We start from the raw sequence: 54,891 nt of genomic DNA, 5'->3' as shown, positions 1-54,891 counted from the left end.
TCGCGAGGTCGTCGTCGTCCTCGACCAGGAGCACGTGGGGGGTCGCGGCACCGCGCGGCGAGCCCGCCGCCACAGCCGGTCGGCGCGAGGGACCGCGGTCGGGGCTCGGGAGCGTGAAGTAGACCGAGGTGCCCTCGCCCAGGACGCTCTCGGCCCAGATGCGTCCACCGTGGCGCTCGACGATCCCGCGGCTGATCGCGAGCCCCAGACCGGTGCCGCCCAGCGCGCGGGCGTCGGAGGAGTCGACCTGCTCGAAGCGGTCGAACACCGTCTGCAGCTTGTCCTCGGGGATGCCGCGGCCCTGGTCGCGCACGCAGAAGAGGACCCGGTCGTCCTGCCGCACGCTGCTCAGCTCGACGCCCTGGCCGGGGTCGGAGAACTTGATGGCGTTGTTGATCAGGTTGGTGAGGGTCTGGATGATCCGGTCGGCGTCGGCCAGGACCCGGCCGTCGCTGTGGGGGAGCTCGAGGCTGATGTCCTTGGTGTGGGCCATGCCGGACATCTCGGCGACCGCGCGGGCCAGGAGCTCGAAGGAGTCGACCGGGGCGACGGACATGGCCCGGGTGCCGGACTGGATGCGCTCGAGGTCGAGGATGTCGTTGATCAGCCGGCTCAGCCGCTCACTGCTCTCGAGGGCGAGGGTGGCCATCGAGCGCGCGCGGGGGGTCAGCTCGCCGAGCTTGCCGCTGGTCAGCAGCCCGAGCGAGCCGCGGATCGAGGTCAGCGGGGTGCGCAGCTCGTGACTGACCACGGAGATGAACTCGTTCTTCAGCCGGTCGACCTCGCGGCGCTGGGTGATGTCTCGGAACGCCACCACCGCTCCCCGGACCGAGTCGCCCTCGACGAGTGGGCTGGCGGTGATCTCGACGGGGAACTCCGACCCGTCCGCCCGGACGTAGACGTCCTCCTCGGCGTTGGTGACCAGCCCCGACCTGATCGCCTCGGCGATGTAGCAGCCGTCGTAGGGATGGGGATTGCCCTCGGCGTCCGGGGCGTGGAAGAGCTCGTGGACGCCGCGCCCGTGGAGCTGCTCCGAGGAGTAGGAGAGCGCCCGTGCTCCGGAGGGGTTGATGAAGGTCAGCACGCCCTCGGCATCGACCCCGTAGATGCCGTCGGCGACCGAGGCGAGCAGGGTCTCGTTCTCCCGCGCCATGCGCACCAGGTCGGACGTCTGCTCGCGCACCCGGTCCTCGAGGCGACGACGCAGCTGGGTGTTGTCGTAGGTCAGGACGACCTGACGCGCGACCGCGGCGACCACGACCAGCAGCCACAGCGTGATGCTGAGGACGTCGAGCCGGGCGGAGCCGAACCGCAGCTGGACGGCGAGCGCCACCAGCAGGCCGAGGCCGACCAACGCGGTGTCACGGACGTCGGCCCCGCCGCGCGACGACACCGTGTCGCTGGTGGTGGCGCGGTCGGCGTCGTCGCGCGAGCCGGCAGCCAACCCCGGGTACCACGCGCCCAGGGCGATGAGTGCGTAGCCGACGATCCACCCGAGGTCGATGTAGGAGCCGAACTGGAAATCGCCCTGGGCGACGCGCACCGCGAAGGCCAGGTCCGAGAAGCTGTAGGACGAGAAGCCCAGGGCCAGGAAGATGAGGGCGCCGCGGTCGGCGCCGCGCGATCGCAGCAGCAGCAGCACCGCCGAGACGATGAGCAGGATGTCGAGAGCGGGGATGATCAGCGGCAGCACGCTCGACCGGCGGTCGAGATCGACGTCGCGCAGCAGCTCGTCGTAGACCAGCGTGGAGGCGATGATGACGACGGCGCCGCTGATCACCAGGCCGTCGAGCGCGATGACGACCTTCTCGATGCCGCGCCGCTGGACGGTCGGGAAGCCGAACATCGCCGCGATGCACAGGAACAGCGCGACGAAGATGGTCACGTCGCTCACCGTGCTCGGCGAGTTCACGGGATCGGAGCCGACGGCGGCCGCCCAGCAGTTGCCGGCGGTGGCGACCAGGGACCCCACGAGGATCAGCCGCCACGACCGCGTGCGGCCGGCAGGGGTCCTCGTACGACGCCAGCTGGCGACCACGAGGAAGAGGCCACTGAGGACCAGGCCGAGGGCGCTCACGGTCTGGCGGGTGGGCAGCGAGGCGACTGCGGGGTGGAACGCCACCGCGAACAGCGCGCAGACCAGGGCCGTCACCAGCAGCACGACCCGGTCGCCGAGTCGGTGGCCACCCCTCGCGTCGGCGTCGACGGGAGGGCCTGCGTCAGGGTCGCGCACCGGCACCACGGACCGACCCGAGCGACTGCCGGTCGCGCCGTGTGCTCATGCTGACATCCTGGCTGAGGTGGAGTGAGGGACCGGCCGTGGGGGATCGGGCGGTTCAGACGATCGGACGACTCCACGTACCCGAGTCATCGTAGCGACCCGGCCGACCTGCGGCGTAGCTTCACCGGATGTCACGCCCGACACGTCGGGCACCCAGGACACGGTCAGCGCTCCCCGCTCGGCTCGGGTCGAGCGGCCCTCAGACCAGCCCGACCAGCGCCGCCGAGCGCTCCCAGAGACCGTCGACGATCTCCTGCCGGCGGGCCTGCTTGTTCTCCCGGCCGTTGACGGAGAAGCGGCTGAAGTAGTGGCCGTCGATGGCGGGGTCGGGGCCGCGCTCGACGAGCGCGACCAGGGGCGCGGCGCCGTCGGGGACGCTGATCGTGGCCAGCCGCTTCAGCGGGCTGCGGTAGAGCAGGCCCACGAGCCACGAGTCGCGGCCGAACGAGCTGCCGACCGGGCCGGGGTGCACGGCGACCGACCGGATCTGGTCGTCGGACCACCGCTGGCTGATGCCGCGGGTGAAGACGATGTTCATCAGCTTGCCGGTGCCGTAGGCGGGGAACTCGATCGCGCGACGGTGCTCGTAGTCGAGGTCGTCGAGCACGATCTTGCCCATCAGGTTGCCGATGCTGGACGTGTTGACCACCAGCGCCCCGCCGGTCGCCGCGAGCTGGGGGCGCAGCAGGTTGGTCAGCAGGAACGGCGCCAGGTGGTTGATCTGGAAGTTGGGCTCGTGACCGTCGTGGGTCTTGCGCGACGGCGAGAACGTGCCGCCGGCGTTGTTGAGCAGCACGTCGATCGTGGGCGTGCGCTCGGCCACCTGGGCCGCGAGGCGGCGTACGTCGTCGAGGCGCGAGAAGTCGGCGATCAGCGGGTCGGTGCCGACCGCCTCGGCGACCGGCGCGAGCTTGTCGGCGGAGCGACCGGTCACGAGGACCGTCGCCCCCTTGCCGGCCAGCACCCTGGCCGCCTCGGCCCCGATGCCGTCACTGGCCCCGGTCACCAGCACGGTCCGGCCGGCCATCGTCTGCTCGCTCATGCGTCGCAGCGTAGGAGGCACCGGGGACGGTCACCTCACCCCGTCCGGGTGGCGGTGATGCCTCCGTCGACCGCGATCGTCGCGCCGTGGACGTAGGCCGCCTGCTCCGAGACGACCCAGGCGACCGCGGCGGCGATGTCGTCCGGGGTGCCGGGCCGACCGGCCGGGGTGCCGGAGGTCATCTGGGTGATCACGTCGTCGGCGCCGTCGTTGATCGGCGTGCGGGTCGCGCCGGGGGAGACGGTGTTGACCCGGACGCCGCGCGGGCCGAGCTCGGCCGCCCAGCTGCGGGCCAGCTGCTCCTCGGCGGCCTTGGTGGCGGAGTAGAGCCCGACGAACGCGTGTCCGACGGTCGCCATCCACGACCCGATCACCACGATCGCGCCGCCGCCGGCCTCGATCATCGGCGGGGCGAGGGCGGCGGTGAGCACGTGCGGGGCGCGTACGTTGACGGCCAGGGTGGCCTCCAGGTCGGCGTCGGTGAGCGAGAACGTGTCGACGGGCGGGCAGAGGGCGGCGTTGTGGACCAGCAGGTCGACCGGGCCGCCCAGGGCCTCGGCCCAGGCGCCGGCCGTCGCGCGCAGGCCGTCCGGCGGGCCGGTGAGCTCCGAGGCGACGAACACGGCCGAGCCGCCCTCGCGTCGTACGTCGGCGACGACGGTCTCGCCGCGCCCGGCGTCGCGGCCGGTGACGACGACGTGCGCGCCACGGGCGGCGAGGAGACGGACGGTGGCGGCGCCGATGCCGCTGGTGGAGCCGGTGACGACGGCGCGGCGGCCGGCGAGGGACAGGGAGTCGGTGGTCATGCCCCCAGTCGACTGCCTGGCGGCGGATCGGACCAGGGCGGGCGCTGCCTGGTCACGGCACGACCAGGCAGGGTGCCTGCACCGCTCCTAGGGTGGGTCCATGCCCGCCGACCGTGCCGCCCTCGGTGAGTTCCTCCGCTCGCGGCGCGACGGGTTGACGCCGGCCCAGGCCGGGATCGACGCCTTCCCGGGTCCGCGTCGGGTGCCGGGGCTGCGCAAGGAGGAGCTCGCGGTGCTGGCCGGGCTGAGCGCCGACCACTACAGCCGGATCGAGCAGGGCCGCCAGCAGACGCTCACCGATGACGTCCTCGACGCGCTCGCGCGGGCGCTGCAGCTCGACGACGTCGAGCGGACCCACCTGCGCGACCTGGCCGCCCCCTCCCGACGTGGCTCGGCCCGGACGGCCGTCTGGGAGGCGCCGCAGCGGCCCGACCCCGGCCTGCTGCGCCTGATGTCGACCCTCGACCACGTCCCGGCGCTGCTGCTGGGTCGTCGCGGCGACGTGCTGGCCCGCAACGCGCTGCTGCCGGCGGTGCTGGGGCACGAGATGGCGCCGGGGTCGTCGCTGCTGCGCTGGCTCTTCCTCGACCCGGCGTCTCGCGAGCGGATCGTCAACTGGTCCGACTACGCCGCCGCCGCGGTGGGTGCGATGCGCTACGAGGTCGGGCGCCACCCGCAGGACCGGCGGCTCACAGCGCTCGTCGCCGAGCTGCGCGAGCGCGACGCCGACGTGGCCCGGTGGTGGGACGACCACGGCGTCACCGACCGGACGTCGGTGCCCAAGCAGATCGCGCACCCGGAGCTCGGGGTGCTCCGGTTCGCCATCGAGGCGCTGACCACGCCGCACGACCCCGAGCAGCGCCTGGTGGTCTACACCGTCGAGCCCGACTCGGACACGGCGCGCGCCCTGCCGCTGCTGGCGTCGTGGCACGCGACGGCGTCCGTCACGTCGTAGCGGCGACAGCCGGTCGTAGCGGCGACAGCCGGCGCGAAGGCGCCCACGGACGCCGGTGCGCTGCTTGACTGTCGCGATGAACGACTCGGCACTGATCACCGTCGGCCTGCCCATCGCGCTGGCCATCATCATGTTCGGCCTCGGGCTGTCGCTCACCGTCGACGACTTCCGCCGGGTGGCGCGCACCCCGAAGGCGGTGGCGGTCGCGCTGGTCCTGCAGGTGCTGGTGCTGCCGGTGGTGGCCTTCGGGCTGGTGACGGCCTTCGACCTGGACCCGTTGCTCGCGGTCGGTGTCATGCTCCTCGCGGCCTCGCCGGGCGGCACCACGGCCAACCTGTTCAGCCACCTCTTCCACGGCGATGTCGCGCTCAACATCACGCTGACCGCGATCAACTCCGTGATCGCCGCGATCACCATCCCGCTGATCACCAACCTCGCCATCGACCACTTCGACGCCGACGGTGAGCTCGGCCTGCAGACCGGCAAGGTGCTGCAGGTGATCGCCGTCGTGCTGGTGCCGGTGGCGGTCGGCATGGTCGTGCGGCACCGCTCGGAGGCCTTCGCCGCGCGCGCGGACCGTCCCGTGCGCGTCTTCTCGATCGCCGTCCTGGTCGCCGTCTCGGTCGGCGCGCTCCTCGGCGAGCGCAAGAACCTCGCCGACTACGTCGAGCAGGTCGGCCTGGTCACCGGACTGTTCTGCCTGATCAGCCTGAGCGCCGGCTACCTGGGCGCCAAGCTGCTGCGCCTCCCCGAGCCGCAGGCCGTCGCCAGCTCGATGGAGGTCGGCATCCACAACACCACCGTCGCGCTGACCATCGCGCTCAGCGTGCTCGACAGCACCGAGGTCGCGATCCCCAGCGCGGTCTACTCCGTGCTGATGTACGTCCTGGCCACGGCGTTCGGGCTGCTGGTCACCCGGCGGCACGGGCGGCGTACGGCGGCGGCCTGAGGCTGGACCCGGCGTCGACGACCACCTAGGTTGGACACGTGTCTGAACAGGTGTCCGTTCCGCGCTCGCAGTACGCCGACCTCTCCCGCGACCAGCTCGCCGCGCTGGTGCGCGACCTGCTGCTGATCGGCCAGCTGATCGACCGGTCGGGGATGGCGTGGTGCATCTCGGCGTTCGGCCGCGAGGAGATGGCGCAGGTCGCGATCGAGGAGTGGGGCTGCGCCAGCCCGATCTACACCCGGCGCATGCAGCGGGCCCTCGGCTTCGAGGGCGACGACGTGCCCACGATCTTCAAGGGTCTGCAGCTCGACATCGGGGCGCCGCACCAGTTCCTCGACTTCCGCTTCAAGATCCTCGACGCCTGGTCGGGCGAGTTCTGGCTCGACCACTGCGGCGCGCTCGCCGACGTGCAGCCGATGGGCGAGGACTACGTGCGCTCGATGTGCCACGACATCGAGGACCCCACCTTCGACGCCACGGCCGTGGCCACCAACCGGCGCGCCCAGATCCGCCCGCTGCACCGGCCGCCGTACGACGAGCCGCGGGGCGGCGCCGTCTGCCACTGGACGATCATCATCGACGAGAGCCACCCCGAGGCCCAGGACCTGCCGGGCCTCGCGGCGATCGGCGCGAGCGTGGCCGCGTCCGTCGAGCTCGCCCCGATCGACCCGGCCGACGACGGTCGCCCCGACTACGGCGGACCGGTGCTGTCGGACTTCCCGGCCGAGGCGTTCTCGCACTCCGCGCTGGTCCGCATCGCCGACGAGCTCTGCGTGCAGATGCAGCTGCTCAACCTGTCGTTCGGGCAGGCCGTGCGCGCGCGTGCCGACGACGACGGCCAGCTGACGACGATCCTGCGCCAGCAGCTCATCGGCATCGCCGGCGTCGCCGCGGGCCGACTGCGCGCCACCCTCGGCCTCGGCGCCGACGAGGCCGCCGCGCTCGAGGTGCTCCGACTGCTGCCGATGCTCGGCCCGACGGCCTACGTCGACGCGCGCGTCGAGGGCGACGCCCTCGTCGTACGCCGCTCGCCCGCGCACGACGACGGTGGCTGGCTCGCGCTGCTCGGCCCGGGGTGGACGGCGGCGCTCGACGCCGCCGTCCACGCCGTCGACCCGCGGTTCTCGGTCGAGGTGACCGGCACCGACGGCGAGTGGCGCGTCGTGGTCGTCGTCGGCGAGGAGCGCAAGGTCGCCGACGAGGTCGCCGTCACCCGCTTCTCCACCGGCGTCACCTGGCAGTTCGAGCCTCGGCACGCGTTGCCGCTGACCGTGGTGGGGCGCTGAGGGGGCCTGAGCGGGGAATCCCCGGCTGACCGGGGCATCCGCGCTACGGCCGGACGTGGGTCCTGAGGACTCAGGACTGCGTGGCCGGCGCCGACGGGGGCTCGGGCTGGTCGCCGTCGGCCTGCGGGGCCTGCGGGGCCTCCGGGGCGTCGGGCTGACCGCCGTCCGTCTGACCACCGTCCGTCTGACCACTGGGGGCGCCGGGGCCACTGGGGATGCCGGGGCCACCGGGGGCGTCGCCGCACGGCTGGGGACGCGCGGGCTCGTCGCCGGCCTTCGGTGCTCCGGCGGGCGGCTCGGGCCGGTCGCCGTCGGCCTTGGGGGGCTTCGGTGCCTTGTCGCCGGGCTGGGGGGGCTGGGGCTTGTCGCCGGCCTTCGGTGCTCCGGCGGGCGGCTCGGGCTTGTCGCCGTCGGCCTTGGGGGGCTTCGGCGCCTTGTCGCCGGCCCGGGGCGCCTTGTCGCCCGCCTTCGGCAGCTCGGGGGCGCCGGCCGGGGGAGCCGGGGGAGCCGGCGGTGCCGCGCAGGTGCCGGCGTCGTCGCCGTCCTGCGGGGTTGTCGTGGAGGAGTCGCCGGAGCCGTCCGAGCTGTCGGAGCCGTCGGAGGTCGGCGCGTCGGTCGCCGGCGCGGTGGGGGTGTCGCCCCCTCCGGCCTGCAGCGAGCCGGAGCCGGCCGCGGTCGACGACGAGGCGCGCACGGTGCTGCCGTTGTCGGCCAGGGCCGGGATGGTGACGGCGAGCGCCGCGCCGACCACGGCGAGGCCGGCGAGCCCGGCCACGAGCGGACGGCGACGCCGCGGCGAGCGGGCGGCGTACGCCGGGAACTCCTGGGTGTCGCCGGGGTCGCCGGCCCCTGCGGCGTGAGCGGTGTGGGCGGCTGCCTGCTGGGCCGCCTCGAGCTCACGGCGGCGTCGCATCGCGCGCAGCTGCTCGATCGGGTTCTGGTTCATGTCGTCTCCTCGTACGTCGGGTGGTTCGCCACCGCGTCGCTGCGGCGGGCTGAGCAGAACCTGGCTCGCCCACCTGAAGCGGACCTCAAGGACGACGCCGTACGGGGCTTTCTTGAGGAGGTCTTCAGTCGGGCTCGGCAGACTGGGCACATGAAGCCTCCGTCGTCGGCACCGCGCATCCTCGTGGTGGAGGACGACGAGACCATCCGCACGACGGTCGCGGCGTCGCTGCGTTCGGCCGGGTTCGAGGTCGAGGCCCGGTCCGACGGGGCGATGCTCGAGGACGACCTGGCTCGACTGCGTCCGGCGCTGGTGGTGCTCGACTGGATGCTGCCGGGGCGCGACGGCCCGCAGCTGGTCGACGTCGTCCGGTCCCACTCGCGCGCCGGGATCGTCATGCTCACCGCCCGCGAGGGGGTCGCCGACCGACTGCGCGGCTTCGAGGTCGGCGTCGACGACTACGTGTCGAAGCCGTTCGTCACCGAGGAGCTCGTCGCCCGGATCCGGGCCGTCCTGCGGCGCCTGGGCGCGGTGCCGGCGACGATCCGCGTCGGCGACCTCGCGGTCGACGAGGACGGCGGCACCGCCACCCGGGCCGGTGAGCGGCTGTCGCTGACCGCGACGGAGTTCCGTCTGCTCTGCTACCTCGCGCACCACCGCGACCGGGTCGTGTCGTCGGCCCAGATCCTCACCCAGGTCTGGGGGTACGACGACTACGCAGACAACCTCGTGCAGGTGCACCTCAGCGCCCTGCGCCGCAAGATGGAGTCGCACGGGCCGCGCCTGATCCACACCGAGCGCGGTCTCGGCTACGTCCTGCGCGCGCCCCGGCCGCTCGCGTGACCCGCCGTACGCCGGACGGCCTGCACACCCCGTCGCTGCGGCGCCGGGTGACGTGGGTCGTGCTCGCTGCGGTCACCCTGATGCTGCTGGTCCTCGGGGTCACCACCGACCTGGTCCTCGAGGCCCGGCTCAACGGCCAGCAGCGCGAGCGGCTCGTCGACCGCGCCCGGGTCGCCGACGCGCTCGTCGACCAGGTCGACGGTCGCGACCTCGCCCGCCGCCTCGAGGGCGACGGCGTCTCGGTCGTGCTCATCGGGCCGGACGGCGACGTCTACGCCGAGGGCCCGCTCGCCGGTGGTGCGGCGGCCGACGACCGCCCCGCCGGTACGCCGCCCAGCCAGCAGGCCGAGCAGCCGCAGGCGCCCGGGTCGGCGGCCCGACCGCAGGACGGTCGGGCGCCGACCCCGCCCTCGCGCCCGGCGCCGCGCTCCGAGGACCCCGAGGTGGTCGAGTCCGGCGACCTGCTCACGGTGACCCGCGACCTGGCCGACGGCAGTCGTGTCGAGCTGCTCTCCGACACCTCCGACGTGCAGGACACCCTCGGCCAGGTGCGGCTGGCGCTGCTGCTGGGCGCCCTGCTCGTGCTGCTCGCGGCGGCCGTCGCCGTACCCCTGGTCGTGGGCCGCGCGCTCGCCCCGCTCGGCCGGATCACCGAGGCCGCCCGCTCGATCACCGGCGGCGACCGCGGGCGGCGGCTGCGGCCCAGCCCGGCGACGTCCGAGCTCGGCCGGACCGCCACCGCCTTCGACGACATGCTCGACGAGCTCGTCGGTGCCGAGGCCCGGGCCCGCGCCGCGGAGGACCGGATCCGCACCTTCCTCTCCGACGCCGCCCACGACCTGCGGACGCCGCTCACCGGTGCCCAGGCCGCCGCCGAGCTGGTGCTGCGCGACGACCCGCCCAAGGCCGAGCGCGAGCGCGTGCTGACCACCGCCGTACGCGAGGCGCGGCGGGCCGGGCGGTTGGTCGACGACATGCTGCTGATGGCCCGTATCGACCAGGGCCTGACCCTGCGTCGCGACCCGGTCGACCTGCACGAGGTGGCCGCGGCCGTCGTCGCGGCGCGCGAGCCAACGGCGCCCGACGTCCCCATCGCGCTGACCGGCGCCCCGTGCACGGTCACCGGCGACCGCGATCGGCTGTCGCGGCTGCTCGGCAACCTCGTCGACAACGCCGTCAACGCCGTGCGCACCGTGCCCGCCGCGACCGCCGGTCCACGCGTGCGGATCGAGGTCGGCACGGTCGGGGGCACGGTCGGGCGCTGGGTCGAGGTCGTGGTCCGTGACGACGGTCCGGGCGTGGGTGTCGGGGACCGGGAGCGGATCTTCGACCGGATGGTCCGTCTCGACGGCTCGCGCGCCGACGTCGAGGGCGCCGCGGCGTCCGGCTCGGGCCTCGGCCTGCCGATCGCCCGCGGCATCGCCCGCGCGCACGGCGGCGACCTCGTCTGCGAGCCGACCGGACCCGAGGGGCGCGGCGCGGTGTTCCGGCTGACCCTGCCGGGGAGTCCGACGGCGGGGGCCTGAGCGCCCCATGTCCGGCGCCACGTCGAGAGCCGCCCGGCGCGGACGGCGCAGGTCGCTCAGCCGCGGGCGGCGAGGACCTCGCGGCCGCGCGGGGTGCTCGGGAAGCGCTCGATCAGCTCGCGCAGTGCGGCGGCGTCGACGTTGGCGCCGAAGGCCTCGGTGCCGGGCTCGAGGCGCACCCCGGCGGCCAGCTCGCCGGCCGGCACCGGGTCGAAGCCCATCAGGTCGACGAGGTGGCTCACCGCCGCCACGTCGGCCTCGGCGTCGCCGGCGACCGCGATGGCCTTGCGGTCGGGGTCGCCGGAGGGACGGGCCACGCTCTCGAGGTCGTGGTAGCCCATGTGGTTGAACGCCTTGACCACGCGTGCGTCGGGGAGGAGGTCCTGGACGACCTGTGACGTCGAGGTCCGCGGGTCGGTGAGGTCGTCACGCGGGCCGTCGACCTCCCACCAGTAGTTCATCGCGTCGACCACCAGCGCGCCGGACAGGGCGGTGGCCAGCGGGCCGGTCGCCACCGCCTCGAACTTGCCGAGCGGCAGGGCGAGCACGACGAGGTCGGCTCCCTCGACCGCCTGCGCGGCCGACACTGCTCGCGCGCCCGGCGCGAACACCTCGATCGTCAGGGCGATGCGCCCCGGGTCGCCCGAACCGGCGACCGCGACGTCGAGCCCGGCGGCGGCCCCGAGCCGGGCCAGCACGGTGCCGACCTTGCCGGCGCCCAGGATCCCTATCCGGGTGATCGGTGCGTGGTGCGTGGTGTCCATGCAGGGGGAACGACCTGGCGGGTCGGGTATTCCGGCGGTGGTCGCCTCCGACTCCGCCTGTGAGCCTTGACACGAGCCGCCGATCGGACAGAATGGACACGTGTCCAGTCAGGTGTCCGATCCGGTCGGACGGCAGTCGGGGGAGGAGCTCGTCTTCGACCCCTACGACTACGCCACCCAGGACGACCCCTACCCGATCTACCAGCGGCTGCGCGACGAGGAGCCCCTGCACCACAACCCCGAGCACGACTTCTGGGTGCTCTCCCGCCACGCCGACGTCGCGGCCGCGCTGCGCGACGACGCGACGTACTCCAACCGGATGGGCGTCAGCCTCGACCAGTCCGCCTGGCACCCCGAGGCCCACCGGATCATGTCGTTCCTGGCGCTCGATGGGCCCGAGCAGTCGCGGATCCGCTCGCTCGTCTCGCGCGCGTTCACCCCGCGGCGCGTCAAGGAGCTCATCCCCCAGGTGCAGGGCCTCACCGAGCGCTACCTCGACGCCGCCCTCGAGCAGGCCGGCCCGGGCGGCGAGCTCGACTGGATCACCGACCTGGCCGGCAAGCTCCCCATGGACGTCATCTCCGAGATGATGGGCGTCCCCGAGGTCGACCGCGACGAGGTACGCCGCCTGTCCGACCTGCTGGTGCACCGCGAGGAGGGCGTCCACGACGTCCCGCCGGCCGGCATGGAGGCCGCGATGACCCTCTTCGGCTACTACGGCGACCTGCTCGCCGACCGCCGTGCCCACCCGACCGACGACCTCACGTCCGCGCTGCTGCAGGCCGAGGTCGACGGCGACCGGCTCGACGACGGCGAGATCATCGCGTTCCTGTTCCTCATGGTCGTGGCCGGCAACGAGACGACGACCAAGCTGCTCGGCAACGCCGTGCACCATCTGGCCGCCCACCCCGACCAGCTGGCCGCGGTCTTCGCCGACCCCGACGAGCTGCTCGTGCCGTGGATCGAGGAGACCCTGCGCCACGACACCTCCTCGCAGCTGCTCGCCCGTCACCTGCGCGCCGACGTGACGCTGCACGGGCGCACCGCCCCGGCCGGGTCCAAGCTGCTCGTCTCCCTCGGGTCGGCCAACCGCGACGAGCGCGTGTTCAGCGACCCCACGTCGTACGACGTCCACCGCGACAAGGCCGAGCTCGGGCAGATCGTGAGCTTCGGCGGGGGCCGGCACTTCTGCCTGGGCGCCAACCTGGCCCGCCTCGAGGCGCGCATCGTGCTGGCCGAGCTGGTCCGCCGGGCCGCGTCGGTCGAGGTCGACGCCGAGCGCGCGGTCCGCGTCCACTCCACCAACGTCCGGGGCTTCGCCCAGCTGCCGGTCCGCGTCCACCTCCGGAGCAGCTGACATGACGAGCACCCTGCCCGCCACCGAGATCCCGACCGTCTCGATCGCCGTGCCCGACGAGGACGGCCACGGACACCTCGCTGAGCTGCGGACCGACCCGGTCGCCCTGCTCGAACGCGTCCACGCCGAGTGCGGCCCGATCGGCCGGTTCCGGATCGCCGACAAGGAGGTGATCATGGTGACCGGCGCCGAGGCCAACGAGCAGTTCTTCAAGGCGCCGGAGTCCACGCTCGACCAGGCGGCGGCGTACCCTTTCATGACGCCGATCTTCGGCCACGGTGTCGTCTTCGACGCCTCGCCGGAGGAACGCCAGCAGGCGCTCAAGAACCAGGCCCTGCGCGGCGACCAGATGCGCGGCCACGCCACCACCATCGAGAACGAGATCAACCGGATGGTCGCCGAGTGGGGCGACGAGGGTGAGGTCGACCTGCTCGACTTCTTCGCCGAGCTCACGATCTACAACACCGCCGCCTGCCTGGTCGGCCTACCGTTCCGCGAGGAGATCGACCACCGCTTTGCCGAGGCCTACCACGGCCTCGAGCGCGGCACCGACGCGCTGGCCTACGTCGACCCCTACCTGGAGGGCGTGGAGTCCTTCGAGATCCGCGACCGCTCCCGCGCGACGCTCGTCTCGCTCGTGCAGGACATCATCGACCGCCGGGTCTCGACAGGCTCGACCACCGACAGGCGCCACGTGCCCAAGGACGAGCGCGACCTGCTCGACGTGCTGATCTCGCTCGACATGAGCGCCGACTACATCACCGGCGTCTTCATCTCGATGCTGTTCGCCGGTCACCACACGTCGTCCGGCACGTCGGCCTGGACGCTGATCGAGCTGATGCGCCACCCCGAGATCATGACCGGCGTGGTCGCCGAGCTCGACGACCTGTACGCCGATCGCCATGAGGAAGGGCACCGTGAGATCTCGTTCCGCTCGCTGCGCTCGATCCCCCAGCTGGAGTCGGTGATCAAGGAGACCCTGCGGCTGCACCCCCCGCTGATCATCCTGATGCGCCAGGTCGTCGAGGAGATGGAGCTCGCTGGGCACACCATCCCGGTCGGCACGATCGTGGCGTCCTCGCCGCGTGTCTCCAACCGGCTCGAGGAGGACTTCCCCGACGCGCAGTCCTTCGACCCGACGCGCTACCAGGACCCCCGCCAGGAGGACATGCAGAACCGCTGGACCTGGATCCCGTTCGGCGCCGGCAAGCACCGCTGCGTCGGCAACGCCTTCGCGATGATGCAGATCAAGGCGATCTTCTCGGTGCTGCTGCGCGACTTCGAGTTCGAGCTCGTCCAACCCGCCGAGACCTACCGTGACGACTACTCCAAGATGGTCATCCAGCTCCAGCGGCCCTGCCGCGCGAGGTACCGGCGGCGGCAGAGGTGACCCCCACGCCGGTCGAGGTGCGAGCGGAGCGAGCCTCGAGACTACCGAGCAGCGGGTCGGGTCGAGCGTCGGCTGCGGGGGTCTCGAGGCTCGTCGCCAGCGCTCCTCGCACCTCGACCGACGTGGGGGTGGAGGTGGGGGCGACGTGACCTTCCGCGTGGTCGCCGACCTCGACCTGTGCCAGGGGCACCAGATGTGCACCGGCGAGGCGCCCGACGTCTTCGACTTCGACGACGACGCCGATGTGGTGGTGGTGCTCGACGAGCGCCCCGACGAGTCCCTGCGGTCCGACGTACGGGCCGCGGTGCAGTACTGCCCAGCGATGGCGCTGGCCATGGAGGAGGAGTGACGATGGTCTCGACGAGCCCGACCCCCGACCTGACGAGAGCCGAGCTCGACGAGTTCTGGGAGTCCTGGTTGCAGGTCAACCGCGACGCCGAGCAGCAGGGCGACTGGCGCGTGATGGCCGAGTGGTACGCCGAGGACGCGTCGTACGGCTGGATGTACAGCCACGACGAGCACTTCATGGCGGTCGGGCGCGACCAGATCCGGGACTGGGCGATCGGCATCGAGATGGACGGCTTCGACGGGTGGCACTACGACTACCAGGCGACCGTCGTCGACGACCGCAACGCCATGATCGTGGGCTTCTGGAAGCAGCGGTCCGGCATCACCAACGACGAGACCGGCCGGGAGTACGAGATCCTCGGCATCGGTGGCTCGTGGTTCGGCGTCGAACGACAGACCTCCGGCGCCGACGTGGGCAGGCTCAAGTTCGCCTGGCAGCGCGACTGGTTCGACATGCCGTCGACCGCGCACACGTTCATCGAGATCCTCAAGGCCGGCAAGGCGCCCGCCACGCTGCTCAAGCGGATGGAGGTCGCCGGCCACGGCGTGCCCGGGCACTACCACCTCTCGGACATCCCGTCCCCGGTCTGGCCGCCGCCGGTCGAGGCCGGGATGTACCTGATCACGACCTCGACAGGCTCGACCACCGAGGGGACGTCGTGACCGTCTCGACAGGCTCGACGACCGCGTGGGCGCCTCCCCAGCAGTACGTCGACGGCAAGCTCGGCCCCGCGAGCGGGGGAGCGACGTACCCGATCCTCAACCCCGCCACGGGCCAGGAGATCGGGCAGGCGCCCGACTCGACCGTCGACGACGTCGACGCCGCGATCGGCGCCGCGCGCCGGGCGTTCGACGAGACCGACTGGTCGACGAACACCGAGCTGCGGGTGCGCTGCCTGCGTCAGCTGCACGCGGCGCTGCTGGAGGAGAAGGACGCCTTCGAGGCGCTCACCACCGCCGAGGTCGGCATGCCCGGGTTCATGATGGGCGCCGCCGGCTTCGACGTACCCGTCGAGGGCCTGAAGTGGGTCACCGACCTGCTGGAGTCCTACGCGTTCGAGACCGACCTCGGCGTCGCCGCCCCGATGGGCATCAAGTCCCGCCGGACCGTGCGCCGCGAGCCCGTCGGCGTGGTCGCTGCGATCACGCCGTGGAACGTGCCGACGCAGATCAACCTGGCCAAGGTCGGCCCGGCCCTCGCCGCAGGCTGCACCGTGGTGCTCAAGCCGGCGCCCGACACCCCGTGGGTGGCCTGCGAGCTCGGCCGGCTCGTCGCCGAGTGCACCGACATCCCGGCCGGTGTCTTCAACGTCGTCACGCCGCTCTCCAACGAGGTGGCCGCGGTGCTGTCGACCGACCCGCGGGTCGACATGGTGTCGTTCACCGGCTCCACCGACGTCGGTCGCGCGATCATGGCCGCGGCGGCCCCGACGCTGAAGAGGGTGTTCCTCGAGCTCGGCGGCAAGTCCGCCGCGATCGCGCTCGACGACGCCGACGTCGCCGCGGTCGCCGGCGCGACGGCGTTCACCGCCTGCATCCACGCCGGCCAGGGCTGCGCGATCACCACGCGCCTGGTGGTCCCGCGCGATCGGTACGACGAGGCCGTGCAGGTCGCCGCCGCGACGATGGAGTCGATCGGCGCCAAGGACCCGGCCGACCCGGGTGCCATCTGCGGCCCGGTGATCTCGGCGATCCAGCGCGACCGGGTCGAGGCCTACCTGAAGCTCGCGGTCGAGGAGGGCGGCACCTTCGCCACGGGCGGCACCGTCATCGACCAGGACGGCTTCTGGATCACCCCGACCGTGGTGGCCGGCCTCGACAACTCCTCGCGCCTGGCGCAGGAGGAGATCTTCGGACCCGTCCTCGTCGTCATCCCGCACGACGGCGACGACGACGCGGTCCGCATCGCCAACGACTCGGCGTACGGCCTGTCCGGCTCGGTCGACTCCGCGTCGCTGGAGCGGGCGAAGGCCGTGGCCGCGCGGGTCCGCACCGGCACCCTCGCGGTCAACGGCGGCGTGTGGTTCAGCCCGGACGCTCCGTTCGGCGGCTACAAGCAGTCCGGGATTGGCCGGGAGATGGGTGTCGCCGGGTTCGAGGAGTACCTCGAGACGAAGACGCTGGCGTTCCCGGCGTGAGCCTGCGAACGGTGGTTGAGGTGCGAGCGGAGCGAGCCTCGAAACCACCATCACGACGACGACATGAGCGAGTCGCGCACGCCGGGCCAGTGGGTTCGAGGCTCGTCGCTAGCGCTCCTCGCACCTCAACCGACGTAGGAGAGACAGGACCAGCATGAGCACCAGGTTCGCAGGCAAGGTCGCGGTCGTCACGGGCGCGGCGCAGGGCATCGGCGAGGCCTACGCGCGAGCGCTGGCCGCGGAGGGAGCGTCGGTCGTGGTGGCCGACATCAGCGTCGAGGCGGGCGAGAGGGTCGCGGCCGACATCGGCGGGCTGTACGTCCGCACCGACGTGTCGTCGGCCGAGTCGGCCGAGGCGATGGTGGAGGCGGCCACGGCGGCGTGCGGCGGCATCGACCTGCTGGTCAACAACGCCGCGATCTACGGCGAGATGGCCTTCGACCTGCTGATCAGCGTCGACTGGGACTACTACCGGAGGTTCATGGCGGTCAACATGGACGGCGCGCTGGTGATGACGCGCGCCTGCTACCGGTCGATGGCCTCGCGCGGCGGCGGCGCGATCGTCAACCAGAGCTCCACCGCGGCCTACCTCTACTCCGGCTTCTACGGCCTGGCCAAGGTCGGCGTCAACGGCCTCACCCAGCAGCTCGCGCACGAGCTCGGCGGGCAGGGGATCCGGGTCAACGCCATCGCGCCCGGCCCGACCGACACCGAGGCTACGCGCGTCCAGGCCGGCGACGCGGCGATGGACATCGTGCGCAACAGCCTGGCCATCAAGCGGATGGGCACCGTCGACGACATGGTCGGCGCCTGCCTCTTCCTGCTGTCCGACGAGGCGTCCTGGATCACCGGCCAGATCATCGCGGTCGACGGCGGACAGACGTTCCGGGCATGACGAGGCTGAGCGGGGCGACGCACCAACTCGCGCAATCGAACGGGTTGGTGGACGGATCGGCGCCCTGGGCTTCTCAACTCGTTCGATTGCACGAGTGGGTGGCCCGATGACCGCCGTCGGCTTCATCGGCCTCGGCAACATCGGCAGGCCGATGGCGCTGCGGTTGGCGGCGTCCGACCTCGACCTCGTGGTGTACGACGTCGCGGCGGCTCCCGTCGAGGAGCTCGTCGCCGCGGGGGCCAGGGCCGCGGCGTCCGTCGCCGAGCTGGCCGCGGACGTCGACGTGATCTGCGTGATGGTGCGCGACGACGACCAGGTCCGTGACGTGCTCGGCGAGGTGCTGGGGGTGTCGGGGGACCGGCAGACCGTCGTCATCCACTCGACCGTCGCGACCGACACCCCCGGCCAGCTCGCCGACGTCGCGGCGAGCCACGGCGTCAAGGTCGTGGACGCCCCCGTCTCCGGTGGTCCGATGGGGGCCGCCGAGGGCACCCTGGCGATCATGGTCGGCGGGTCCGACGAGGCGTACGCCGCCGCCCGACCCGCGCTCGAGGTGATGGGCTCCAAGGTCGTGCACGCCGGCCCGATCGGCTCGGGCACCAAGATGAAGCTCGCCCGCAACCTCCTGCACTTCGTGGCCTTCACGGCCGTCACCGAGGCACAGCGGCTGGCCGAGGCGGCCGGGCTCTCGCTGAAGGACCTCGGTGACGTCGTACGCCACACCGACGCGATCACCGGCGGTCCCGGCGCGATCATGTACCGCGAGACCACCGCCCCGATCGCCCAGGACGACTTCTGGCACGGGGTCTTCACCCACGTCGCCGACCTCGGCGAGAAGGACCTGCGCTTCGCCACCGCCCTCGCCGACGAGCTCGGCGTCGACGTACCGCTCGCCGACCTGGCGCTCACCCGCCTCCGACCCGGATTGGGACTCTGACATGGCTGACTCCACGGGCAAGTTCGACGACCTCCCCGAGAAGCGCCGCCTCGGCCTGGAGAAGATGGAGCAGGTCTACGGCTTCGAGATGACCGACGGGCAAGGCGACTTCTTCGGCTACACCGCCGACCACCTCTTCGCCGACATCTGGAACCGTCCCGGCCTCACCGACCGCGACCGCCGGCTGCTGCTCATCGGCCTGCTGATCGGCTCCAACCAGCACGACGTGCTGACGATCCAGGTCCCCGCCGCCCTGTCCTCGGGCGACCTCGACGCCACCGCCCTGCGCGAGATCGTCATCCTGGCCTGCCACTACGCCGGCTGGTCGCACGGCGGTCGCCTCAACTCGCTGGTCGAGGAGACCATCGCCAAGGCCGAGCGGGCCGCCAAGAAGGCCGCCGCCCAGGAGTGAGTCCCGGGCGACGGCCGACGGGCTACTTCCCGATCGCGTAGGTGTGCGTGGCCGAGCCGGCGGCGTACTGCGTGTCCCCGACGTAGCGCGCGGAGACGGACAGCCGGGTGGCCTGGGGGAGCTTGGCGACGGTGAACCTCGCGACGCCCTTGGTCAGCGTGGCGGTGATCTTCCTGCCCGCCACCGTCAGCTGCACCTTGCCGGTCGCGTAGGCGCCGGAGACGCTGCGCACCGAGACCTTGAGGACACCGGCGCGGCCACGCTTGAGCGTGCCCGAGGTGAAGCCGAGGCGGGAGGCCGACCGGGCCACCGCGATCTTGCTGACGGGCGTCGTGCTCGGCGCGAACAGGGTGGCGTCGCCGGAGTAGTCGGCGGCCAGGCTGGTCGCCCCGGCCTTCGTCGGGATCCACGAGACGGTCGCGGTGCCGTCGGCCCGCAGCGTGGCGGTGCCGAGCGTCTTGCCCGTGGTCCGCAGGGTGACGGTGCCGGTGGGCCGCGGCCCGCTGGGTCCTCTCGCCGTGATCGTGGTGGTGACCCGAGAGCCGCGCGTCGCCTTGGGCGTCGAGAGCGACAGCGTGGCCGCGCGGGCGGTGATGGTGACCGTGACCTCCGCCTGCGAGGTGGCGCCCCGGGCGTCGGTGACGGTGACGAGGAACGCGTCGGTGCCCGAGCGGACGGTCGGGGTGTAGGTCACCGTCCGGCCGTCCTGCGACACGACGGCCCGCTCGGAGCTGACGGCGCTGATGGTGACGGCGTCGTCGTCCGGGTCGGTGGCCCCGAGGTCGACGAGCGTCACCGTGACCGGCGTACCGGCGGTGGTGGTGACCACGACCGGCGAGACCGTCGGCGGGTGGTTGACCGGCACGACCGTCACGGTGACGGTGGCCGGGACGGAGGTGCTGAGCCCGTCGGAGGCCGTGTAGGTGAAGGTGTCGGTGCCGCTGAACCCGGGCGCGGGGGTGTAGGTCGCGGTGCCTCCGGCGACCTCGACCGTCCCGTGCTCCGGGGCGGCGACGGCGGCGTAGGTCAGCGGGTCGTCGTCGGAGTCGGTGCCGGCCAGCACGACGGTGACGCCGCTGCTGTCCTCGGTGGTGGTCGCCGACACGGCGGCCGTGGTCGGGCGGCGGTTGGGCGTCACCGTGACCGTCGCGGTGGCCGTCGTCGTCGCGGCGCCGTCCGAGACCGTCCAGGTGAACGAGTCGGTGCCGCTGAAGCCCGCCGCGGGGGTGTACGACGCCTGGGCGCCGGCCAGCGTCACCGTGCCGTGCATCGGCGCGCTGGCCAGGGCGTAGGTCAGGGTGTCGCCGTCGACGTCGCTGCCGCTCAGGGCGAGCACGACGGGGTTGCTCTCGCGCGTGGTGGCGCTCGCCGGGGTCGCGACCGGCGCGTCGTTGACGGGGGTGACCACGATCGAGACGGTCGCCGGTGCCGAGACCGTCGAGGGGTCCGAGGCGGTGAAGGTGAAGGAGTCGGCGCCGTGGAAGTCGCGCTCGGGCGTGTAGGTCGCCCGGTCGCCGGCGAGGCGGACCGTGCCGTGGGCCGGCCGGCGGCCCAGCGAGTAGGACAGCGGGTCGCCGTCGGGGTCGGTGGCCGTCAGGGTGACGGTCACGGGCTGGTCCTCGGGGGTGGTCACCTGGTCGGCCGCCGCGACCGGGTCGTGCGACACGGCGGCGGTCACCGTGATCGACACGGTCGCGGCCTCCGACGTGGCGCCGGAGGGGTCGCGGACGGTGTAGGTGAACGTGTCGGGGCCGGCGTACCCGGCGGTGGGGGTGTAGGTCGCGGTCGCACCGTCGAGGGCGACCGTGCCGTGGGCGGGCTGGGCGAGGACCGCGTAGGTGAGCGCGTCGCCGTCGACGTCGGAGCCGAGGAGCGTGACCGCCGTGCCGGCGCCGGCCGGCGCCGTGAGCGATGCCGCCGCGGCGACGGGCGGGTCGTTGACCGGGGTGACGGTGATCGTGACGGTGGTGTCGGCCGTGCCGCCGCGCCCGTCGGAGACGCGTACGCCGACCGCGTCGGTGCCGTGGAAGTCGGCGGCCGGGGTGTAGCTCAGCTGCGCCGGGGCGCCCTGGGTGATGCTCGCCGTACCGTGAGCGGGGCCGCGGCCGGAGACGACCGACCAGGTGAGCGTGTCCCCGTCGGCGTCGGTCGCCGCGAGGGTCGCCGTGACGGGGCTGTCCTCGGTGGTCGTGGCCGTGCGCGGCGAGGCGGTGGGGGCGGTGTTGGCGGGGCCGCTGCCGCCCGGGGCGTAGTCGGAGCCCGACGTGCTGCCGCAGGCGGGGCCCTGGCCCACGCCGTCGCCGAAGACCGACGTGACCCACTCGGGGTGGTCGATGAACGGGTTGCGGTTGTGCTGGTAGGTGCCGTCGACCAGGTCGTTGCGGGCCCGCTCGCGGTCGTCCGGCGGATCGGCCAGCGACCAGGCGACGAGCGTGGAGAGCTTGCCCATGTTGGGCGTGCCGGACTCGTTGCAGGTGCGGTCGTTCATCTTGAGGTTGAGCTCGCCGCTGTCGCCCTCGTAGCGCACCGCCATGTAGAGCAGGCCTCGGGCCAGGTCGCCCTTGGTGGCGTCGCGTCCCTCGAACGAGTCGGAGTCGCGGGTGCAGACGGCGCAGTCGGGCACCGTGCCGCTCGCGGTGTCGTCGAAGTCGAGGTTGCCGCGCGAGGAGTTGGTGGTGCCGAACTCCGGGCGCATGTGGTGCAGGTCGGTCCCGATCCCCGCGGACGTGCCGAAGTTGCCGTGGCTCTGCGGCCAGGTGTGCTCGCGGTTCCACGCCCCGCCGGCGCAGGACGACCCGCACCGGTTGCTGGCCAGGATGCTCGTGCCGGAGTAGAAGTCGATGAGGTAGCCGGGGCGCGCGGGGTCGGGATCGGTGACCGGGAGCGCGTCGTAGACGCCTGAGTAGCTCAGCTTCGTGTGGCCCTTGATGATCGTGTGGAGCTGGGCCGCCAGGGTCGCGCCCGAGAGGCCGCTGGTGCCGGCGTAGTAGGTGTCGGGGTCGTGCGGCGCGTCGCGTCGGGCGTCGGTGGTGGTGGCCGTGGCGGCGGGGGCGGCTTGGGCGGTGGCGGGGCCGAGCGCGAGCACGGACCAGACGAGCGAGACCGAGACGAGCGCAGCGGTCAGGCGGCGGTGAGCAGAGATGGGGGAACTCCTCGAGAGCGGTGGACGAACGCTCGAACCTAGTGGTCGCGAGCCCACCCGGAGCCCCGATCACTCAGAACTTCATCTGCCCGTCACATTCGGCCATCGGTCGACCGCGGCTACGCGGTCAGCCGACCGCACCCTCGACCAGTGCGAGGGTGCCGAGGTCACGCATGGCGGCACAGGAGCGCTCGACCATGGTCGCGAACATCCGGTCGCCGCGGGGGGTGCGGCCGGTGTAGACGCAGCCGAACACGGCGATCAGCGGGCCCTGCAGCATCGAGATGCGGTAGTCGAGCCAGCACTCGTCGAGGTCGAAGCCGGTGACGCCGTGCCCCACGAGCGCGGAGTGGTACGTCGCCACGACGGCCTCCTCGTGGTCGCGGCGCACGTCGGGCGTGAGGCCGGTGCCGAGCAGGAAGCCGAGGTCGCGCAACGGCGGCGCGATGGACGTGGTCTGCCAGTCGACGGCGACGCAGCCGGCCTCGCCGTCGCGGCGGAACATCAGGTTGTCGAGGCGGTAGTCGCCGTGCACCAGCGCGAAGTGGTCGGCGCGCGCCAGCAGCCAGGGGCCGGCCAGCGGCACCGTCTCGCGCAGCGTGGCCTGGTCGTCGGGGGACAGGCCGGCGCCGGCGTCGGAGAGGTAGAGGTCGATCGCCGAGCCGTAGAACTCGGCCAGCAGGTCGGCGTCCTCCTGCTGGTTGAGCTTGAGGTCGTCGAGCTCGAGCAGCGACTCGTCGTCCCAGCGCGGTCCGTGCAGCCCGGCGAGGTTGGCGGCGGCGTCGTGCGCCTGCGCGGGCGTGCAGCCGGCGAGCTGGTCGCCCTGGGCGTGGTCGGCGAGGTCCTCGAGCAGCAGCACCACCTGCGAGGTGGTCTCGTCGTAGGCCGCGTGGTGGCAGGCCGGCACCCGGATCGCGACCGTCGGCGCGACCTCGTCGTAGAAGCGCACCTCGCCCCGGTAGGCGCCGCCCACGATCGACCGCGCGGCCGGGTCGGCCGCACCGAGCTTGGCGACCACGGACGTCGGGACGCCGTCGCCGCCGAGCTCGAGCCGGTAGGCCTCGCCCATCTGGCCGGTGCCGATGCGGGTCGTCCGGACGGACCGGACGCGGTGGCCCAGGGCCTCGGAGAGCCAGGCCGCGCCGATGGCGTCGATGTCGCCGGGGACCGCGAGCGGCGGCGGCGGGATCACCGCCTTCCCCAGCCCGGGTTGGCCGTGAGGGCGTCGAGACCGTCGGGCCGGATCGCCCGGTAGGCCTCGAGGACCGGCGCCAGCTCGGTCGGGGTCGCGCCGTGCAGGATCACGCTGTCGGCCCCGGCGTCGAGCTGGTCGACGACCCGGCGTGCGCACTGCGCGGCCGAGCCGGAGGCGGCCGCGGCCAGCCACGCGTCGGGCAGCACCTCGGCGAGGTGGCGCAGCTCGTCGGTGGTGCCGACGGCGTCGAAGGCGCCCGGGTAGCCCTGCACGAGCGGGTCGTCGCGGAAGCGCTCGTAGTCGGCGAGGTCCCAGCCGTTGGCCTTGACCAGCACCCTGCCGTAGCCGGTGAGGTAGGTCGCCAGGCGCCCGACGAGCTTGCGCAGCCGCTGCTCCTCGGGGATCGACTCCTCGACCGTCGCGAGCACCGCCCACACCCGCACCGACGCAGGATCGCGACCGGCCTCCTCGGCCGCCCGGCGTACGACGCCGACCGAGCGCGCGAGGGTCTCGTCGGTGAGGAACGTGTGGAGCACGACGGCGTCGGCGACCCGACCGGCGAGCTCGAGCGACCTGTCACCGATCGCCATCAGCATGATGGGGATGTCCTCGTCGAACGACGGGTCCTGGCTGAGGTAGGGGTAGGCGCCGGCGGGGCCGTCGTGGCCGAACGCCTCGCCGTGCCACAGGCGGCGGTAGATGCCCATCGCGTCCTCGATCTGGGCCGAGGTGATCCGCTGGACGCCCATCACGTCGAAGAGCAGGTCGAAGCCCCGACCGAGCCCGAAGGCGTAGCGGCCGCCCGACATCCGGTGGGCGGTCATCGCCAGGGTCGCGGTGACCAACGGGTGTCGGGTGGCGTGGTTGGTGGCGGCGGTGCCGACGCCGAGGGTCGTGGTCGCCGCGACGGCGGCACCGGCCATCACGCCGGCGTCCTTGACGTTGAAGCGCTCGGACAGGAACACGCTGCCGAGCCCGAGCCGCTCGCCGAGGCGGACCTCGTCGAGGAGGTCGCGTGGTGCGGCCGAGTGGCCGGCGAGACCGTAGAACCCCAGCTCGGGAAGGGAGCCGGCAGGGACAGTACTGGACACGTGTCCAACCTAGGTGGACAGGTGTCCAGTTGGCTAGTGCGTCGGGGCGGCGCCCCGCAGGACCAGGTCGACGACCTGCGCGACCTCGCCCTCGGTGATCGCCTCGCTGCGCCAGAGCAGCCGGTAGTAGGCCGAGCCGGTCACCAGGTCGAGCAGGAGGTCGCCGTCGACGTGCTCGGCGACCTGGCCGGCGCCCTTGGCGTGCTCGACCCAGGTCAGGCCCTCGGCGCGGATCTCGGTGAGCGTGGCGCGGAAGGACTCGTCGATCCCGGGGTGGCCGGCCTTGGCGGCGAGCAGCTCGGCGGCGGCGCGGCGTACGGGATCGCGGGCGAAGGCGCGAGCCAGGGCGGTGAGGGTGCCGACCAGGTAGGCGCGCAGCGAGTCCGGCGCCGGCAGGTCGGCGCCGTGGTGCGGACTGCCCGGGACGCGGGTGACCGCGAGCAGGATCTCGTCGACGTCGGCGAAGCGCCGGTTGACCGCGGGCAGGCTCACCCCGGCCCGGGCGGCGATCCGGGCCCGCGAGAGGCCGGATCGCCCGTGCTCCTCCAGCAGGGCCACGCACGCCCGGACGACCTTGAGGTCGATCGTCTCGTCCCGGGGCCGCGCCATGGGCCCATGTTACGTTAGCCAGACTATCGAAACGACGGAAGGACACGCCATGGTCGGCATCACGAGGTACGGCGCCACGAGCGGCGAGCACCGGGTGGAGCTGGAGTTCGACAAGCGACTGGTGGTGATGAACCGGGCCCGGCTCCTCGTCGACGGCCAGGAGGTCGACTCCGCCAAGGTCGTCTACGGCGACCGCGACCTGCGCGCCACGCTGGCCGACGGCGCCGAGGTCGTCATCCGCCTGCACTCCGGCATGAACGGCGAGCTGACCCGCGCCCAGATCGAGCGCGGCGACGGCCGGTGGGAGGACATGCAGCCCGTGACCGGTGGGTGATCCCGGGGAGCGGCCCGGCTCTGCTTGGCTGGGCCCATGACACGCCTGCTTCTCCTCGGTTCCGGCGAGCTCGGCCGTGAGGTCGCCCTCGAGGCGGCCCGCCTCGGCCTCGAGGTCGTCGCGGCCGACCGGTACGACGGTGCCCCGGCCATGCTCGTGACCCCGCACCGCCGGGTGCTCGACATGACCGATCCGGTCGCGCTCACGGCGCTGGTCGACGAGGTGCGGCCCGACCTGGTCGTGCCCGAGGTCGAGGCGCTGGCGACCGAGGCGCTGCTGGCGCTCGAGGCGGCCGGCACCCACGTCGTACCGACCGCGCGGGCCACCCGCCTGACGATGGACCGCGAGGGCATCCGGCGGCTGGCGGCCGAGGAGCTCGGGCTGGCCACCTCGCCGTACCGCTTCGCCTCCAGCGAGGCCGAGTTCGTGCAGGCCGTCGCCGAGATCGGCACGCCCTGCGTCGTGAAGCCGGTGATGAGCTCGAGCGGCAAGGGCCAGTCGACCGTGCGGTCCGGCGACGACCCGCTCGTCGCCTGGGCCTACGCCCGCGACAACGCCCGCGTCCAGGGGCGTCCGGTGATCGTCGAGGGCTTCGTCGACTTCGCCTACGAGATCACCCTGCTCACCGTCAGCCACGTCGGCGGCATCTCCGTGTGCCCGCCCGTCGGGCACGTGCAGGAGGCCGGCGACTACCGCGAGTCGTGGCAGCCGCACCCGATGAGCCCGGTCGCGCTCGAGCGCGGCGAGGAGATCGCCCGCACCGTCGTCGCCGCCCTCGGCGGCCACGGGCTGTTCGGCGTCGAGCTGTTCGTCACCGCCACCGACGAGGTGCTCTTCAGCGAGGTCTCGCCGCGGCCCCACGACACCGGCATGGTGACGATGATCAGCCAGCCGACCAGCGAGTTCGCGCTCCACGTGCGGGCGATCCTCGGCCTCCCGGTCCGCGCCGACGACCTCGTGGTCGCGACGCCGTCGGCGTCCGCCGTGGTCCTGGGCACCGAGGCCGGCGTGCCGTCGTACGCCGGGCTCGAGGAGGCCCTGGCCGTGCCGACCGCCCAGGTGCGGGTCTTCGGCAAGCCCACCTCGCACCCCGGGCGCCGCCTCGCCGTCGCGCTCGCCCAGGGCGACACGGTCGATCAGGCCCGCGAGCGGGCGCGGGAGGCCGCGGCGGCGGTGCGGGTGACGGTGGGCTGAGGTCCGCGCGACCCTCAGACGTGCGAGATCTCGCCCGCGCCGCCGGACCTGGTGTCGAGCGAGCGGCCGATGACCAGGCGCTGGATCTGGTTGGTGCCCTCGAAGATCTGCATCACCTTGGCCTCGCGCATGAAGCGCTCGACGGGGTAGTCGCGGGTGTAGCCCGCGCCGCCGAGCACCTGCACGGCATCGGTGGTGACCTTCATGGCGTTGTCGGTGGCGACGAGCTTGGCGATCGACGCCTCGCGGCCGAAGGGGAGCCCGGCGTCGCGAAGCCGCGCGGCGTGCAGGGTCGTGGCGCGGGAGGTCTGGACGGCGGCCTCCATGTCGGCCAGCACGAACCCCAGGCCCTGGTGGTCGAGGATCCGCTTGCCGAAGGCGGTGCGCTGCTGGGCGTAGGCCAGCGCGTGGTCGAGTGCCCCCTGGGCCAGGCCGGTCGCGACGGCGGCGATGCCGAGGCGCCCGGAGTCGAGGCCGGCCAGGGCGATCTTGAGCCCGTCGCCCTCCTCGCCGAGGCGTCGAGCAGCGGGGATCCGTACGCCGTCGAAGCGCATCGTGGTGGTGTGCGAGGCCGTCAGGCCCATCTTGCGCTCGGGCGGGTCGGAGGACAGCCCGGCGGCGTCGGCCGGGACCAGGAAGCAGGAGATGCCACGGGCGTCTCCCGGCTCGCCGCCGGTGCGGGCCATGACCTTGTAGAAGTCGGCGTTGCCGCCGTGGGTGGTCCAGGCCTTCGCGCCGTCGATGACGTAGTCGTCGCCGTCCCGCCTGGCCGTCGTACGCATCGCGGCCGGGTCGGAGCCGGCGTGGGCCTCGGAGAGGCAGTAGGCGCCGAGCAGGTCGCCGGCGAGCATGTCGGGAAGCCACTGCTGCTTCTGATCCTCGGTGCCCTGGGTGTAGAGCCCGAAGCAGGACAGCGCGTGCACCGAGACGCCCACCCCGACGCTCGCCCAGACCGAGCCGATCTCCTCGAGGACCTGCAGGTAGACCTCGTAGGGGACCCCACCGCCGCCGACGTCCTCGGGGTAGGGCAGCCCGAGCAGGCCGGTCTTGCCGAGCATCCGGAAGACCTCGCGGGGGAACGTCTCCTCCGCCTCCGCGGAGGCGACCTGGGGGAGCAGCTCCTCGGTGCAGATCTGGCGGACCAGGCGCAGCAGGTCGGCGTGCTCGTCGGTGTCGAGGACTCTACGGGCAGGCATGCGTCCGAGGCTAGCCCGCGACCGACCCCGCCCCACCCCTCCGTCTGGTTGAGTGCCGGTCATGAGCGACGAAGAGCAGCCCGCCGTCCTGGTCGAGGCCCGCGACGGGGTCCAGATCATCACCATCAACCGCCCTGGGGCCCGCAACGCCCTCAACGGTGAGGTGGCCCGCGGCATCGCCGACGCCGTCGACGAGCTCGACGCGAGCGACGAGCTGCGGGTCGGCGTCCTGACCGGCGCGGGCGGCACGTTCTGCTCCGGCATGGACCTCAAGGGCTTCCTGACCGGCGACCTTCCGCTCGTCGAGGGTCGCGGCCTGGGTGGCATCACCGAGCGCCCGCCCCGCAAGCCGCTGATCGGTGCCGTCGAGGGGTACGCCGTCGCCGGCGGCTTCGAGCTGCTGCTCGCCTGCGACCTCGTCGTGGCCGCCGAGACCGCCCAGCTCGGGGTCCCGGAGGTCAAGCGCGGGCTCGTCGCCGGCGCGGGCGCGGCGATGCTGCTGCCCCAGCGGATCCCGCCCGCCATCGCCCTCGAGCTGCTCCTGACCGGCGACCCGATCACCGCCGCCCGCGCCGCCGAGCTCGGCCTGGTCAACCGGGTCGTCCCCGAGGGCGGTGCCCTCGACGGCGCCCTCGCCCTGGCTGCGCAGATCGCCGCCAACGGCCCTCTCGCCGTCGCCGTCACCAAGCAGGTCGCCCTCCAGTCGCCCGACTGGTCCCACGCCGACCGCTGGGCCAAGCAGGGCGAGCTGATGACACCGGTCTTCGTCTCCGCCGACGCCGCCGAGGGCGCCACGGCGTTCGCCGAGAAGCGCCCGCCGAGGTGGACGGGCCGGTGACGCCACGCCGGTCGAGGTGTGAGGAGCGCTAGCAGGTGACGCCAAGCCGGTCGAGGTGTGAGGAGCGCTAGCTGTTCTATCCACGGAGGTTGAGCATCCAGGGCGTGTCCTGCGGGCGTAGGTGAAGGCCCCTGAGTGAGATGTGGAGCTACCACAGCAAACACGTCTCACCCAGGAGGCCTTCGTGTCCCACGCTACCCATGGCAACGCTGTTCTGACTCCTCGCGGGCGGCTGATGTTGGCCCAGCTCGTCGTTGATGAGGGATGGACCTACGCCCGTGCCGGCGAGCGGTTCTCGGTTGGCACCACCACCGTGCGTCGTTGGGTCCAGCGCTACCGCGATCACGGCCTCGACGGCATGCATGACCGGTCTTCACGTCCTCATCGCTCTCCGCACCAGACCAGCCGTCGACTCGAGCGACGCATCCTGGGGCTGCGGGTCTCACGCCGGTGGGGGCCGGCCCGCATCGCCTACCACCTGCACCTGAACCCCTCGACAGTCCACAAAGTCCTCACTCGCTACAAGTGCCCGCGGCTGAGGTGGACCGACCCAGCCACAGGCATGCGCGTCAAGAGCATCGATAGACGTTCCTACGTCCACGACGCCCCCGGCGACCTGGTCCACGTCGACATCAAGAAGCTCGGCCGGATCCCGACCGGCGGCGGGTGGAAGAAAACCGGACGCGTCATCGGCAATCGCAACAACAAGCGCGAACGCCCTGGCTATGCCTTCATCCACCACGCCGTCGACGATCACTCCCGCCTGGCCTACTCCGAGATCCACTGCGATGAGCAGAAGGAGACCGCAGTCGGGTTCTGGCAGCGCGCCCGGGCCTGGTTCGCCACCCACGGCATCACCATCAAAGCCGTGTTGACCGACAACGGGTCTTGCTACCGATCCAAGCTGTGGGCCAACACCCTCAACGCTGCGGGCATCAAGCACCGTCGGACCCGGCCGTATCGCCCGCAGACCAACGGCAAGGTCGAACGGTTCAACCGGACCCTGCTCGAGGAGTGGGCCTACGCCATCTCCTACGACTCAGAGGCCGCCCGCGCAGCGGCCTACCCCGCCTGGCTGCATCACTACAATCACCACCGCGGCCACACCGCACACAAGGGTCACTCACCAATCACCCGCGTGCCCAACGTCCCCGGGTTCAACAGCTAGCGACGAACCTCGAGACCACCGCAGCGTCATGGCCCGTCTCGCTCGTCCCGATCACCCCGTTCGGTGGCATCGCGGTCCTGGACCGCCTTGCGGCGTGACAGCGGGACCAGGGCCTCGAAGTCGCCCCGGATCAGCGCCTCCCGCTTCTTCCGTCCCCACCCCTGCACGCGCTTCTCGAAGTCGAAGGCCTGCTGGATGCTGTCGAACTGGGCCGCCCAGACCAGCTCGACGGGACGCCGTCGACGGGTGTACGCCGCACCCAGGTCGGGGGAGCAGCTGTGCTCCCAGAGTCGACGTTCGAGGTCGATGGTGCTGCCGACGTAGTAGCTGTCGTCGGCACAGCGAAGGATGTAGGTCCACGGCACGGGTCGCACTGTCCGGGCTCACCTGGGTGGTCGCAACCACCGGCGCGGGGCCTGTGGATGGGAGCGTTTGTGAGGGTCGGGTGGGTCGGCTGGGGTGGTCTCGAGGCTCGTCGCCGGGGCTCCTCGCACCTCGACCGACGTGTGCTCGTCGCCGGGGCTCCTCGCACCTCGACCGACCGTCGGGTGCCTACAACCCGGCGACGGACCCCGCATCGACGCGGTAGTTGGCGCCGTTGACGAAGCTGGCCAGGGCGGAGCAGAGGAAGACGACGACGGCGGCGACCTCCTCGGGCTCGCCGCGGCGGCCGAGCTCCATGTAGGGGCGCTCCTCGGCGAGGAAGGACTCGATGGCCTCGTCGAAGGAGGTGCCGTTCTCGTCGGCGCGCTTCTCCATCATCGCGTCGGTCATCGGTGTCGCGACGAACGCCGGCGACACGGTGTTGATGAGCAGGCCCTCGTCGGCGTACGAGCGGGCCAGTCCGCGGGCGAAGGACAGCAGGCCGGCCTTGGAGGCGCAGTAGGGCAGCTCGTCGTCGTAGGGCTGGACGGCGTCCTCGCTGTTGATGTAGACGATCCGGCCCCAGCCGCCGTGGCGCAGCGAGGGCAGGAACGCCCGCGTGACGCGTACGGCGGAGAGCAGGTTGGTGTTGATCGCCTCGATCCAGTCGTCGTCGCTGATCTCGTGGAAGGGTCCCGTCGCGCCGGTGATCCCGGCGCCGCTGACCAGGATGTCGACCTCGCCGGCCAGGTCGGCCACCGTGGTCGCGAGGTCCTGCGCGGCCTCGTCGGTCGACAGGTCGCAGGGCACGGTGAGCGGGGTGGGCAGGTCGCCGGGCAGCCAGGCGACGGCCTCCTCGAGGTCGCCGGCGTCCTTGTCGACCATGACGACCTGCACGCCCTCCTCGAGCAACAGCTTGGTGATGTGTCGGCCCATGCCGCCCGCACCGCCCGTGACGACGGCGGTCTTGCCAGAGATTCCGAGGTCCATGGCTCCACTCTGACCCAGGCGCCGGTGGGCTCCGGTCACCCCCACAGGTGTCCGGAACCCCCACGGCACCTGCCTAGGTTCGGCAGCATGGTTGAGACCTCCGAGCGGGCTGTCGAGCGCCCGGGCCCCCACGTCGTCGTCCTCTTCGGCGCCAACGGCGACCTCGCCAAGCGGATGATCTACCCGGCGCTGGCCAAGCTCGGCGCGGCCGGCCGCCTCCCCGAGGCGTACGCCGTCATCGGCACCGGCCGCCACGACGTGGACGACTACGCCGGCGTCATCGATGAGGCCGTGAAGGACGCCGTCGAGGACAGCGACCTGGCCGGACGCGCGACCTTCCAGACCTCCGACGCCGACGACGGCGCCGACCTCGCCAAGGCCGTCGAGGCGGCCGAGAGGAAGGTCGCCGAGGAGGCCGGGGTCGACGTCGCCGACGTACGCCGCCTCATCTACCTCTCCGTGCCGCCCGGCTCGATGACCGACATCGTCGCGATGCTCGGCCGCGAGAAGATCACCGACCGCGCCCGGCTCGTGGTCGAGAAGCCGTTCGGCGTCGACCTCGAGACCTCGCGCGAGCTCGACGCCGCGATCAAGGACGTCGCCGACGAGGGCGACGTGTTCCGCGTCGACCACTTCCTCGGCAAGGAGGCCGTGCAGAACGTGCTGGCCCTGCGCTTCGCCAACCGGCTGCTCGGCTCGGCCTGGAACCGCGACCACGTCGCGTCGGTCCACATCGACGTGCCCGAGACACTGGGGCTGGAGGGGCGCGGCAGCTTCTACGAGACCGTCGGCTGCCTGCGCGACATGGTCACCACCCACCTGAGCCAGATCCTCGGCTTCGTCGCGCTCGACCCGCCCGCCGACCTCACCGCCGAGGCCGTGCGTGACGCCAAGGCCGCCGTCTTCGAGGCGCTGCGGCCCTTCAGCAAGGACGACACGGTCTTCGGCCAGTTCGACGGCTACCGCGACGACGACGACACCGACGACGACTCGCGGGTCGAGACCCTCGTCGCGCTCACGGCGTACGTCGACAACGAGCGCTGGCAGGACGTGCCGTTCCACCTGCGCACCGGCAAGGCCATGGCCGACGACCAGCGCACGGTGACCGTCCGCTTCCGCGAGCCCGACCCGGCGCTGTTCGGCGACACCGGCGACGACGGGCACCCGCACCAGCTCGTCCTCGACCTGGCCGACGAGGCCAAGGTCGCAGTAGAGGTGCGCGGCAAGCGGCCCGGGCCCGAGCTCGAGGTCGCGCCCGCGACCCTGACGCTCGACTACGCCGAGGACTTCCCCGACGACCACCCGCTGGCGGCCTACGAGCGGATCCTGCTCGACGTCTTCCACGGCGACCAGCTGCTGTTCGCGCGCGCCGACGAGGTCGACCGGCTGTGGCAGGTGAGCGCCCCCCTGCTGGAGGACCCGCCGGAGGTGCAGACCTACGAGCAGGGCTCGTGGGGACCGACCCCGCCGTGGGAGCGCGCGTGACCGACTGGCCGCCGATCGCCGCCCACGGACTGATCGGCGACCTGCGCACCTGCGCGTTGGTCGGCACCGACGCCACCGTCGACTGGTTCTGCGCGGGCCGCTTCGACTCCGCCAGCGTCTTCGGCAGCCTGCTCGACCCCGACGCGGGGTCGTGGACGATGCAGGCCGTCGACGGGGCGACGACGACCCAGCAGTTCTACCTGCCGGAGTCCAACATCCTGGTCACCCGGCTGCTGACCGAGCGCGGCGTCGCGGAGGTCCAGGACTTCATGCCGGTGCTCACCGCCGACGACCCCGACCACCGCCAGCGTCTCGTACGCCGCGTGGTCGGCGTACGCGGCACGATCACGCTGCGCACCTGCCTGGCCGCCCGCCCCGACTACGGCCGCGCGACGCCCGAGATCATCGAGGTCGCCGACGGGGGCGGCCTGGTCATCGCCGGCGACGGGGTGCGGCTCGGGCTGACCGCCGACGTCGACCTGGAGGTCGACGGGCCCGACGTACGTGCCGAGATCGAGGTGTCCACCGGCGACACCGTCACGTTCGTGCTCGAGGTGCTCGACCCCGACGACGTCTCGACAGGCTCGACCACCGACGGGGCGACCGACCCCGACCACCTGCTGGCCGCCACGTCGGCGTTCTGGCAGGGATGGCTGCGCCAGTCGACGTACGCCGGCCGGTGGCGCGAGATGGTCAACCGCTCGGCGCTCACGCTCAAGCTGCTCACCCACGAGCCCAGCGGCGCGATCATCGCCGCCCCGACGACCAGCCTGCCCGAGGAGATCGGCGGCGGGCGCAACTGGGACTACCGCTACGTGTGGATCCGCGACGCGGCGTTCAGCCTCTACGCGCTGCTCAAGCTGGGCTTCACCGACGAGGCCGCACGCTTCATGGAGTGGCTGTCGCGGCGGATGGGGGAGATCTCCCACGACGAGGAGGACATCGGCCCGCTGCGCGTCGCCTACGACATCGACGGCAACATCCCCGGCGAGACCGAGCTCGACCACCTGCGCGGCTACCGCGACTCGCAGCCGGTGCGCGTCGGCAACGCCGCGACCGGGCAGCTGCAGCTCGACATCTACGGCGAGCTGATCGACTCGGTCTACCTGTTCAACAAGTACGGCCCCGGCATCAGCCACGACTCGTGGCGCGACCTGCGTCGCATCCTCGACTGGGTGATGGACAACTGGGAGCGCAAGGACGCGGGCATGTGGGAGATCCGCGACGAGCCGCAGGCCCACACCACCTCGCGGCTGATGTGCTGGGTCGCGGTCGAGCGGATGATGCGCATCGCCCGCCAGCGCGGGCTGCCCGGCGACGTCTCGGCGTGGTCGAAGGTGCGCGACGCGATCTACGAGCGCATCCAGGAGCGCAGCTGGGACGACGAGGTCGGCGCCTACATGCAGAGCGAGGGTGCGTCGACCGTCGACGCGGGGGTCCTGCTGATGCCGATGGTGAAGTTCGTCGCGCCCAACGACCCGCGGTTCGTCTCGACGCTGAAGGTGGTCGAGGAGCGGCTGGTCTCCGACAGCCTGGTGTTCCGCTACGACCTCGACGAGGCCACCGACGGCGTCGACGGCGCCGAGGGCACCTTCTCGCTCTGCTCGTTCTGGTACGTCGAGGCGCTGACCCGGGTGGGTCGCCTCGACGAGGCCCGGCTCGCCCTGGAGAAGATGTTCACCTACGCCAACCACCTCGGCCTGTTCGCCGAGCAGGTCGGCCTGACCGGGGAACAGCTCGGCAACTTCCCGCAGGCCTTCACCCACCTGTCGCTCATCAGCGCGGCGACCAACCTCGACGGAAAATTGGGATGACCCACTACGACCTGATCGTCATCGGCGCCGGATCCGGCAACACGATCGTCGACGACCGCTTCGACGACCGCAGGGTCGCGATCGTCGAGAAGGGCCCGTTCGGCGGGACCTGCCTCAACCGCGGCTGCATCCCGTCCAAGATGTTCATCTACGTCGCGGACCTGGCCGAGTCGGCCCGGCGTGGTCCCGCGCTCGGGCTGCCGACCGAGGTCGGCAGGGCCGACTGGACCGCGATCCGCGACCGGATCTTCGCCCGGATCGACGACAACGCCGAGTCCGGTCGCGACTACCGCGAGGACGCCGACAACGTCGACGTCCTGGTCGGCGAGGCCCGCTTCGTCGGAGAGCGGCGGCTGGTGGTCGACCTCGCGGACGGCGGTACCGCCGAGATCACGGCCGACCAGGTCGTGCTCGCGTCGGGGTCCCGCCCGGTGGTCCCGCCGATCGACGGGCTCGACGACGTGCCCCACGAGACCAGCGACACGATCATGCGCATCCCCGAGCTGCCCGCCCGCCTGGGGGTGATCGGCGGTGGCTACGTCGGGTGCGAGCTCGCGCACGTGTTCGCGGCGTACGGCAGCGAGGTGGTGCAGGTCGAGAGCGCCGACCGGCTGCTCTCGACCCAGGACGCCGACATCGCCGCCCACTTCACCCGGGGCGCGCAGCAGCGGTACGACGTACGGCTGGGCACCAAGGTCGAGCGGGTCTCGCGGACCGCGGGCGGGGCGGTCACGCTGCACCTCGACGACGGCTCCGAGGCCGAGGTCGACGTGCTGCTGGTCGCGGTCGGCCGCCGGCCGAACTCCGACCTGCTCGAGGTCGACAAGGCCGGCGTCGAGACCGACGACAAGGGCCTCGTCGTGGTCGACCAGCACCAGCGCACGACGGCGCCGGGTGTCTGGGCGCTGGGCGACGCCAGCAGCCACGAGCCGCTCAAGCACGTCGCCAACCAGGACGCCCGCGTCGTGCAGGCCAACCTGCTCGCGACGTACTCTGGCTCGTCCGAGCTGGTGACCAGCGACCACGACGTCGTCCCGCAGGCGGTCTTCGCGCACCCGCAGGTCGCCGCCGTCGGGCTGACGGAGGCCGAGGCCCGCGAGGAGCACGGCGACCACGACGTCGTCGTCGCCCGCCACGACGTCGCCGACGTCGCCTACGGCTGGGCGCTGGCCGGCGACCTCGACGACGACCCGGAGGCCGCCGGCTTCGTCAAGCTGGTCGCGCTGCGCTCGACGGGCCGACTCGTCGGGGCGCACCTCGTCGGCCCGATGGCGTCGGTGCTCGTGCAGCCGCTGATTCAGGCGATGGTGCACGACCTGCCGGTGAAGGGGCTCGCGCGCAGCCAGTACTGGATCCACCCGAGCCTGGCCGAGGTCGTCGAGAACGCCCTGATCGGCCTGGAGTCCGCGCTCGAGGACTGAGGACCCCCGGTGGACGGGTCGCGACCAACTCACGCAATCGAACGAGTCGGGGGCGGGGTTGCGGGGTTTGCGGGGCCCAACTCGTTCGATCGAACGAGTCGGGCCCGCTCCGGCGGTTCCCCGGGCGACCGACCCGTTCGATTGCGCGAGTCGGTGGGCGGTACGACCCGTCGTCCGTGAGCACGGTTACGGTTCCCTGCATGGCCGAGTCGTTGTCCCGTGAGCTGATCCTGCCGGCGCGTCGGTTGGCGGTGCCCGAGAAGCCGTCCGACCGCCAGCTGGCGGCTGCGGCCGCGCAGAGCGCCGACGTCTGGAACGCGACGCCGCGCGAGTGGCTGACCCAGCAGGTCGTCCGGCTGGCCGTGGCGGCCGTGCTGCAGTCGCAGGTCGAGCGCGGCGGTGAGGCCCACGCCGACCAGGCGACCCTCGGCGACGTCGCCAAGCTCTTCCGCCCCCACGTCGGGCTGGCCGCCCAGGCCTTCCGCCTCGGCGTGGTCGAGGCCGTCAACGCCGGCGTCCCCGCCGCCGTCGACCCGCTGCGCGAGTCGCTGCGCCGTCTCGGCGTCACCGGCCGCGAGCCGCTGGTGATGGTCGCCCTCGGGCTCGACCGGGTGCCGGCCGGAGCGGGCGAGGAGTTCTGGAAGGCCGCGCGCGTCTCCACCACCGTGACCGCGGTCGTCGACGCCATCGCCGCCGGCCACCACGGTGCCGTCGACCTCGGCAGGCTCGACCGTCGCCAGCTGGCCCGCGCCGACGCGCTGGTGCTCGCCGGCGGCAAGGTCACCCCCGTCTCGCTCGTCGTCCCCCCGGCCAAGAACGGCGGGTGGCTGCAGGTGCCGGTCGCCCTGACCAAGCCCCGGCGGCGCTCCGCCGAGGAGCTCGCCCGCGGCGGCAAGGTGGCCGGTGGGCCGGTCGAGGTCGTCCTGCGCGCCGACGGCTGGACCGAGGTCTTCGAGACCGCCCTCGACGCGCTCAGCGCCGCGATGCACCAGCTCGACGGTGGTACTCGCCCCAAGGGCCGCGTGTCGGCCGCCACCGACTCCCTGGTCAGTCGCCTGGTCGGGGCCCGCAAGCGCCCCGTCGCCGAGGTCGTGGCGTCGCTGCGTGCGGTCGACGAGTTCGTGCTCGAGATGTTCGACCACCAGGTCACCATGACCGACGTACGCGTCGCGGTGCCGGTGCTCGAGGACGACGGCCTTGCGCAGCTGTGGCTGTCGCCCGAGGCGCTGGCCGGTCCGCTGGTCACCGGCGCGGCCGACCTCTTCCTCGGCGGTCACGCCGAGTCGCGCCCGGAGCGCGCGGCGGGCCGCGGACGTCCCGGCGGTCGTGCGGGGGGTGGTCGTCCCGACGGTGGTCGTCCCGAGGGCGGCCGTCCCGAGGGCGGTCGCGGTCGCGGGCCGCGTCCCGAGGGTGGTCAGCCGTCCGGCGAGCCGCGCCAGGGCGGTCGTCGTGGTCGTGGCTCGCGCGGCCCGAAGCCGGCCGCGACCGAGTCGACCGAGTCGACGCAGCCGGCCGCGGAGCCCGCCACCGCTCCCGAGCCGACCCCGACCCCGCAGGCGGAGGTGCCGGCCCCCAACCCACCGGCCGCGCCCGTGACCCCGGAGCCGACCGCGCCCGAGCAGACCGCCCCCGAGTCGACCGACTGACCACGGGCCTCACGAGGTGATCGCCCGCCGCCTCCTCAACCGAGCCGTGCACGCCGCCTGGACGTGGACCCAGCGGGTCGGCGATGTACGCCCCGGCACCAATCTCGGCGACCGCTTCGGCGCCCTCGGCGACGGCACCTCGATCGCGTTCCCGGTCGGGACCCTGATGAACGTCGGCTCGATCCACGTCGGTCGAGAGACGCTGGTCGGGCGCCACGTCACGCTGTCGGTCGGCTACGGCGCGGGCGACCCGGGAGCCCGCCCGCGCGGTCTGGTGATCGGCGACCGCTGCGTCATCGGCGCCCGCAGCACCCTGACCGCCCACGAGTCGATCGAGCTCGGCGACGACGTGTGGCTCGGCCAGGACGTCTTCGTCTGCGACGCCAGCCACGGCTACCAGGACCCCGCGACCCCGATCGGGCGCCAGATGGGCCCGCACGCACCGGTACGCATCGGCGCCGGCACCTGGATCGGGCACGGTGCGATCGTGCTCCCCGGGACGACGATCGGCCGCCACGTCGTCGTGGCCGCGGGCTCCGTCGTCCGCGGAACGGTCGAGGACCACGCCGTCGTCGGCGGCTCCCCGGCCCGGGTGCTGCGCCGCTTCGACGCCGGCCTCGGCTGGGTGTCGCCGTCAGGCGACGTACGGCCGGTGCTCGACGCCTCGCCGAGCTGACCGGCCTGACCGAGCTGACCGAGCTGACCGGTCGACCCGCGTCAGGACTGCAGGGTCTCCAGGTCCGCCAGCAGCGACGGGTGCGTCGGCGTCCAGCCGAGCCCGGCCCGGGTGGCCGCGCTGGAGGACGGCTGGTCGGTCGCGAAGATCGGGCCGAGCGGCCCGAACGTCTCGTCCGGCACCGGCTCGACGGGCAGGCCCAGGCGGCGGCCGATGACCTCGGCGATGTCGCGGACCGCGTCGCCCTCGTCGTCGACCGCGTGCCACGAGGTGCCGGCCGGGGCGGACTCCAGGGCCAGCCGGAACAGCACGGCCGCGTCGAGCGCGTGCACCGCCGGCCAGCGCTGCGTGCCGTCGCCGGGGATGCCGGAGACGCCGGTGCTGCGTGCGATGCCGGTCAGCAGGCCGGCGAAGCCGCCGTCGCCGTCGCGGTGGACCGTGCGCGGCAGCCGGACCGCCGAGGTGCGGACGCCGCGCGCCGCGAGCTCGAGGGTGGCGTTGACGGTGCGTCCGCGCCCGCCGACCGGGCCGTCGACGGGCAACGGGTCGGCCTCGGTCGACAGGCGCCCGGGAACCCACGGCGTACCCGAGACGACGACGAGAGGTCGGTCGCTGCCGACCAGCGCCTCGCCCAGGGTGGTGATCGCCGCGGTCTCCTCGGCGACCGACCGCGCGAGCGCCTCGGGGCTGCTGAAGTCGTTGCTGAACGCGAGGTGGATGACGCCGTCGGACTGCTCGGCGCCGGCACGGACAACGTCGAGGTCGGCGATCCCGCCGCGGATCGGCGTACCCCCGGCGGCCTCGACGGCCCGGGCCGACGCCTCGGAGCGGGCCAGGGCGAGGACCGTGTGGCCGTGGGTGAGCAGCTCGGCGACGACGGCGGTGCCGATCAGGCCGGTGCCGCCGGTGATGAAGACCTGCATGGGGTTCTCCTGGGGTGACGAGAGTGATGGGACTGATGTCCCATCACCGTAGCACTGATGGGACAAGTGTCCCATCACGTAGGATCACCGCATGGCACGGTGGGAACCAGGCGCGCGCGAGCGGATCGTCCTGGCTGCCGTCGACCTGTTCACCGAGCGGGGGTACGACGACACGACGGTCGCGCAGATCGCGGAGCGGGCCGGCATCACCAAGAGCACGTTCTTCCGCCACTTCCCCGACAAGCGCGAGCTCCTCGCGGCGGGGCAGGAGACGCTCAGCCAGCTGCTCGCCGAGGGGATCGCCGAGGCGCCGCCGACGGCCAGCCCGCTCGAGGCCGTCGCGGCCGGGCTCGAGCGCGCGTCCCACCAGATGGCGCCCGTCAACCGCGAGCTCGGCCCGCGGATCGCGGCCGCCATCGCGGCCAGCACCGAGCTGCAGGAGCGCGCCGTCCTCAAGAACGTCGGCCTCGCGGCCGCGATGACGACCGCCCTGGTCGACCGCGGCGTGCCCGAGGCCGTCGCCCACCTCGCCGCCGAGCTGGGCGTCCTGGCCTTCAAGCGCGGGTTCGCGGTGTGGTCCGAGGGTGAGCGCGACGAGTCCGATGCGCTTGCGCCTCACACGCTGGCCGCGCTCGACGAGCTGCGGGCTGCCAGCGCGTCACTGGGCTAGGACGCCGCCGGCCCTAGGGCTTCGCCTTGCCCCGGCGACGCGGGGCGGCCGAGCGCGGGGGGCTGGCGCGCATGTGGGCGAGCGCCGGCTCCAGCATCGTGGCGAGGGCGCGCACGTCGGTGTCGTCCAGGGTCGCGAAGAGCTGCTCGCGGACCAGCTCGATGTGGCCGGGGGTCGCGCGGTCCAGCCGCTCGCGCCCGGCGTCGGTGATCGTCACGGTGACGCCCCGGTCGTCCTCGGGTGAGGGGTTGCGCTCGACCAGCCCCGCCCGCTCCATCTGCGTGGCCTGATAGGTCAGGCCGCTGCGGCTGTAGACCACCTCGTCGGCCAGCTCGGTCATCCGCAGGCTCCCGGTCGGCGAGTCGAGACCCAGGCGCGCCAGCACCTTGAACTGGACGTAGGTGAGGTCGGCGGCCTCGCGCAGCTGCTGCTCGATCCGGTGGCGCAGCAGGGCGACCGAGTCCATCAGCGCGAAGTAGGCGCGCAGCTGGTCGTGGTCGAGGGCGAGGTGGTCGTAGGGCTCCGCGAGAGACACCCCGCCACTCTAGGCGAATGTTCACATTCGAAACACTTGCTTCGAGTTCGAAGCACAGCTAGCGTAGTAAGTGCTTCGAGTTCGAAGCAGTCCGAGATGCCACCACCACGAACGAGGAGTCACCATGAAGGCAGTGCGTTTCCACGAGTACGGCGAGCCCGAGGTCCTGCGCGTCGAGGAGGTCGACGTGCCCGTGCCCCACGAGGGGCAGGTGCTCGTGCGCGTCGCGGCCACGTCGTTCAACAGCGTCGACGGCAACATCCGGGCCGGGGGCATGCAGGGCCCCATCCCCCTGGACCTGCCGCACATCCCCGGCCTCGACGTGGCCGGCACCGTCGAGAAGCTCGGTGAGGGGGTGGACGGACTCCGGGTGGGCGACCCGGTCATCGGCTTCCTCGCCTTCGCCGACGACGGTGCCGCCGCCGAGCTGGTCGTGGTGCCCGCGGCCACGCTCGCCCCCGCACCGACCAGCATCCCGCTGGTCGACGCGGCGGCGCTCCCGGTGGTGGGCCTCACCGCCTGGCAGGCCCTCTTCGAGCACGCCGACCTGCGGGCCGGTCAGCGGATCCTGGTCAACGGCGCCAGCGGGGCGGTGGGTGGCTACGCGGTCCAGCTGGCCGCGGCCGCCGGCGCCCACGTCATCGCCACCGCGAGCCCCGCCGACGCGGACCGGGTCCGGGCGCGGGGGGCCGACGAGATCGTCGACCACACCGCCGGTGACGTGACGACCAAGGTCGGGGAGCCGGTCGACGTGGTGCTCAACCTGGCACCGGTCAGCCCGGACCAGCTCGCCGCGCTGGTCACCCTGGTCGCCGACGGAGGGGTGGTCGTCAACACCACCGTCTGGATGCCCGCGCCCTCGGACGAGGCTCGCGGCGTCCGCGGGATCGACCTCTACGTCCGCAGCGACGCCGCCCAGCTCACCGAGCTGGCCGCCCGGGTCGACCGCGGCGAGCTCACGGTCGACGTCGCCGAGCGCGCGACGATGGCTGATCTCGCGGACGTCCACACCCGTGCGGCCGCCGGCGGGCTCACCGGCAAGGTCGTCGTCACCCCGGTGGCGTAGTCCGACACCTGGCCGTCAGGGACGCGCCGACCGTTCGGCCCGACGCCCCAGTCGGTACCCGAGCCCGGCGGCGAGGGTGAGCAGCCCGACCACGGCCACCACCCAGCCGACGATCTGCTGGCGCGAGACGAACCTGGCCGCCGAGGTGCCGGACGCATCCCAGAGCGAGGACCAGCTCGAGTCGTCCAACGGCGTGTAGGCGAACCAGCCGACGTCGGCGGGTGGGGCCGGTGCCGTGAGCGCGACGACGATCCCGCCGATCACGAGGACGACGCCGAGGACCCACCAGGCATGACGCATCACGGGACCAGTATCGACCGCACCTAGGCCGATCGACGTCGTGGGCGCGACACCATCAGCCAGCACCCCGTCAGCGAGATGGGCACGGTCAGCACGGCCATGAGCGCCACGGCGCCCGTCCGGCGGGTCTGGCAGGCCGACACGGCGTCGTCGTACCCGGGAGCCCGTCCCACGTCGTCGACCCCGTCGCCGACGCTGCTGGCGTTGGCGTGGGGCCACCCGGCCACCGCCACCGACGTGCACACCGTGCCGGAGCGTGGCTCGGCCGCGTCGCGCTCGAAGTTGACGTGCGGTGGGTAGAACGCCAGGAACGCGATGATCGTGGCCAGGACGAACAGCGCCAACCAGGCCAGGGTCGGGGCCAGGTCGCTCCAGATGCTGGGACGGGTCGGCTGGTCGGAGTCGGTCACGGGCGCCCATCCTGCCATCGGGACAGTCGGCACCGACGCCGCAGGAGACCGTGCCGGAGCACTCCCTAGGCTGACCCGGTGACCGACCTGGACCCGAGGACGCCGGTGCTGGTGGGCGTCGGACAGACGATCGAGCGGATCGACGACGCCGACTACGTGGGCCTCTCGCCCGTGGACCTGGCCGCCCGCGCCGCGCGGGCGGCGCTCGCCGACACCGGTGCCGACCCGGCCGCGCTCGCGGCGCTGGTCGACGTGGTCGCGGCGACGCGGCAGTTCGAGAGCTCGACGCCGCTGACCGCCGTACCGTTCGGCCGCTCCACCAACGTGCCGCGCTCGATCGCGCAGCGGGTCGGTGCCGACCCGGCGCGGGCGATCCTCGAGATCGGCGGCGGGCAGTCGCCGCAGAGGCTGGTCACCGAGCTGGCCGGCGAGATCGCGGCGGGACGGGCGGACGTCGTCCTGGTCGCCGGCGGCGAGGCGATGTCGACCCATCGCCACCTCGCCGGACCGGGGCAGCCCGACTGGTCCGAGGACCCGGGTGGGCAGCTCGAGGACCGCGGCTACGGCCTGCGCGGGATGGTCACCCGCCGGTCGCTGGTCCACGGGCTGCACGAGATCGCCGGCATCTACGCGCTGGGCGACAACGCCCGCCGGGCGGCGCGCGGCGAGACGCGCGACGAGTACGCCGCGTCGATCGGCGAGCTCTTCGCGCCGTTCACGCGCGTCGCCGCCGCCAACCCGTACGCCGTCGCGCCGACCGAGATCGCGGCCGGCGACCTGATGGCCGTCGACGAGCGCAACCGGATGATCGTGGCGCCGTACACCCGGCTGGTCGTCTCGCGTGACCTGGTCAACCAGGGGGCGGCCGTCGTGCTGACGTCGGTCGCGACGGCCGAGCGCCTCGGCATCGACCGCGAGCGCTGGGTGTTCCTGCACGGCCACTGCGACCTTCGGGAGCAGGACTTCTACGACCGGCCCGACCTCGCCTCGGCGCCGACCCAGCCCGTCGCCGTGCACGCGGCGCTCGGCATGGCCGGGATGGCCCTCGACGACGTCGACTTCCTCGACCTCTACTCCTGCTTCCCGTTCGCGGTCTCACAGCTGCTCGACGGCCTCGGCCTCGAGCCGGACGACCCGCGCGGCTTCACGCTGACCGGCGGGCTGCCGTTCTTCGGGGGGCCGGGCAACAACTACTCGCTGCACGCGATCGCCGAGGTCGTGGCCCGCACCCGGGCCGAGCCGGGCACGGTCGGCGTCGTCAGCGCCAACGGCGGCACCCTGTCCAAGGTCTCGGTCGGCGTCTACTCCACCGACCCGGCGCCGTGGCGCGCGGGCGAGGACGACCTGCTCCAGGCGGCGGTCGACGGGCGCCCGCGCGTCCCGCTCGACGACCAGCCCGCCGACGGGTGGGCCACCGTCGAGACCTGGACCGTGCGCCACGGGCGGTCGGGCCGCACCGGCCTGGTCGTCGGCCGCACCGCCGAGGGGCGTCGCTTCGTCGCCGCCGGCGTGCCCGGCGACGACGAGCTCGTCGACTGGCTCGAGGGCGACCTCGAGCCGGTGGGCCAGCGGCTGTTCGTCCGGGCCACCGGACCGGCCAACCGGGTGACGCTGACCCGCGAGCGGATGGACGAGCTGGTCCCGCGCGCGCCCGTCGGGTGGCGCGAGGCCTACGACCACGTCGTCGTACGACGAGACGCGGCGGGCGCGGTCGTCGAGGTCGACGTCCCCGGGACGCCGAGCGCCGAGGGGCACCACGAGCTGGCAGCCGTGCTCGACGCGTTCGAGGCCGATCCCTCGGCCCTGGTCCTCGTGCTCCACCTGCCCGACGGCCTCACCGGCGAGCCCGACCACCTGCCCCGCTCCGGCTGGGCCGGGCTCACCGCGCGCCGGGTGACCAAGCCGGTGGTCGCGGCGGTCGGGGGCGACGCCCTGGGCGGCGGGCTCGAGGCGCTGCTCGCCTGCCCGTTCGTCGTGCTCGAGGACCACGCCGTCCTCGCGCTCGACCAGGTCGCCCGCGGCCGGCTCGCGGAGAACGGCGGACTGGTCCGGATGCCGCGCCTGGTGCCTCCGCGCGTGGCCACCGAGCTCGCCGTCACCGGCCGCCGGGTCGAGGCCGTCGAGGCCGTCGCGCTCGGGCTGGCCAACCGCGTGGTCCCCGCCGGGGACGCCGGGACGGTCGCGCGGGCCTGGGCCGACGACCTCGCGGCGCTGCCGCCCCACGCCGTACGCAGCACCCTGGCCGTGCTCGCCGAGGCGGCCGCCGAGCCCGACCTGCTGGCCGCCGTACGTCGACCGCGCCAGGCCTACGACGACGCGCTGCTGGGCGAGTAGCCGCGGCGCGGGGCGACCCCGGGGGAGACTTCACCTGTAAGGCGATGGCCGCAGCGGGGATCTTCGGCGAGGATGTGCTCCGTCAGGAGGGCTCATGAGTGCCAGCACAGGCTTCTCGTCGTCGAGCGAGCGACACGGTGACTGCGTCACCCTCGCCTTCGCCGGCGATGTCGACGTCCTCCAGGTCGGCGCGATCCGCCGACTCCTCAACGACGCGCTGATCGACGGGTGCTCGCTCCTGGTGATCGACCTCTCCGAGGTCACGTTCATGGACTCGGTCGGTCTCGGCGTGCTGGTCGCGACCTGGAAGCGAGCGCGGGTGCTGCGCATCGACCTGGTGGTCTGGCGCCCGTCGCCGCCGGTGGCCACGGTGCTCAGCCTGACCGCGCTCGACCGGGTGCTGCGGGTCGACGTGCGCGACGAGCACCCCGGCATCGACGAGCACCGGACCGCCGCCGGCTGAGTCCCAGCCCTCCGAGGCGTGACAGAGTCCCCACTCATGGAGCTGGTGTCGTTGGAGCGCGGCCGCCAACGCGGCCGGCGCAGCCTGGCCCAGCGGCTGGACCGCTTCCGCGACAAGCGCTGGCAGGTGGCGCAGTGCGCGATCGCCGCCGGTGTCGCGTGGTTCGTCGCCCACGACGTGCTCGGCCACCAGGTGCCCGTCTTCGCGCCCATCGCGGCCGTGGTCAGCCTCGGCACGTCGTACGCCCAACGGCTGCGGCGCGTCTCCGAGGTCACCGCGGGCGTCGCGATCGGGGTGTTCCTGGGCGACCTGCTCGTCGTCTGGCTCGGGTCCGGCCCGTGGCAGATCGCGCTGATCGTCGGGCTCGCCATGACGTCCGCGGTGCTGCTCGACGCCGGGACCCTGTTCGTCAACCAGGCGGCCGTGCAGGCGCTGTTCGTCGCCGCGCTCGCACCCGGCGCCGGTGACTCGCTGCTGCGCTGGACCGACGCCCTGGTGGGCGGGGCGGTCGCGCTGGTGGCGGCCACCGTCGTGCCGTCGGCCCCGCTGCGCCGTCCGCGCGAGCAGGCCGCGGTGGTCCTGGCCAAGGTCGCCGAGCTGCTGCGCGCCGCCTCCGAGGTGATGGACGACGGCGACGCCGAGCGCGGCCTCGACCTGCTCGACGACGCCCGCGCCACCGACCACCTCGTCCGACGGCTGCAGGCCGCCGCCGACGAGGGCATGGCCGTCGTCGCCTCCTCGCCGTTCCGGATCCGGCACCGACCGGGGATCCGTCGGATGGCCGACATCGTCGGCCCGCTCGACCGGGCGCTGCGCTCGACGCGCGTGCTGGTGCGCCAGGTCGCGGTCGGTGCCTACCGCCGCCGCCCGGTCCCGCACGCGTACGCCGTCCTCGCCGGCGAGCTGGCCACGGTCGTGGAGCGGATGGTCACCGAGCTCGGTGACGACCAGGCGCCCGGCGACCTGCGCCACCGGCTCCTCGAGATCGGCGCTGCGACGGGCCGGGTCGAGCGCGCCGACGAGATGACCGCCGAGGTCGTGCTCGCGCAGCTGCGCTCGGTGATCGTCGACCTGCTGATGCTCACCGGGCTCGGCCAGCTCGAGGCGACGGACGCGTTGCCGCCGCCGCCTCGCTGAGGTCCCGGTAGGTCAGAGCAGCAGCCGCAGCGCGGCCTCCTGCTCGACAATCCACGGACTCAGCGCCCACGGCGCCCGCTCGACGACGGAGAGGACGTCGGCGACCTCGACCCAGCGCAGCTCGGCGACCTCGTCGGGGTGGGGGACGGCCTCGCCGACGGGGCGGGCGGTGAAGACCGGGCAGACCTCGTTCTCGACGATGCCGGCGGCGTCGACCGCGCGGTAGCGGAAGTCGGGCAGCAGCGGCTCGATCGCCTCGACCTCGAGGCCCAGCTCGTGCCGCGCATGACGTCGTACGGCGTCCTCGAAGGTCTCGCCCGGGCGCGGGTGGCCGCAGAACGAGTTGGTCCAGACGCCGGGCCAGGTGCGCTTCGACAGCGCCCGCCGGGTGACCAGCGTGCGTCCCGAGGCGTCGCGCAGGTGGCACGAGAAGGCCAGGTGCAGCGGGGTGTCGGTCGAGTGGACGGTCGCGCGGGGGGCGGTGCCGATCGGCTGGCCCGCGTCGTCGAGGAGGACGACGACGTCGTCGGCGTCGGTGGCGGAGTCAGGGGCGGTGACGGTGGTCATAGGCCTCCCACACTAGGGGTGAGGACCCGACGGGCGGCACGTGCGAGGGTCGGGCCATAGCCGTCCGACACGCGTCCACCTCCGTCCACCCGGGGACCTTCGGCGCGCTCGCGGCCGCCGCCCACGGCGGACCGTGCGTCGCGGTCACCACGCTCGCGGCCCTGCTCGCGGTGGCCCTCGACGTCGGCACCGCGTCGGCGGTCGTCGTCACCGCGGCCGTGCTGGCCGGCCAGCTGACGATCGGGTGGGGCAACGACCTCCTCGACGCCGGCCGCGACGCCGCCGTCGGACGCGCCGACAAGCCGATCGCCACCGGCGCCCTGTCACGGCGGCTGGTGCAGCACTGCCTGGTGGCCGCCGCCGTGGCGTGCCTGGTGCTCTCCGCCGCGGCCGGCTGGCGCAGCGGGCTGGTCCACGTCGTGCTGCTCGTGGGCATGGGCCACGCCTACAACCTCGGGCTCAAGGCCACCGTCCTGTCGTGGCTGCCGTACGCCGTCGCGTTCGGCTCCCTGCCGGCCGTCGTCTCGCTCGCCGGCCCGGACCACGCCTGGCCCGACTGGTGGCTGATGGGGGCCGGGGCGACGCTCGGGGTCGGCGCCCACCTGCTCAACACGCTGCCCGACCTCGCCGACGACGCCCGTACCGGCGTGCGCGGCCTGCCGCACCGCCTCGGCGAGGGGGTCTCGCGCGTCGTCGCGGCCGCGGTGCTGCTGACGGCGTCGGTGCTGGCCGCCCTCGGCCCGGGGTCTCCCGGCGCTCTCACCTGGGCGGCGCTCCTGGTCGTCGTCGTGCTGGCCGTGGTGGCCGCGACCGGCCGGGGCCGGTGGCCCTTCCGCGCGGCGATCGCGGTCGCCCTGATCGACGTCGTCCTGCTGGTCGCGGGCGCGCGATGAGGAGCCCCGGATGAGCGGCCTCACCATCGTCGGCGCCGGCCCGGCCGGCGCGTCCGCCGCGATCGGCGCCCGCCACGCCGACCCGTCGCTCGAGGTGACCCTGCTCGACCGGGCCGACTTCCCCCGCGACAAGGCATGCGGCGACGGGGTGGCGCCCCACGTGCTCGACCTGCTCGCGGAGGTCGGGGTCACCGGGCTGCTCGACGACCGCGAGCCCGTCACCACCCTGTCCCTGACCCGCGGCGGCCGCGGCGTCGAGCGCACCATGGCGCGCCCGGCGTACGTCGTGCCGCGGGCGATCCTCGACGGCCGCCTCGTCGAGGCCGCCCAGGCCGCCGGCGCCACCCTGGTCCGCCGTCGTGTCCGCAGCCTCGCCGAGCTCGATGACGCGGCCGTCGTGGTCGGTGCCGACGGCGCCCACTCCGTCGTACGCACGGCCCTGGGTCGTCCGCGGGGCCCGGTGGCGCTGGCGATCCGCGGCTACGCACCCACCCCGGCCGACCAGCGCGGCACCCAGCGGATCGCGTTCGGTGCGCACGGCGACGTGCAGCCGACCTACGCCTGGTCGTTCGACCGCGGGGACGGCCTGGCCAACGTCGGCTACGGCGAGCTGCTCCGCGACGGACGCGCGGCCCCCACCAAGGCACGGCTCATCGAGCGGCTCGAGGAGCTGCTGCCCGGCAGCACCGCCGCCGGTACCGACTGGGTCGGGCACCACCTGCCGCTGTCGACCTCGCGCTGGCACCCCGCCGACGGCCGGGTGCTGCTCGTCGGCGACGCCGCGGGGCTGGTCAACCCGATGACCGGCGAGGGCATCTTCTACGCCGTCGCCACCGGCCTGGCCGCCGGACGCGCCGCCGCCGAGGCGATCGCCGTCGGCGACCCCGACAGCGCCGGGGGCCGCTACGCCCGCGCCACCCGCCCGCTGCTCGCCCGGCACCTGCGTCACACCGCGCTCGCGTCCCGGCTGTGCCGCTCCGGCCGGGTGCTCGACGCGGGCCTGCGCGCCTCGGCCCGTGACCAGCGGGTCTTCGACGACCTCGTCGAGCTCGGCCTGGCCCGCGGCCGGGTCACCCCGGCCCTGGCGCGTGCCCTCGTCGCGTCGTACCTGTCCCCGTCGTCCACCAAGGAGAAGCCATGAGAGTCCTCAGCGTGCGCGGGGTGCTGCCGGAGCACCGCTACCGCCAGGCCGAGATCACCGAGTCGTTCGTCGACCGCATGGTGACCGCCCAGCTCGACCGTCGCGTCGTCGAGCGCTTCCACGCCAACGCGTGCGTCGACACGCGTCACACGGCGCTCCCGCTGGAGCAGTACGCCGAGCTCGCCGACTTCGGCCAGTCCAACGACGCGTTCATCGAGGCCGGGGTCGCCCTGGGCGCCCGGGCGGTCGTCGACGCCCTCAAGGCCGTCGACCTCGCGCCGTCCGACGTCGACCTGATCATCAGTGCCACCGTCACCGGTCTCGCGGTGCCGTCGCTGGAGGCCCGGGTGGCCGGCGTCATCGGGCTTCGGCCCGACGTCAAGCGGGTCCCGCTCGTCGGGCTCGGCTGTGTCGCCGGCGCCGCCGGCGTCGCGCGGCTGCACGACTACCTGGTCGGCCACCCCGACGAGATCGCGGTGCTGATGTCGGTCGAGCTCTGCTCGCTCACGCTGCAGCGCGACGACGTGTCGGTCGCCAACCTGGTCGCCAGCGGTCTCTTCGGCGACGGCGCCGCCGCGGTCGTCGCGGCCGGGGCCAACCGGGCCGCCGAGCTCCTCGGCCCCGCCGAGGTGGGCGCCGTGCAGCCCGAGGTGCTCGACAGCCGCAGCCGCCTCTACCCCGACTCCGAGCGCACCATGGGCTGGGACGTCGGCGCCGGCGGCCTCAAGATCGTGCTCGACAGCAAGGTGCCCGAGCTGGTGGGCCACTACCTGCGCGAGGACGTCGACGGCTTCCTCGCCCACCACGGGCTCACCCGCGCCGACATCGGGTTCTACGTCGCCCATCCCGGCGGACCCAAGGTGCTCGAGGCGATGGCCGACGCGCTCGAGGTCGGCCGCGAGGCGCTGCAGGTCACCTGGGACTCGCTGGCCGCGATCGGCAACCTGTCGTCGGCCTCGGTCCTCCACGTCTTCGCCGACACCCTGCGCGACCACCCGCCCGAGCCTGGCTCCTACGGCCTGCTGCTCGCCATGGGCCCGGGGTTCTGCTCCGAGCTCGTCCTGCTGAGAGCCTAGAAACATGAGCCTCGAGGTGCTGTTCACCGTCGTCATCGGCCTCGTCGGTCTCGAGCGGGTCGCCGAGCTCGTGGTGTCCAAGCGCAACGCCGCGTGGTCGTTCGCGCGCGGTGGTGTCGAGACCGGTCGCGGGCACTTCCCGTTCATGGTCGTGCTGCACACCGGCTTCCTCGTCGGTGCGCTCGTCGAGGTGTGGGTACGCCGCCCCGAGCCGCCGGTGGTGCTCGTCGTGGTCATGCTCGTGCTGGCCGTCGCCAGCCAGGCGCTGCGCTGGTGGTGCATCACGACGCTCGGGCCGCGCTGGAACACGCGCGTCATCGTCGTACCCGGGCTGGCCCCGGTCACCGGCGGTCCCTACCGCTTCCTGTCCCACCCCAACTACGTCGCCGTCGTCGTCGAGGGCGTCGTGCTGCCGCTGATCGGCGGCGCCTGGATCACCGCGCTCCTCTTCACCGTCGTCAACGCGGGCCTGCTGGTGGTGCGGCTGCGCGTCGAGAACGAGGCGCTCGCGAGCCTGCGGTCCCCCTCCTCGTCACCGGCCGTGACGTGACGGACCTACTGGTCGTGGGCGGCGGGCCGGCCGGGCTCGCCACCGCGTTGCACGCCGCTCGCGCCGGACTGTCGGTGCGGGTGCTCGAGCAGCGCGCCGACGTCATCGACAAGGCGTGCGGCGAGGGGCTGATGCCCGGCGCGCTGGCCGCGCTGCGCGGCCTCGGGGTCGACCCGGCCGGCCACCCGATCACCGGCATCACCTACTGCGCCCCCGGCCGTTCGGTCGGGGCGGGCTTCCGGGCCGGCGAGGGGCGCGGCGTACGACGCACCGTGCTGCACGCCGCCCTGCGCGCCGCCGTCGACGCGGCGGGGGTGGAGGTCGCGCAGGCCAAGGTCGACGGCGTCGTCCAGGACGCCGACGGCGTCACGGCGGGCGGCGAGCGCGCCCGCTACCTGGTCGCCGCCGACGGGCTGCACTCGCCGCTGCGCCGCTCGCTGGGGCTCGACCGGCCGGCGCGGGGCCGGGCGCGCTACGGCCAGCGCCGCCACTACGCACTCGCCCCCTGGACGGACCGGGTCGAGGTGCACTGGTCGCGCGACGCCGAGGCCTACGTGACTCCTGTGGGCGACGACCTCGTCGGCGTCGCCGTGCTGTCCACCACCCGCCGCTCCTACGACGACCACCTCGCCGCGTTCCCCGAGCTGCTGGCGCGGCTCGTGGACGCGCGCCCGGCCAGCGACGTCCGCGGGGCCGGGCCGCTGCGTCAGTCCGCGCGGCGTCGTACGGCGGGGCGGGTGCTGCTCGTGGGCGACGCCGCCGGCTACGTCGACGCGCTGACCGGCGAGGGTGTCGCGCTCGCGCTCGGCCAGGCGGGGGCGGCGGTGCGCGCGGTCGTCGCCGACGACGTCGCCGGCTACGAGGGGGAGTGGCGGCGGGTGACGCGCCGCTACCGCTGGCTCACCGCAGGACTGGTGACGGCCACGACGCCCAAGGCCCTGCGCGGGGCGATCGTGCCGGCGGCGCGCGCCCTGCCGCCGGTCTTCTCGCTCGCGGTCAACGCGCTCGCGCGACCCGTCGGGGGAGCGGTCTGATGCCGGTCTGGGCCCAAGCGGGACTGTGGGGACTGCTGTCCGGCGGGACCCTCCTGGTCGGCTCCGCGATCGCGTGGTGGGTCCGGGTGCCGCGCCTCGTGATCGCCGGCGTGATGGCGTTCGGCGCCGGCGTGCTGATCTCGGCCCTGGCCTTCGACCTCGTCGACGAGGCCGAGACCACCGGCGGCCTCGGTGCGGCCCTGGGCGGGCTGGCACTCGGCGCGACGGCGTACGTCGCCGCCAACCTCGTCCTCAACGCCCGCGGCGCCCGGCACCGCAAGCGCTCCGGCACCGAGTCGGGATCCGCGCAGCCCAGCGAGGACGAGCAGTCCGGCAGCGGCACCGCCATCGCGGTCGGCGCGCTCCTCGACGGCATCCCCGAGTCGACCGTGCTCGGGCTGTCGCTGACCTCGGGACACGGCGTCGGCGTCGCGGTGCTGGCCGCCATCGTCATCTCCAACATCCCGGAGGGCCTGTCGAGCTCGGCCGGGATGAAGGCCAGTGGCCGGAGCGCCCGCTACGTCTTCGGCGTCTGGGGCGCCATCGCCGTCGCCAGCGGCATCGCCGCCCTGCTCGGCTACCTGCTCCTCGACGGGGCGTCGCCGGAGCTGGTCGCCACGATCACCGCCGTCGCCGCCGGCGCGATCCTCGCCATGGTCGCCGACACCATGGTGCCCGAGGCCTTCGAGAAGACCCACGTCTTCAACGGCGCGATCTGCACCGCGGGGTTCATCACGGCGTTCGCGATCAGTCGGTCCTGAGCTGGCCCGATCGGGGACCGGTCATGAGTACCCGTACGGCTGGCGGCCACCTGACGCCGGAAGACCCTGAGCCATGACCTCCAGCGAGCAGCCCGTCCACGTCACCACCACCTCCAGCGCAGGCCGGCTCTGGCTCGCGGCCATCGCGCTGGCGATCGTCGCGGCCGCCGCGTGGTTCGCCTTCCTGGGCTGGGACCACGAGTACTACGAGGTCGACGGGGTTCCGCAGGGTCCGTACCGCGCGTGGCAGGTGCTGGCGTGCGGGGCGTCGGTCGTGGTGGCCTCGGTGATCGCCTACCTGCTGACGCGCGGCACCACGGCGATCTTCGTCCTGGCGGCGTCGGCGACCGTCGGCTTCGCGGTGCCCTGGGCCATGGACGCTGCCGCCCACGACGACAGCGGCCTGTGGGTGGTGGGCCTGCTGTTCCTGCTCGTGGGCGCGGGCGCCGGCCTGACGGTCCTGCTGGCACTCTGCTCGCTCGTCCCCACGCGCGGCGGCGGTACGCCGACCAGCTCGGCTCAGCCGCCGAGGGCGCCGAAGATCTGCTCGTAGCGCGCCTTCGGGTCGAGGGTGAGTCCGGACTTGACGAACCTGGCCCAGTCGTCGCCCAGCACCTCCTGAGCGCCCGACTCGATGGCGTCGAGGCCGGCGCCGGCGAGGTCGGCCGGCGAGATCTTCGGTGCCTGCACCCCCTGGGCCATGTCGGTGTCGACCAGGCCCATGTGCACCCCGACGACCTGCGTGCCCTGGGCGGCGAGCTCGAGCCGGGTGCTGTCGGTCAGCATCCAGGCCGCCGCCTTGGAGGCCGCGTAGGCCCCGGCGTTCGGCATGGTGAACCACGACAGTGCCGAGACGACGTTGAGGATGGCGCCACCGCCGTTAGCGCCCAGGATCGGAGCGAACGCCCGCGTCATGAGCAGCGGGCCGTAGAAGTTCGTGTCCATCTCGCGACGGATCGTGGCCTCGTCGCCGTCGACCAGCGCGGTGCCGGTCGAGATGCCGGCGTTGTTGATCAGCACCTGGACGTCGCCCGCGGCCGCGGCCGCCGCCGCGATCTGCGCAGCGTCGGTGACGTCGAGCTCGAGGGGGTGCACCCCCGCGGCCCGGATCGCCCCGGCGTCGCGGGCGGCGGCGTAGACCTTCGCCGCTCCACGCTGCTTGAGCTGCTCGACGAACTCAGCGCCGATGCCCCGGTTCGCTCCGGTGACGAGCACCACCGCACCTTGCAGATCCATGACTGTTCCATTCTGTAGCGATCACTATTGATTGACGTCCGGAACGCTAGCACATTACGTAGTGATCGATACGTTATGGTGGTGGCATGGCCGGCCGACCGCGGAGCTTCGATCGCGACACCGCGCTGCGTGCGGCTGTCGAGCAGTTTTGGCGCGCGGGCTACGAGGAGACCTCGGTGGCCATGCTGACCGCGGCCATGGGCGTGACGCCCCCGAGCCTCTACGCGGCGTTCGGTGACAAGCGCCGCCTCTTCGAGGAGGCCTCGGCCGTCTACTTCGAGCGCACCTGCGAGGCGGTCGACCGCGCCACGGCGCTGCCGACCCTGCGCGAGGCCATCGCCCGGGTGCTCGACGACACCGCCCGCGCCCACACCGACCCCGCCACGCCGGCCGGGTGCCTGATGCTGACCGAGCCCCGGCTGGGCGCGCAGCGCGAGGTCCTGCGCGAGCGGCTCAAGGACCGGCTCGACCAGGGGGTCCGCGACCACGACCTGCCGGCCACGACCGACACCGACCACCTCGCGTCGTTCCTGGTCACCGTCCTGCGCGGGATGTCGGGCTGCGCGCGCGACGGCGGTACCGCCGAGGACCTCCTGGGCATCGCCGCGGTCGCGATGGCGGCCCTCCCCGTGCCTACGCCCGCGTAGGGCCCGACCGTCGACCGAGGAGAGGACCGCATGCTCACCCTGGAGGAGATCTTCCCCCCGTTCGCGCTGCGGATCGCCGGCGGACCGCTGGAGCTCGCCGTGATGCGCGACGACGACCTGCCCGAGCTCGTCGAGCTCGTCCGCGGCGGCATCCAGGATGCCGGTGCGCCCATGCCGTTCCTCCGCGCCTGGCACCAGGAGCCGTTCGCGCCGGGGGCGTCCGACGGGTTCCCCGCCAGCTCCGTGAGGTGGTGGTGGACGCAGCGAGCCATCTGTGCGCCCGCCGACTGGCGCCTGGCCCTCGTGGTCCGTCGCGAGGGTGAGCTCGTCGGGATGCAGGACCTGCACGCGAAGGACTTCGCACGGACCCGCGTGGTGAGGACCGGCTCGTGGTTGGGCAGGGCGCACCAGGGCGCCGGGACCGGCACGCTGATGCGACAGCTCGCCGTCGGGTTCGCGTTCGACGAGCTCGGCGCCGACCAGTGCGAGTCGGGCTACATCGTGGGCAACCACGCCTCGGCCGCGGTCAGTCGCAAGGTCGGGTACGCCGACAACGGCCGGCAACGGATCGTGCAGCACACGCAGCAGGGCGAGGTCGGAGCAGAGGAGCAACGCGTCGTGGTCACGCCCGCCTCCTTCGTCCGTCCGGAAGTGCAGCCCCGGATCGCGGGTGGTGATCGCCTTCGCCGCTTCCTGGGCATCGAGTGGGCGCCCACGCAGAGGTAGAGCGCGGTGCGAGCTCGTATGCCGGGGGCGTCTCGGAAGACGACCTCCCACTCCTCCGGGTCGCCCGGCACTGGTCGAAAGCGGCGGGCAGACCGCTTCGACCACGGCATCTTCATGCACGTGAGGCTAGACGCGTCGGTGGAAGGTGAACGTGCCGTCGGGATGTCGTTGCATGTCGTAGCGGTGGTCGTGGGCCAGGTGGTGGTGGTGGGGGCAGAGCAGGATGCCGTCGTCGAGGTCGGTGGGGCCGCCCCGAGACCAGGGGGTGAGGTGGTGGGCTTCGCACCAGGCGGCGGGGATGGTGCAGCCGCTGGCGCGGCAGGTGGTGTCGCGTAGTGCCATGGCTTTGCGTTGGTGGCGGTTGTAGAGGCGTTGGCTGCGGCCC

General features: G+C 73.2%; 55 protein-coding genes (1 of these 55 only partly in view). 36 read left to right on the top strand and 19 right to left on the bottom strand.

The genetic code is table 11. From position 1 onward, the window contains the following. The 3 genes from FJQ56_RS21500 to FJQ56_RS21490 form a co-directional block, all read right to left on the bottom strand. Positions 1–2,233: the 5' portion of an ATP-binding protein gene (locus FJQ56_RS21500; protein ID WP_140011713.1), read on the bottom strand. 353 nt of this gene lie to the left of the window's left edge; only the first 2,233 of its 2,586 coding nucleotides appear in the window; the start codon lies at positions 2,231–2,233; its stop codon lies off the left edge, out of view. Between the two features lie 247 nt (positions 2,234–2,480). Continuing rightward, complete coding sequence (locus FJQ56_RS21495) at positions 2,481–3,323, bottom strand: SDR family NAD(P)-dependent oxidoreductase (RefSeq protein WP_211351334.1); 843 nt, start codon at positions 3,321–3,323, stop codon at positions 2,481–2,483. Between the two features lie 35 nt (positions 3,324–3,358). Further along, the gene (locus FJQ56_RS21490) at positions 3,359–4,129 is read right to left on the bottom strand and encodes an SDR family NAD(P)-dependent oxidoreductase (protein ID WP_140011712.1); all 771 of its coding nucleotides are present in this window, start codon (positions 4,127–4,129) and stop codon (positions 3,359–3,361) included. A 100-nt stretch (positions 4,130–4,229) separates the two neighbouring features. Here FJQ56_RS21490 and FJQ56_RS21485 point away from each other — a divergent pair, with 100 nt between their 5' ends. From FJQ56_RS21485 to FJQ56_RS21475, 3 genes are all read left to right on the top strand, one after another. Beyond that, complete coding sequence (locus tag FJQ56_RS21485) at positions 4,230–5,084, top strand: helix-turn-helix transcriptional regulator (RefSeq protein ID WP_140011711.1); 855 nt, start codon at positions 4,230–4,232, stop codon at positions 5,082–5,084. Positions 5,085–5,160: 76 nt separating this feature from the next. Beyond that, positions 5,161–6,033 carry a bile acid:sodium symporter family protein gene (locus tag FJQ56_RS21480; protein ID WP_140011710.1) on the top strand — a complete coding sequence of 291 codons (873 nt, stop codon included), beginning with the start codon at positions 5,161–5,163 and terminating at the stop codon, positions 6,031–6,033. A gap of 38 nt (positions 6,034–6,071) precedes the next feature. Continuing rightward, positions 6,072–7,319 carry a hypothetical protein gene (locus tag FJQ56_RS21475; RefSeq protein ID WP_246084306.1) on the top strand — a complete coding sequence of 416 codons (1,248 nt, stop codon included), beginning with the start codon at positions 6,072–6,074 and terminating at the stop codon, positions 7,317–7,319. Positions 7,320–7,389: 70 nt separating this feature from the next. On the opposite strand, the gene FJQ56_RS21470 is transcribed toward FJQ56_RS21475, so the two are convergent. Then, complete coding sequence (locus tag FJQ56_RS21470; RefSeq protein WP_140011709.1) at positions 7,390–8,265, bottom strand: hypothetical protein; 876 nt, start codon at positions 8,263–8,265, stop codon at positions 7,390–7,392. Between the two features lie 150 nt (positions 8,266–8,415). Here FJQ56_RS21470 and FJQ56_RS21465 point away from each other — a divergent pair, with 150 nt between their 5' ends. Next, positions 8,416–9,108: a response regulator transcription factor gene (locus FJQ56_RS21465; RefSeq protein ID WP_140011708.1), complete on the top strand. Its 693-nt coding sequence runs from the start codon at positions 8,416–8,418 to the stop codon at positions 9,106–9,108. Continuing rightward, positions 9,105–10,634 carry a sensor histidine kinase gene (locus FJQ56_RS21460; RefSeq protein ID WP_140011707.1) on the top strand — a complete coding sequence of 510 codons (1,530 nt, stop codon included), beginning with the start codon at positions 9,105–9,107 and terminating at the stop codon, positions 10,632–10,634. The genes FJQ56_RS21465 and FJQ56_RS21460 overlap by 4 nt, the downstream gene beginning before the upstream one ends. A 56-nt stretch (positions 10,635–10,690) precedes the next feature. On the opposite strand, the gene FJQ56_RS21455 is transcribed toward FJQ56_RS21460, so the two are convergent. Further along, entirely contained in the window at positions 10,691–11,398 is a 708-nt protein-coding gene (locus FJQ56_RS21455) for an NADPH-dependent F420 reductase (RefSeq protein WP_140011706.1), read from the bottom strand. Positions 11,399–11,498: 100 nt separating this feature from the next. Here FJQ56_RS21455 and FJQ56_RS21450 point away from each other — a divergent pair, with 100 nt between their 5' ends. The 8 genes from FJQ56_RS21450 to FJQ56_RS21420 all read left to right on the top strand — a co-directional run bounded on the left by FJQ56_RS21450 (position 11,499) and on the right by FJQ56_RS21420 (position 18,875). Further along, on the top strand, positions 11,499–12,755 hold the full coding sequence (locus FJQ56_RS21450) for a cytochrome P450 (protein WP_246084305.1): 1,257 nt from the start codon (positions 11,499–11,501) through the stop codon (positions 12,753–12,755). A gap of 1 nt (position 12,756) precedes the next feature. Further along, complete coding sequence (locus FJQ56_RS21445; protein WP_140011705.1) at positions 12,757–14,145, top strand: cytochrome P450; 1,389 nt, start codon at positions 12,757–12,759, stop codon at positions 14,143–14,145. A 145-nt stretch (positions 14,146–14,290) separates the two neighbouring features. Beyond that, positions 14,291–14,494, top strand: a complete 204-nt coding sequence (locus FJQ56_RS22805) for a ferredoxin (protein ID WP_246084304.1) — start codon at positions 14,291–14,293, stop codon at positions 14,492–14,494. Between the two features lie 2 nt (positions 14,495–14,496). Then, positions 14,497–15,156: a nuclear transport factor 2-like protein gene (locus FJQ56_RS22800; protein WP_170215495.1), complete on the top strand. Its 660-nt coding sequence runs from the start codon at positions 14,497–14,499 to the stop codon at positions 15,154–15,156. Next, entirely contained in the window at positions 15,153–16,631 is a 1,479-nt protein-coding gene (locus tag FJQ56_RS21435; protein ID WP_170215494.1) for an aldehyde dehydrogenase, read from the top strand. The genes FJQ56_RS22800 and FJQ56_RS21435 overlap by 4 nt, the downstream gene beginning before the upstream one ends. 154 nt (positions 16,632–16,785) lie before the next feature. Further along, the gene (locus FJQ56_RS21430) at positions 16,786–17,526 is read left to right on the top strand and encodes an SDR family oxidoreductase (RefSeq protein ID WP_140011703.1); all 741 of its coding nucleotides are present in this window, start codon (positions 16,786–16,788) and stop codon (positions 17,524–17,526) included. A 106-nt stretch (positions 17,527–17,632) separates the two neighbouring features. After that, positions 17,633–18,463: an NAD(P)-dependent oxidoreductase gene (locus FJQ56_RS21425; protein WP_140011702.1), complete on the top strand. Its 831-nt coding sequence runs from the start codon at positions 17,633–17,635 to the stop codon at positions 18,461–18,463. 1 nt (position 18,464) lies between these two features. Next, positions 18,465–18,875, top strand: a complete 411-nt coding sequence (locus tag FJQ56_RS21420) for a carboxymuconolactone decarboxylase family protein (RefSeq protein ID WP_140011701.1) — start codon at positions 18,465–18,467, stop codon at positions 18,873–18,875. A gap of 22 nt (positions 18,876–18,897) precedes the next feature. Here the strand turns inward: FJQ56_RS21420 and FJQ56_RS21415 are convergent, their stop codons facing one another. The 4 genes from FJQ56_RS21415 to FJQ56_RS21400 form a co-directional block, all read right to left on the bottom strand. Beyond that, positions 18,898–21,960 carry an Ig-like domain-containing protein gene (locus FJQ56_RS21415; RefSeq protein ID WP_211351326.1) on the bottom strand — a complete coding sequence of 1,021 codons (3,063 nt, stop codon included), beginning with the start codon at positions 21,958–21,960 and terminating at the stop codon, positions 18,898–18,900. Positions 21,961–22,144: 184 nt separating this feature from the next. Further along, positions 22,145–23,209, bottom strand: coding sequence for a phosphotransferase family protein (locus tag FJQ56_RS21410; protein ID WP_211351324.1), 1,065 nt, complete (start codon positions 23,207–23,209; stop codon positions 22,145–22,147). Then, positions 23,206–24,303 carry a TIGR03857 family LLM class F420-dependent oxidoreductase gene (locus tag FJQ56_RS21405; protein WP_140011699.1) on the bottom strand — a complete coding sequence of 366 codons (1,098 nt, stop codon included), beginning with the start codon at positions 24,301–24,303 and terminating at the stop codon, positions 23,206–23,208. Before FJQ56_RS21405 ends, FJQ56_RS21410 begins: the two co-directional genes overlap by 4 nt. Positions 24,304–24,336: 33 nt before the next feature. Then, complete coding sequence (locus FJQ56_RS21400; protein ID WP_140011698.1) at positions 24,337–24,912, bottom strand: TetR/AcrR family transcriptional regulator; 576 nt, start codon at positions 24,910–24,912, stop codon at positions 24,337–24,339. A gap of 49 nt (positions 24,913–24,961) precedes the next feature. Between FJQ56_RS21400 and FJQ56_RS21395 the strand changes: the two genes are divergently transcribed. Beyond that, positions 24,962–25,246, top strand: a complete 285-nt coding sequence (locus FJQ56_RS21395; RefSeq protein WP_140011697.1) for a hypothetical protein — start codon at positions 24,962–24,964, stop codon at positions 25,244–25,246. Between the two features lie 36 nt (positions 25,247–25,282). Next, positions 25,283–26,440, top strand: coding sequence for a formate-dependent phosphoribosylglycinamide formyltransferase (gene purT, locus FJQ56_RS21390; RefSeq protein ID WP_140011696.1), 1,158 nt, complete (start codon positions 25,283–25,285; stop codon positions 26,438–26,440). 14 nt (positions 26,441–26,454) lie between these two features. On the opposite strand, the gene FJQ56_RS21385 is transcribed toward purT, so the two are convergent. Further along, a complete protein-coding gene (locus tag FJQ56_RS21385) occupies positions 26,455–27,636 on the bottom strand; it encodes an acyl-CoA dehydrogenase family protein (RefSeq protein WP_140011695.1) in 1,182 nt (393 codons plus the stop codon). Positions 27,637–27,697: 61 nt separating this feature from the next. Here FJQ56_RS21385 and FJQ56_RS21380 point away from each other — a divergent pair, with 61 nt between their 5' ends. After that, complete coding sequence (locus tag FJQ56_RS21380; RefSeq protein ID WP_140011694.1) at positions 27,698–28,474, top strand: crotonase/enoyl-CoA hydratase family protein; 777 nt, start codon at positions 27,698–27,700, stop codon at positions 28,472–28,474. A 184-nt stretch (positions 28,475–28,658) separates the two neighbouring features. Then, on the top strand, positions 28,659–29,642 hold the full coding sequence (locus FJQ56_RS21375) for an IS481 family transposase (protein WP_140011693.1): 984 nt from the start codon (positions 28,659–28,661) through the stop codon (positions 29,640–29,642). A 26-nt stretch (positions 29,643–29,668) separates the two neighbouring features. On the opposite strand, the gene FJQ56_RS21370 is transcribed toward FJQ56_RS21375, so the two are convergent. Beyond that, a complete protein-coding gene (locus tag FJQ56_RS21370) occupies positions 29,669–30,007 on the bottom strand; it encodes a GIY-YIG nuclease family protein (protein ID WP_140011692.1) in 339 nt (112 codons plus the stop codon). A gap of 187 nt (positions 30,008–30,194) precedes the next feature. Continuing rightward, positions 30,195–30,995 carry an SDR family NAD(P)-dependent oxidoreductase gene (locus FJQ56_RS21365; RefSeq protein ID WP_140011691.1) on the bottom strand — a complete coding sequence of 267 codons (801 nt, stop codon included), beginning with the start codon at positions 30,993–30,995 and terminating at the stop codon, positions 30,195–30,197. Between the two features lie 87 nt (positions 30,996–31,082). Here FJQ56_RS21365 and FJQ56_RS21360 point away from each other — a divergent pair, with 87 nt between their 5' ends. The 5 genes from FJQ56_RS21360 (at position 31,083) to FJQ56_RS22980 (ending at position 38,037) form a co-directional block, all read left to right on the top strand. Next, positions 31,083–32,480: a glucose-6-phosphate dehydrogenase gene (locus tag FJQ56_RS21360; RefSeq protein WP_140011690.1), complete on the top strand. Its 1,398-nt coding sequence runs from the start codon at positions 31,083–31,085 to the stop codon at positions 32,478–32,480. Next, the gene (locus FJQ56_RS21355; RefSeq protein ID WP_140011689.1) at positions 32,477–34,294 is read left to right on the top strand and encodes a glycoside hydrolase family 15 protein; all 1,818 of its coding nucleotides are present in this window, start codon (positions 32,477–32,479) and stop codon (positions 34,292–34,294) included. The genes FJQ56_RS21360 and FJQ56_RS21355 overlap by 4 nt, the downstream gene beginning before the upstream one ends. Beyond that, positions 34,291–35,715, top strand: coding sequence for a mycothione reductase (locus FJQ56_RS21350; RefSeq protein ID WP_140011688.1), 1,425 nt, complete (start codon positions 34,291–34,293; stop codon positions 35,713–35,715). Before FJQ56_RS21355 ends, FJQ56_RS21350 begins: the two co-directional genes overlap by 4 nt. A 200-nt stretch (positions 35,716–35,915) precedes the next feature. After that, a complete protein-coding gene (locus FJQ56_RS21345; protein ID WP_140011687.1) occupies positions 35,916–37,361 on the top strand; it encodes a hypothetical protein in 1,446 nt (481 codons plus the stop codon). Between the two features lie 16 nt (positions 37,362–37,377). After that, positions 37,378–38,037 (top strand): acyltransferase, encoded by a 660-nt coding sequence (locus FJQ56_RS22980; protein WP_281284705.1) that lies wholly within the window; start codon positions 37,378–37,380, stop codon positions 38,035–38,037. Positions 38,038–38,078: 41 nt separating this feature from the next. Here the strand turns inward: FJQ56_RS22980 and FJQ56_RS21335 are convergent, their stop codons facing one another. Continuing rightward, complete coding sequence (locus FJQ56_RS21335; RefSeq protein ID WP_140011686.1) at positions 38,079–38,960, bottom strand: SDR family oxidoreductase; 882 nt, start codon at positions 38,958–38,960, stop codon at positions 38,079–38,081. A 91-nt stretch (positions 38,961–39,051) separates the two neighbouring features. Here FJQ56_RS21335 and FJQ56_RS21330 point away from each other — a divergent pair, with 91 nt between their 5' ends. After that, entirely contained in the window at positions 39,052–39,630 is a 579-nt protein-coding gene (locus tag FJQ56_RS21330) for a TetR/AcrR family transcriptional regulator (RefSeq protein WP_140011685.1), read from the top strand. 13 nt (positions 39,631–39,643) lie between these two features. Here FJQ56_RS21330 and FJQ56_RS21325 read toward each other — a convergent pair whose 3' ends face one another. Further along, a complete protein-coding gene (locus FJQ56_RS21325) occupies positions 39,644–40,165 on the bottom strand; it encodes a MarR family winged helix-turn-helix transcriptional regulator (protein WP_246084303.1) in 522 nt (173 codons plus the stop codon). Positions 40,166–40,289: 124 nt separating this feature from the next. Between FJQ56_RS21325 and FJQ56_RS21320 the strand changes: the two genes are divergently transcribed. Further along, positions 40,290–41,231 (top strand): NADP-dependent oxidoreductase, encoded by a 942-nt coding sequence (locus FJQ56_RS21320; RefSeq protein ID WP_140011684.1) that lies wholly within the window; start codon positions 40,290–40,292, stop codon positions 41,229–41,231. A gap of 15 nt (positions 41,232–41,246) precedes the next feature. Here the strand turns inward: FJQ56_RS21320 and FJQ56_RS21315 are convergent, their stop codons facing one another. Continuing rightward, a complete protein-coding gene (locus tag FJQ56_RS21315) occupies positions 41,247–41,534 on the bottom strand; it encodes a hypothetical protein (protein WP_140011683.1) in 288 nt (95 codons plus the stop codon). A 20-nt stretch (positions 41,535–41,554) separates the two neighbouring features. Beyond that, positions 41,555–41,941 carry a hypothetical protein gene (locus FJQ56_RS21310; protein ID WP_140011682.1) on the bottom strand — a complete coding sequence of 129 codons (387 nt, stop codon included), beginning with the start codon at positions 41,939–41,941 and terminating at the stop codon, positions 41,555–41,557. A gap of 78 nt (positions 41,942–42,019) precedes the next feature. On the opposite strand from FJQ56_RS21310, the gene FJQ56_RS21305 reads away from it, so the two are divergent. From FJQ56_RS21305 to FJQ56_RS21295, 3 genes are all read left to right on the top strand, one after another. After that, positions 42,020–44,275, top strand: coding sequence for an acetyl-CoA acetyltransferase (locus FJQ56_RS21305; RefSeq protein WP_140011681.1), 2,256 nt, complete (start codon positions 42,020–42,022; stop codon positions 44,273–44,275). Positions 44,276–44,369: 94 nt separating this feature from the next. After that, complete coding sequence (locus FJQ56_RS21300; protein ID WP_140011680.1) at positions 44,370–44,738, top strand: STAS domain-containing protein; 369 nt, start codon at positions 44,370–44,372, stop codon at positions 44,736–44,738. 36 nt (positions 44,739–44,774) lie between these two features. Beyond that, a complete protein-coding gene (locus tag FJQ56_RS21295; RefSeq protein ID WP_140011679.1) occupies positions 44,775–45,875 on the top strand; it encodes an FUSC family protein in 1,101 nt (366 codons plus the stop codon). A 12-nt stretch (positions 45,876–45,887) separates the two neighbouring features. On the opposite strand, the gene idi is transcribed toward FJQ56_RS21295, so the two are convergent. Further along, positions 45,888–46,442 (bottom strand): isopentenyl-diphosphate Delta-isomerase, encoded by a 555-nt coding sequence (idi, locus tag FJQ56_RS21290; protein WP_140011678.1) that lies wholly within the window; start codon positions 46,440–46,442, stop codon positions 45,888–45,890. A 56-nt stretch (positions 46,443–46,498) separates the two neighbouring features. Between idi and FJQ56_RS21285 the strand changes: the two genes are divergently transcribed. From FJQ56_RS21285 to FJQ56_RS21255, 7 genes are all read left to right on the top strand, one after another. Beyond that, complete coding sequence (locus FJQ56_RS21285) at positions 46,499–47,335, top strand: UbiA family prenyltransferase (RefSeq protein WP_140011677.1); 837 nt, start codon at positions 46,499–46,501, stop codon at positions 47,333–47,335. Positions 47,336–47,345: 10 nt separating this feature from the next. Continuing rightward, entirely contained in the window at positions 47,346–48,476 is a 1,131-nt protein-coding gene (locus tag FJQ56_RS21280; protein WP_140011676.1) for an FAD-dependent monooxygenase, read from the top strand. After that, positions 48,473–49,552, top strand: a complete 1,080-nt coding sequence (locus FJQ56_RS21275) for a type III polyketide synthase (RefSeq protein WP_140011675.1) — start codon at positions 48,473–48,475, stop codon at positions 49,550–49,552. The genes FJQ56_RS21280 and FJQ56_RS21275 overlap by 4 nt, the downstream gene beginning before the upstream one ends. Before the next feature lie 4 nt (positions 49,553–49,556). Beyond that, the gene (locus FJQ56_RS21270; RefSeq protein ID WP_140011674.1) at positions 49,557–50,102 is read left to right on the top strand and encodes an isoprenylcysteine carboxyl methyltransferase family protein; all 546 of its coding nucleotides are present in this window, start codon (positions 49,557–49,559) and stop codon (positions 50,100–50,102) included. Next, positions 50,099–51,136: an NAD(P)/FAD-dependent oxidoreductase gene (locus tag FJQ56_RS21265; RefSeq protein WP_140011673.1), complete on the top strand. Its 1,038-nt coding sequence runs from the start codon at positions 50,099–50,101 to the stop codon at positions 51,134–51,136. Before FJQ56_RS21270 ends, FJQ56_RS21265 begins: the two co-directional genes overlap by 4 nt. Next, positions 51,136–51,897, top strand: coding sequence for a ZIP family metal transporter (locus tag FJQ56_RS21260; RefSeq protein ID WP_140011672.1), 762 nt, complete (start codon positions 51,136–51,138; stop codon positions 51,895–51,897). Before FJQ56_RS21265 ends, FJQ56_RS21260 begins: the two co-directional genes overlap by 1 nt. A gap of 73 nt (positions 51,898–51,970) precedes the next feature. Then, positions 51,971–52,450: a hypothetical protein gene (locus FJQ56_RS21255; RefSeq protein WP_140011671.1), complete on the top strand. Its 480-nt coding sequence runs from the start codon at positions 51,971–51,973 to the stop codon at positions 52,448–52,450. Here the strand turns inward: FJQ56_RS21255 and FJQ56_RS21250 are convergent. After that, entirely contained in the window at positions 52,417–53,133 is a 717-nt protein-coding gene (locus tag FJQ56_RS21250) for an SDR family oxidoreductase (RefSeq protein ID WP_140011670.1), read from the bottom strand. The two genes, FJQ56_RS21255 and FJQ56_RS21250, sit on opposite strands and share 34 nt — an antisense overlap. A gap of 86 nt (positions 53,134–53,219) precedes the next feature. On the opposite strand from FJQ56_RS21250, the gene FJQ56_RS21245 reads away from it, so the two are divergent. Together FJQ56_RS21245 and FJQ56_RS21240 are read left to right on the top strand one after the other, a co-directional pair. Then, positions 53,220–53,780 carry a TetR/AcrR family transcriptional regulator gene (locus tag FJQ56_RS21245; protein WP_140011669.1) on the top strand — a complete coding sequence of 187 codons (561 nt, stop codon included), beginning with the start codon at positions 53,220–53,222 and terminating at the stop codon, positions 53,778–53,780. Between the two features lie 30 nt (positions 53,781–53,810). Continuing rightward, complete coding sequence (locus tag FJQ56_RS21240) at positions 53,811–54,506, top strand: GNAT family N-acetyltransferase (protein WP_140011668.1); 696 nt, start codon at positions 53,811–53,813, stop codon at positions 54,504–54,506. Positions 54,507–54,632: 126 nt separating this feature from the next. On the opposite strand, the gene FJQ56_RS21235 is transcribed toward FJQ56_RS21240, so the two are convergent. Further along, the coding region (locus FJQ56_RS21235; RefSeq protein WP_140011667.1) for an HNH endonuclease signature motif containing protein at positions 54,633–54,891 on the bottom strand (259 nt) is incomplete at its 5' end.

The organism is Nocardioides plantarum (genome assembly GCF_006346395.1).
Taxonomy (GTDB): domain Bacteria; phylum Actinomycetota; class Actinomycetes; order Propionibacteriales; family Nocardioidaceae; genus Nocardioides; species Nocardioides plantarum.
The sequence above is the reverse complement of the archived record's forward strand: the minus strand, read 5'-3'. Positions and strand labels throughout refer to the sequence as shown.

Excerpts from the sequence above, each read along its gene's own strand:
- FJQ56_RS21420 (WP_140011701.1), top strand. The coding sequence starts at position 18,465 with ATGGCTGACTCCACGGGCAAGTTCGACGACCTCCCCGAGAAGCGCCGC.
- FJQ56_RS21345 (WP_140011687.1), top strand. The coding sequence starts at position 35,916 with ATGGCCGAGTCGTTGTCCCGTGAGCTGATCCTGCCGGCGCGTCGGTTG.
- FJQ56_RS21335 (WP_140011686.1), bottom strand. The coding sequence starts at position 38,960 with ATGCAGGTCTTCATCACCGGCGGCACCGGCCTGATCGGCACCGCCGTC.
- FJQ56_RS21425 (WP_140011702.1), top strand. The coding sequence starts at position 17,633 with ATGACCGCCGTCGGCTTCATCGGCCTCGGCAACATCGGCAGGCCGATG.
- FJQ56_RS21240 (WP_140011668.1), top strand. The coding sequence starts at position 53,811 with ATGCTCACCCTGGAGGAGATCTTCCCCCCGTTCGCGCTGCGGATCGCC.
- FJQ56_RS21470 (WP_140011709.1), bottom strand. The coding sequence starts at position 8,265 with ATGAACCAGAACCCGATCGAGCAGCTGCGCGCGATGCGACGCCGCCGT.
- FJQ56_RS21270 (WP_140011674.1), top strand. The coding sequence starts at position 49,557 with ATGAGCCTCGAGGTGCTGTTCACCGTCGTCATCGGCCTCGTCGGTCTC.
- FJQ56_RS21275 (WP_140011675.1), top strand. The coding sequence starts at position 48,473 with ATGAGAGTCCTCAGCGTGCGCGGGGTGCTGCCGGAGCACCGCTACCGC.
- FJQ56_RS22800 (WP_170215495.1), top strand. The coding sequence starts at position 14,497 with ATGGTCTCGACGAGCCCGACCCCCGACCTGACGAGAGCCGAGCTCGAC.
- FJQ56_RS21445 (WP_140011705.1), top strand. The coding sequence starts at position 12,757 with ATGACGAGCACCCTGCCCGCCACCGAGATCCCGACCGTCTCGATCGCC.
- FJQ56_RS21455 (WP_140011706.1), bottom strand. The coding sequence starts at position 11,398 with ATGGACACCACGCACCACGCACCGATCACCCGGATAGGGATCCTGGGC.
- FJQ56_RS21495 (WP_211351334.1), bottom strand. The coding sequence starts at position 3,323 with ATGAGCGAGCAGACGATGGCCGGCCGGACCGTGCTGGTGACCGGGGCC.
- FJQ56_RS21385 (WP_140011695.1), bottom strand. The coding sequence starts at position 27,636 with ATGCCTGCCCGTAGAGTCCTCGACACCGACGAGCACGCCGACCTGCTG.
- FJQ56_RS21365 (WP_140011691.1), bottom strand. The coding sequence starts at position 30,995 with ATGGACCTCGGAATCTCTGGCAAGACCGCCGTCGTCACGGGCGGTGCG.
- FJQ56_RS21430 (WP_140011703.1), top strand. The coding sequence starts at position 16,786 with ATGAGCACCAGGTTCGCAGGCAAGGTCGCGGTCGTCACGGGCGCGGCG.
- FJQ56_RS21320 (WP_140011684.1), top strand. The coding sequence starts at position 40,290 with ATGAAGGCAGTGCGTTTCCACGAGTACGGCGAGCCCGAGGTCCTGCGC.
- FJQ56_RS21330 (WP_140011685.1), top strand. The coding sequence starts at position 39,052 with ATGGCACGGTGGGAACCAGGCGCGCGCGAGCGGATCGTCCTGGCTGCC.
- FJQ56_RS21480 (WP_140011710.1), top strand. The coding sequence starts at position 5,161 with ATGAACGACTCGGCACTGATCACCGTCGGCCTGCCCATCGCGCTGGCC.
- FJQ56_RS21245 (WP_140011669.1), top strand. The coding sequence starts at position 53,220 with ATGGCCGGCCGACCGCGGAGCTTCGATCGCGACACCGCGCTGCGTGCG.
- idi (WP_140011678.1), bottom strand. The coding sequence starts at position 46,442 with ATGACCACCGTCACCGCCCCTGACTCCGCCACCGACGCCGACGACGTC.
- FJQ56_RS21485 (WP_140011711.1), top strand. The coding sequence starts at position 4,230 with ATGCCCGCCGACCGTGCCGCCCTCGGTGAGTTCCTCCGCTCGCGGCGC.
- FJQ56_RS21395 (WP_140011697.1), top strand. The coding sequence starts at position 24,962 with ATGGTCGGCATCACGAGGTACGGCGCCACGAGCGGCGAGCACCGGGTG.
- FJQ56_RS21400 (WP_140011698.1), bottom strand. The coding sequence starts at position 24,912 with ATGGCGCGGCCCCGGGACGAGACGATCGACCTCAAGGTCGTCCGGGCG.
- FJQ56_RS21300 (WP_140011680.1), top strand. The coding sequence starts at position 44,370 with ATGAGTGCCAGCACAGGCTTCTCGTCGTCGAGCGAGCGACACGGTGAC.
- FJQ56_RS21465 (WP_140011708.1), top strand. The coding sequence starts at position 8,416 with ATGAAGCCTCCGTCGTCGGCACCGCGCATCCTCGTGGTGGAGGACGAC.
- FJQ56_RS21280 (WP_140011676.1), top strand. The coding sequence starts at position 47,346 with ATGAGCGGCCTCACCATCGTCGGCGCCGGCCCGGCCGGCGCGTCCGCC.
- FJQ56_RS21295 (WP_140011679.1), top strand. The coding sequence starts at position 44,775 with ATGGAGCTGGTGTCGTTGGAGCGCGGCCGCCAACGCGGCCGGCGCAGC.
- FJQ56_RS21490 (WP_140011712.1), bottom strand. The coding sequence starts at position 4,129 with ATGACCACCGACTCCCTGTCCCTCGCCGGCCGCCGCGCCGTCGTCACC.
- FJQ56_RS21250 (WP_140011670.1), bottom strand. The coding sequence starts at position 53,133 with ATGGATCTGCAAGGTGCGGTGGTGCTCGTCACCGGAGCGAACCGGGGC.
- FJQ56_RS21380 (WP_140011694.1), top strand. The coding sequence starts at position 27,698 with ATGAGCGACGAAGAGCAGCCCGCCGTCCTGGTCGAGGCCCGCGACGGG.
- FJQ56_RS21350 (WP_140011688.1), top strand. The coding sequence starts at position 34,291 with ATGACCCACTACGACCTGATCGTCATCGGCGCCGGATCCGGCAACACG.
- purT (WP_140011696.1), top strand. The coding sequence starts at position 25,283 with ATGACACGCCTGCTTCTCCTCGGTTCCGGCGAGCTCGGCCGTGAGGTC.
- FJQ56_RS21255 (WP_140011671.1), top strand. The coding sequence starts at position 51,971 with ATGACCTCCAGCGAGCAGCCCGTCCACGTCACCACCACCTCCAGCGCA.
- FJQ56_RS21360 (WP_140011690.1), top strand. The coding sequence starts at position 31,083 with ATGGTTGAGACCTCCGAGCGGGCTGTCGAGCGCCCGGGCCCCCACGTC.
- FJQ56_RS21260 (WP_140011672.1), top strand. The coding sequence starts at position 51,136 with ATGCCGGTCTGGGCCCAAGCGGGACTGTGGGGACTGCTGTCCGGCGGG.